Source organism: Curtobacterium flaccumfaciens UCD-AKU (assembly GCF_000349565.1).
Taxonomy (GTDB): domain Bacteria; phylum Actinomycetota; class Actinomycetes; order Actinomycetales; family Microbacteriaceae; genus Curtobacterium; species Curtobacterium poinsettiae.
The window spans coordinates 11,564-66,859 of sequence record NZ_KB714611.1 but is presented as its reverse complement, the minus strand read 5'-3'; the positions used below and the strand labels follow the sequence as shown (position 1 = coordinate 66,859).

Annotated in this window: 47 protein-coding genes and 1 tRNA gene; 37 read left to right on the top strand and 11 right to left on the bottom strand. The window is 71.4% G+C overall.

Features of this window, described 5'->3' with window-relative positions; all coding sequences use genetic code 11:
* The first annotated feature begins 368 nt into the window (after positions 1–368).
* The 4 genes from H489_RS26610 (at position 369) to H489_RS26595 (ending at position 5,243) form a co-directional block, all read left to right on the top strand.
* Positions 369–1,751 carry an MFS transporter gene (locus H489_RS26610; RefSeq protein WP_017886778.1) on the top strand — a complete coding sequence of 461 codons (1,383 nt, stop codon included), beginning with the start codon at positions 369–371 and terminating at the stop codon, positions 1,749–1,751.
* A gap of 171 nt (positions 1,752–1,922) precedes the next feature.
* Positions 1,923–3,350: a bifunctional UDP-N-acetylglucosamine diphosphorylase/glucosamine-1-phosphate N-acetyltransferase GlmU gene (gene glmU, locus H489_RS26605; RefSeq protein WP_020381109.1), complete on the top strand. Its 1,428-nt coding sequence runs from the start codon at positions 1,923–1,925 to the stop codon at positions 3,348–3,350.
* Positions 3,351–3,411: 61 nt separating this feature from the next.
* Positions 3,412–4,389 (top strand): ribose-phosphate diphosphokinase, encoded by a 978-nt coding sequence (locus tag H489_RS26600; protein ID WP_017886775.1) that lies wholly within the window; start codon positions 3,412–3,414, stop codon positions 4,387–4,389.
* Between the two features lie 74 nt (positions 4,390–4,463).
* Entirely contained in the window at positions 4,464–5,243 is a 780-nt protein-coding gene (locus H489_RS26595) for a putative protein N(5)-glutamine methyltransferase (protein WP_152427221.1), read from the top strand.
* A gap of 401 nt (positions 5,244–5,644) precedes the next feature.
* Here H489_RS26595 and H489_RS26590 read toward each other — a convergent pair whose 3' ends face one another.
* Positions 5,645–7,279, bottom strand: coding sequence for a molybdopterin-dependent oxidoreductase (locus tag H489_RS26590; protein ID WP_017886773.1), 1,635 nt, complete (start codon positions 7,277–7,279; stop codon positions 5,645–5,647).
* A 107-nt stretch (positions 7,280–7,386) separates the two neighbouring features.
* Between H489_RS26590 and H489_RS26585 the strand changes: the two genes are divergently transcribed.
* The gene (locus tag H489_RS26585; RefSeq protein WP_017886772.1) at positions 7,387–8,142 is read left to right on the top strand and encodes a hypothetical protein; all 756 of its coding nucleotides are present in this window, start codon (positions 7,387–7,389) and stop codon (positions 8,140–8,142) included.
* Positions 8,143–8,221: 79 nt separating this feature from the next.
* Here H489_RS26585 and gndA read toward each other — a convergent pair whose 3' ends face one another.
* Complete coding sequence (gene gndA, locus H489_RS26580; RefSeq protein WP_017886771.1) at positions 8,222–9,679, bottom strand: NADP-dependent phosphogluconate dehydrogenase; 1,458 nt, start codon at positions 9,677–9,679, stop codon at positions 8,222–8,224.
* Between the two features lie 112 nt (positions 9,680–9,791).
* Here gndA and H489_RS26575 point away from each other — a divergent pair, with 112 nt between their 5' ends.
* The 3 genes from H489_RS26575 to H489_RS26565 all read left to right on the top strand — a co-directional run bounded on the left by H489_RS26575 (position 9,792) and on the right by H489_RS26565 (position 11,085).
* Positions 9,792–10,331 (top strand): gluconokinase, encoded by a 540-nt coding sequence (locus tag H489_RS26575; RefSeq protein ID WP_017886770.1) that lies wholly within the window; start codon positions 9,792–9,794, stop codon positions 10,329–10,331.
* Between the two features lie 176 nt (positions 10,332–10,507).
* Positions 10,508–10,711: a ribbon-helix-helix protein, CopG family gene (locus tag H489_RS26570; protein ID WP_017886769.1), complete on the top strand. Its 204-nt coding sequence runs from the start codon at positions 10,508–10,510 to the stop codon at positions 10,709–10,711.
* Positions 10,708–11,085: a type II toxin-antitoxin system death-on-curing family toxin gene (locus H489_RS26565; protein ID WP_017886768.1), complete on the top strand. Its 378-nt coding sequence runs from the start codon at positions 10,708–10,710 to the stop codon at positions 11,083–11,085. Before H489_RS26570 ends, H489_RS26565 begins: the two co-directional genes overlap by 4 nt.
* Before the next feature lie 44 nt (positions 11,086–11,129).
* Here the strand turns inward: H489_RS26565 and H489_RS26560 are convergent, their stop codons facing one another.
* The 3 genes from H489_RS26560 to H489_RS26550 form a co-directional block, all read right to left on the bottom strand.
* On the bottom strand, positions 11,130–11,738 hold the full coding sequence (locus tag H489_RS26560) for a class I SAM-dependent methyltransferase (RefSeq protein WP_017886767.1): 609 nt from the start codon (positions 11,736–11,738) through the stop codon (positions 11,130–11,132).
* 169 nt (positions 11,739–11,907) lie between these two features.
* Positions 11,908–13,404, bottom strand: a complete 1,497-nt coding sequence (gene uxaC, locus H489_RS26555) for a glucuronate isomerase (RefSeq protein ID WP_017886766.1) — start codon at positions 13,402–13,404, stop codon at positions 11,908–11,910.
* 56 nt (positions 13,405–13,460) lie between these two features.
* Entirely contained in the window at positions 13,461–14,639 is a 1,179-nt protein-coding gene (locus tag H489_RS26550; RefSeq protein ID WP_017886765.1) for a LacI family DNA-binding transcriptional regulator, read from the bottom strand.
* 120 nt (positions 14,640–14,759) lie between these two features.
* Here H489_RS26550 and H489_RS26545 point away from each other — a divergent pair, with 120 nt between their 5' ends.
* The 12 genes from H489_RS26545 (at position 14,760) to mfd (ending at position 29,855) form a co-directional block, all read left to right on the top strand.
* On the top strand, positions 14,760–16,115 hold the full coding sequence (locus H489_RS26545; protein ID WP_017886764.1) for an ABC transporter substrate-binding protein: 1,356 nt from the start codon (positions 14,760–14,762) through the stop codon (positions 16,113–16,115).
* The gene (locus tag H489_RS26540; RefSeq protein ID WP_017886763.1) at positions 16,115–17,137 is read left to right on the top strand and encodes a carbohydrate ABC transporter permease; all 1,023 of its coding nucleotides are present in this window, start codon (positions 16,115–16,117) and stop codon (positions 17,135–17,137) included. Before H489_RS26545 ends, H489_RS26540 begins: the two co-directional genes overlap by 1 nt.
* Positions 17,134–18,093, top strand: a complete 960-nt coding sequence (locus H489_RS26535) for a carbohydrate ABC transporter permease (RefSeq protein ID WP_017886762.1) — start codon at positions 17,134–17,136, stop codon at positions 18,091–18,093. The genes H489_RS26540 and H489_RS26535 overlap by 4 nt, the downstream gene beginning before the upstream one ends.
* 73 nt (positions 18,094–18,166) lie before the next feature.
* Positions 18,167–19,006 carry a sugar phosphate isomerase/epimerase family protein gene (locus H489_RS26530; protein ID WP_017886761.1) on the top strand — a complete coding sequence of 280 codons (840 nt, stop codon included), beginning with the start codon at positions 18,167–18,169 and terminating at the stop codon, positions 19,004–19,006.
* On the top strand, positions 19,003–20,262 hold the full coding sequence (locus H489_RS26525) for a Gfo/Idh/MocA family oxidoreductase (protein WP_017886760.1): 1,260 nt from the start codon (positions 19,003–19,005) through the stop codon (positions 20,260–20,262). The genes H489_RS26530 and H489_RS26525 overlap by 4 nt, the downstream gene beginning before the upstream one ends.
* Complete coding sequence (locus H489_RS26520; RefSeq protein ID WP_017886759.1) at positions 20,259–21,146, top strand: sugar phosphate isomerase/epimerase family protein; 888 nt, start codon at positions 20,259–20,261, stop codon at positions 21,144–21,146. The genes H489_RS26525 and H489_RS26520 overlap by 4 nt, the downstream gene beginning before the upstream one ends.
* A complete protein-coding gene (locus H489_RS26515; RefSeq protein WP_017886758.1) occupies positions 21,143–22,426 on the top strand; it encodes a mannitol dehydrogenase family protein in 1,284 nt (427 codons plus the stop codon). Before H489_RS26520 ends, H489_RS26515 begins: the two co-directional genes overlap by 4 nt.
* The gene (gene manD / locus H489_RS26510; RefSeq protein ID WP_017886757.1) at positions 22,423–23,775 is read left to right on the top strand and encodes a D-mannonate dehydratase ManD; all 1,353 of its coding nucleotides are present in this window, start codon (positions 22,423–22,425) and stop codon (positions 23,773–23,775) included. Before H489_RS26515 ends, manD begins: the two co-directional genes overlap by 4 nt.
* 30 nt (positions 23,776–23,805) lie before the next feature.
* Entirely contained in the window at positions 23,806–24,708 is a 903-nt protein-coding gene (locus tag H489_RS36740; RefSeq protein WP_017886756.1) for a hypothetical protein, read from the top strand.
* Positions 24,709–24,938: 230 nt separating this feature from the next.
* Positions 24,939–25,562 (top strand): 50S ribosomal protein L25/general stress protein Ctc, encoded by a 624-nt coding sequence (locus H489_RS26505; RefSeq protein WP_017886755.1) that lies wholly within the window; start codon positions 24,939–24,941, stop codon positions 25,560–25,562.
* 30 nt (positions 25,563–25,592) lie between these two features.
* A complete protein-coding gene (pth, locus tag H489_RS26500; RefSeq protein ID WP_017886754.1) occupies positions 25,593–26,177 on the top strand; it encodes an aminoacyl-tRNA hydrolase in 585 nt (194 codons plus the stop codon).
* Positions 26,178–26,246: 69 nt separating this feature from the next.
* Entirely contained in the window at positions 26,247–29,855 is a 3,609-nt protein-coding gene (gene mfd, locus H489_RS26495) for a transcription-repair coupling factor (protein ID WP_017886753.1), read from the top strand.
* Positions 29,856–29,953: 98 nt separating this feature from the next.
* Here mfd and nhaA read toward each other — a convergent pair whose 3' ends face one another.
* Positions 29,954–31,132, bottom strand: coding sequence for a Na+/H+ antiporter NhaA (nhaA, locus tag H489_RS26490; RefSeq protein WP_017886752.1), 1,179 nt, complete (start codon positions 31,130–31,132; stop codon positions 29,954–29,956).
* Positions 31,133–31,222: 90 nt separating this feature from the next.
* Here nhaA and H489_RS26485 point away from each other — a divergent pair, with 90 nt between their 5' ends.
* The 8 genes from H489_RS26485 to H489_RS26450 all read left to right on the top strand — a co-directional run bounded on the left by H489_RS26485 (position 31,223) and on the right by H489_RS26450 (position 39,627).
* Positions 31,223–31,918 carry a MazG family protein gene (locus H489_RS26485; RefSeq protein WP_017886751.1) on the top strand — a complete coding sequence of 232 codons (696 nt, stop codon included), beginning with the start codon at positions 31,223–31,225 and terminating at the stop codon, positions 31,916–31,918.
* Positions 31,919–32,202: 284 nt separating this feature from the next.
* Complete coding sequence (gene hisS, locus H489_RS26480; protein ID WP_031259502.1) at positions 32,203–33,447, top strand: histidine--tRNA ligase; 1,245 nt, start codon at positions 32,203–32,205, stop codon at positions 33,445–33,447.
* Between the two features lie 123 nt (positions 33,448–33,570).
* Complete coding sequence (eno, locus tag H489_RS26475; protein ID WP_017886749.1) at positions 33,571–34,854, top strand: phosphopyruvate hydratase; 1,284 nt, start codon at positions 33,571–33,573, stop codon at positions 34,852–34,854.
* Between the two features lie 502 nt (positions 34,855–35,356).
* On the top strand, positions 35,357–35,890 hold the full coding sequence (locus H489_RS26470; RefSeq protein WP_017886748.1) for an FtsB family cell division protein: 534 nt from the start codon (positions 35,357–35,359) through the stop codon (positions 35,888–35,890).
* A 68-nt stretch (positions 35,891–35,958) separates the two neighbouring features.
* On the top strand, positions 35,959–36,507 hold the full coding sequence (locus tag H489_RS26465) for a DUF501 domain-containing protein (protein ID WP_017886747.1): 549 nt from the start codon (positions 35,959–35,961) through the stop codon (positions 36,505–36,507).
* Between the two features lie 40 nt (positions 36,508–36,547).
* Entirely contained in the window at positions 36,548–38,023 is a 1,476-nt protein-coding gene (locus H489_RS26460; RefSeq protein WP_017886746.1) for an NAD(P)/FAD-dependent oxidoreductase, read from the top strand.
* A 72-nt stretch (positions 38,024–38,095) separates the two neighbouring features.
* A tRNA-Leu gene (locus H489_RS26455) sits at positions 38,096–38,169 on the top strand.
* Between the two features lie 117 nt (positions 38,170–38,286).
* Positions 38,287–39,627, top strand: a complete 1,341-nt coding sequence (locus H489_RS26450) for a threonine/serine exporter family protein (protein ID WP_017886745.1) — start codon at positions 38,287–38,289, stop codon at positions 39,625–39,627.
* A 104-nt stretch (positions 39,628–39,731) separates the two neighbouring features.
* On the opposite strand, the gene H489_RS38155 is transcribed toward H489_RS26450, so the two are convergent.
* On the bottom strand, positions 39,732–42,164 hold the full coding sequence (locus H489_RS38155) for an Ig-like domain-containing protein (protein ID WP_167578299.1): 2,433 nt from the start codon (positions 42,162–42,164) through the stop codon (positions 39,732–39,734).
* Positions 42,165–42,382: 218 nt separating this feature from the next.
* Here H489_RS38155 and H489_RS26440 point away from each other — a divergent pair, with 218 nt between their 5' ends.
* Both H489_RS26440 and H489_RS26435 read left to right on the top strand, forming a co-directional pair.
* On the top strand, positions 42,383–42,964 hold the full coding sequence (locus tag H489_RS26440) for a LemA family protein (protein ID WP_017886744.1): 582 nt from the start codon (positions 42,383–42,385) through the stop codon (positions 42,962–42,964).
* A 19-nt stretch (positions 42,965–42,983) separates the two neighbouring features.
* Positions 42,984–43,886 (top strand): M48 family metalloprotease, encoded by a 903-nt coding sequence (locus tag H489_RS26435; RefSeq protein WP_017886743.1) that lies wholly within the window; start codon positions 42,984–42,986, stop codon positions 43,884–43,886.
* A gap of 4 nt (positions 43,887–43,890) precedes the next feature.
* On the opposite strand, the gene H489_RS26430 is transcribed toward H489_RS26435, so the two are convergent.
* Positions 43,891–45,186, bottom strand: a complete 1,296-nt coding sequence (locus H489_RS26430; protein WP_017886742.1) for a winged helix-turn-helix domain-containing protein — start codon at positions 45,184–45,186, stop codon at positions 43,891–43,893.
* A gap of 92 nt (positions 45,187–45,278) precedes the next feature.
* Between H489_RS26430 and H489_RS0118760 the strand changes: the two genes are divergently transcribed.
* Positions 45,279–46,538, top strand: coding sequence for an AI-2E family transporter (locus H489_RS0118760; RefSeq protein WP_042537710.1), 1,260 nt, complete (start codon positions 45,279–45,281; stop codon positions 46,536–46,538).
* Between the two features lie 48 nt (positions 46,539–46,586).
* The gene (gene ilvA / locus H489_RS26425) at positions 46,587–47,846 is read left to right on the top strand and encodes a threonine ammonia-lyase (RefSeq protein ID WP_017886740.1); all 1,260 of its coding nucleotides are present in this window, start codon (positions 46,587–46,589) and stop codon (positions 47,844–47,846) included.
* Positions 47,847–47,994: 148 nt separating this feature from the next.
* On the opposite strand, the gene greA is transcribed toward ilvA, so the two are convergent.
* Entirely contained in the window at positions 47,995–48,483 is a 489-nt protein-coding gene (greA, locus tag H489_RS26420; RefSeq protein WP_017886739.1) for a transcription elongation factor GreA, read from the bottom strand.
* A 71-nt stretch (positions 48,484–48,554) separates the two neighbouring features.
* Entirely contained in the window at positions 48,555–49,046 is a 492-nt protein-coding gene (locus H489_RS26415) for a DUF4307 domain-containing protein (protein ID WP_017886738.1), read from the bottom strand.
* Between the two features lie 19 nt (positions 49,047–49,065).
* Here H489_RS26415 and mca point away from each other — a divergent pair, with 19 nt between their 5' ends.
* Positions 49,066–49,956 carry a mycothiol conjugate amidase Mca gene (mca, locus tag H489_RS26410; protein WP_017886737.1) on the top strand — a complete coding sequence of 297 codons (891 nt, stop codon included), beginning with the start codon at positions 49,066–49,068 and terminating at the stop codon, positions 49,954–49,956.
* Positions 49,953–50,258, top strand: coding sequence for a hypothetical protein (locus tag H489_RS26405; RefSeq protein ID WP_017886736.1), 306 nt, complete (start codon positions 49,953–49,955; stop codon positions 50,256–50,258). Before mca ends, H489_RS26405 begins: the two co-directional genes overlap by 4 nt.
* A 111-nt stretch (positions 50,259–50,369) precedes the next feature.
* On the opposite strand, the gene trhA is transcribed toward H489_RS26405, so the two are convergent.
* Entirely contained in the window at positions 50,370–51,077 is a 708-nt protein-coding gene (gene trhA, locus H489_RS26400; RefSeq protein ID WP_042537844.1) for a PAQR family membrane homeostasis protein TrhA, read from the bottom strand.
* 97 nt (positions 51,078–51,174) lie between these two features.
* Here trhA and H489_RS26395 point away from each other — a divergent pair, with 97 nt between their 5' ends.
* From H489_RS26395 to H489_RS26385, 3 genes are all read left to right on the top strand, one after another.
* Positions 51,175–51,960 (top strand): isoprenyl transferase, encoded by a 786-nt coding sequence (locus H489_RS26395; protein WP_031259495.1) that lies wholly within the window; start codon positions 51,175–51,177, stop codon positions 51,958–51,960.
* A gap of 164 nt (positions 51,961–52,124) precedes the next feature.
* Positions 52,125–53,234: an aminotransferase class V-fold PLP-dependent enzyme gene (locus H489_RS26390; protein WP_017886733.1), complete on the top strand. Its 1,110-nt coding sequence runs from the start codon at positions 52,125–52,127 to the stop codon at positions 53,232–53,234.
* 663 nt (positions 53,235–53,897) lie between these two features.
* Positions 53,898–55,259: a PhoH family protein gene (locus H489_RS26385; protein ID WP_017886732.1), complete on the top strand. Its 1,362-nt coding sequence runs from the start codon at positions 53,898–53,900 to the stop codon at positions 55,257–55,259.
* The last annotated feature ends 37 nt before the right edge of the window (positions 55,260–55,296 follow it).

Here is a 55,296-nt window from a genome sequence, read left to right as displayed (position 1 = left end):
CACGGTGCAGGCTTCGCCGGCTCGGGCCGCGTTGCGTGCCCGGTGCGGTGCGGTGTTGCGGCGGGGCACGGTGCGTGGAAGCGCGCACCGGGTGACGACGTGGGCACGGTGCGGACGGGAGGCGCAGGGCCGGGCCACCACGTGCCTCCCGTCCGGCACGGTGCAGGCTTCGCCGGCTCGGGCCGCGTTGCGTGCCCGGTGCGGTGCGGTGTTGCAGCCGGGCACGGTGCGTGGAAGCGCGCACCGGGTGACGACGCGCGCACGGTGCGGACGGGAGGCGCGGCGCCAGGCCGCCCCGTGCCTCCCGTCCCGCACGTGACCCGGAACGGGGCCACCGCCGCGTCACCGGGACGCGCTACGGTTCGCGCATGACCGCTTCACCGGCCGCCGTCGTGCCGCAGCGCACCGACCGGCGCGCGCTCGTCTCCTGGGCGCTCTGGGACTGGGGGTCGGCCGCGTTCAACGCGGTCGTCACCACCTTCGTGTTCAGCACGTACCTGGCGAGCCGGGCGTTCGTGGACCCGGCGCTCGTCGGCGACACGTCGGTGGCGGGCAAGGCGATCGTGGAGCGGGAGCTCGCGCACAACGCCGCCGTCGTGTCCACCGCACTGACCATCGCGGGCATCGTCGTCGCGCTCGTGGCCCCGGCCATGGGGCGGCTCGCGGACTCGTCCGGACACCGCCGTCGCTCCGTCCTCATCGCCACGATCGGTGTCGCGCTGTCGATCGGCGGCATGGTCTTCGTCGCGCCGAGCCAGCCGTACCTGTTCCTCGGCGCAGCCCTGCTCGGCATCGGCACCGTGGCCTACGAGATCGCGACCGTCGGGTACAACGCCATGCTCGGGCAGGTCGCCTCCGGGGAACGCACCGGCCGGGTGTCCGCCATCGGGTGGGCGGCTGGGTACTTCGGCGGGATCGTGCTGCTCGTGCTGCTGCTCGTGCTCTGCATCCAGGACTTCCGGGGCGACGGGGTCGTCGGCGGGCTCCTGCAGCTGCCGGCGACCGTCGCCACCGGGCAGTGGGACGTCCGCGTCGCGATCGGCATCGCCGCCGTCTGGCTGGCCGTCAGCTCGATCCCGCTGTTCCTCACCGTGCCCGAGGCAGTGCCGGACCGCACCCGCGGCGGTGGCGTGTTCGGCGCCTACGCGGACCTCGGTCGCGACATCGCACGGCTCTGGCGCGAGCGGCGCAACGTCCTGGCGTTCCTGCTCGCCAGCGCGGTGTTCCGCGACGGCGTCGGTGCCGTCTTCACGTTCGGCGGGATCGTCGCCGCCCAGGTGTTCGGGTTCACGCCGTCCCAGGTCATCCTGTTCGCCATCGCCGCGAACGTCGTGGCCGGCATCGCGACGTTCGTCTCCGGACGCCTCGACGACCGGTTCGGGTCGCGTGCGCTCATCATGGTCTCGCTCGTCGGACTCGCCGTCTGCGGGGTCGGGGTCTTCGCCGCCGGCAACGAGACGCAGTGGTTCTGGGTGCTCGGGCTGACCCTCGCGGTGTTCGTCGGCCCGGTGCAGTCGTCGTCGCGTGCCCACCTGGCGCGGTTGACGACCCCCGGCCGCGAAGGCGAGCTCTTCGGCCTCTACGCCACTACCGGCCGCGCCGCGTCGTTCCTCGCGCCGGCGCTGTTCGGCGTCGCGGTGACCGTCGGTGGGTCCACCCGGTTCGGGATCCTCGGCGTGGTCGTCGTGCTCATCGCCGGGCTGGTGCTTATGGCCTTCGTCAAGCGGGAGCCGCAGGTGGTGCAGGGCTGACAGCCGGCCTGGGCCTCGTCCGCGGCGTGCGGGGCTGAGGCACGGCGTGCCGTCGGCCCGGGCCTGGAGGCACGGTGCCGGTCCGTCCACAGGCTGCGGTTGTGCGCACGGTTGGGCACAGGACCGTGCTCGCGTCGGACGCCACGGGCTCGGGTGCGCCAGGATGGGTCCATGACCGACCAGCGCATCGCCGTCGTCGTCCTCGCCGCCGGGCAGGGCACGCGCATGAAGTCGTCCACGCCCAAGGTGCTGCACCGGCTCGCCGGGCTGCCGCTCATCGGGCACGTGCTGCGCACGGCGTCGTCGCTCAGCCCCGAGCACGTCGCCGTGGTCGTGCGGCACGAGCGTGATCGTGTCGCGGCCGAGGTCGTCGAGCGCGCCCCTGACGCGATCATCGTCGATCAGGACGCCATCCCCGGCACCGGCCGTGCGGTCGAGGTGGCGGTCGACGCCCTGCCCGCCGACTTCGACGGTGCCGTCGTCGTGCTCTCCGGCGACGTGCCGCTGCTCGACGCGGCGTCGCTCCGCCTGCTCGTCGATGCCCACGTCGGTGCCGCCAACGGGGCGACCTTCGTCAGCGCGATCGCCCCCGACCCGACGGGCCTCGGACGGATCGTGCGTGATGACGCCGGCGCCTTCGTCAGCGTCGTCGAGCACAAGGACGCGACGGCCGAACAGCTGGCCATCACCGAGGCGAACGCGGGCATCTACGCGTTCGACGTCGCGCGGTTGCGGGCGGTCCTGCCGTCGCTCACCACGGCGAACGCGCAGGGCGAGAAGTACATCACCGACGCCCCCGCGCTGATCAGTGAGCGCGGCGGGCGCATCGACGTCGTCACCCTGACCGACCCGTGGCTCGTCGCCGGCATCAACGACCGTGCGCAGCTCTCCGACGCCGCGCGCGAGCTCAACGCCCGCATCGTCCGCGGCCACCAGCTCGCCGGTGTCACCGTGCAGGACCCGGCGACCACCTGGATCGACCTCGACGTCACCATCGAGCCCGACGCCGAAGTCCTGCCCGGCACCCAGCTCATCGGCGCCACCGCGATCGCCGCCGGTGCCGTCGTCGGTCCGGACACCACGCTGCGCGACACCGAGGTCGGTGCCCGCGCCACGGTCAACCGCGTCGACGCCACCCTCGCGGTGATCGGGGACGGCGCCTCGGTCGGCCCGTTCGCCTACCTGCGGCCCGGCACGATCCTCGGCGACGACGGCAAGATCGGCACCTTCGTCGAGACGAAGAACGCCCGGATCGGTCGCGGCAGCAAGGTCCCGCACCTGTCCTACATCGGCGACGCCGAGGTGGGCGAGGACTCGAACATCGGCGCGAACACCATCACCGCGAACTACGACGGCGTGCACAAGCACCGAACCGAGGTCGGCTCGAACGTCCGTACAGGCTCGCACAACGTGTTCGTCGCCCCCGTTAGGATTGGTGACGGTGCGTACACCGGCGCCGGGACCACCGTCCGCAAGGACGTTCCGGCAGGATCGCTCGCGATCAGCTACGCCCCACAGCGCAACACCGACGGATGGGTCGAGGAACACCGACCCGGCACACCGGCGGCCGAGGCTGCTCGGCTCGCGAACGGCGAATAGATCCTGGCGACCACCCGTCGCCGACATCGACCCCTCGTGGGTCAGGGAGTGAGCACCGCACTTGTCCGGAATCAAGACAACCGGCCAGAAACGACTCGTCCTCGTCTCGGGGCGAGCACACCCGGCGCTCTCTGCCGAGATCGCGGAGGAGCTCGGGGTCGACCTCGTGCCGACCGATGCACGGACGTTCGCGAACGGTGAGCTGTACGCCCGCTTCGACGAGTCGGTCCGTGGCTGCGACGCCTTCGTCATCCAGTCGCACACCGCGCCGATCAACGAGTGGCTCATGGAGCAGCTCATCATGGTCGATGCCCTGAAGCGTGCCTCGGCGAAGCGCATCACCGTCGTGGCGCCGTTCTACCCCTACGCCCGCCAGGACAAGAAGGGCCGCGGCCGCGAGCCGATCTCGGCCCGCCTCGTCGCCGACCTGTTCAAGGCTGCCGGCGCGCACCGCATCATGAGCGTCGACCTGCACGCTGCGCAGATCCAGGGCTTCTTCGACGGCCCCGTCGACCACCTGTTCGCGATGCCGGTGCTGCTCGAGCGCTTCCGCCAGATCCTCGACCCGAAGACGCTCACCGTCGTGTCGCCGGACATGGGCCGCGTCCGTGTCGCCGACATCTGGTCCGAGAAGCTCGGTGCGCCGCTCGCCATCATCCACAAGCGTCGCGACCCGCTCGTGCCGAACCAGGTCTCGGTGCACGAGATCGTCGGTGACGTCAGCGGTCGCGTCTGCCTGCTCGTCGACGACCTGATCGACACCGGCCGCACGATCGCGAAGGCTGCCGAGGCGCTCAAGGACGCCGGCGCCACGGGTGTCGTCGTCGCCGCGACCCACGCCGTGTTCTCCGACCCCGCCACCGAGTTGCTGCAGAGCGAGTTCATCGACCGCGTGGTCGTGACGGACACCCTGCCCCTGCCGATGGACAAGCGCTGGGACCGCCTCGAGGTGCTGCCGATCGCGCCGCTCATCGCCCGTGCCATCCACGAGGTCTTCGACGACGGTTCCGTGACGTCGATGTTCGACGGCGCAGCGTAGCGGAGCCGTCGACCCATGGGCACAGCCGACGGCGCAGGACCATCTCCGCGACGTGACGTGTCCCGTTGCCCGTGGTGACCCATCCCGCGCGTGACGCCCTCGCGGCCCGGCTCCGGGCCGCGGGGAGCGTCTTCGCCGAGGACGAAGCCGACCTGCTGCTCGAGGCCGGTGACGGTGAGCCGGTGCGACTCCGCACCCTCGTGCAGCGTCGGCTGGCCGGTGAGCCGCTCGAGTACGTGCTCGGCTGGGCCGCCTTCGATGGGCACCGCATCCGGGTGACCCCCGGGGTCTTCGTGCCGCGCGCCCGCACCACCCTCGTCGTCGAGCAGGCTGCGCGTCGGCTGCAGCGTTACGACCGCGTGGTCGACCTGTGCTGCGGCGCGGGTGCGATTTCGGTCGCCCTGTTCGGACGCGTCGGCGCGCTCGACCTCGTGGCCACCGACATCGACCCGGACGCCGTCGACGTCGCGGCCGAGAACATCGGCGACCGCGGCATCGTCGTCGCAGGCGATCTGTTCGCGCCGTTGCCCGAGCGGTTCCGCGGGGCCGTGACGGTCATCGCGGTGAACGCCCCGTACGTGCCGACGGCCTCGATCGCGTTGATGCCGACCGAGGCCCGGGAACACGAGCACCGAATCGCCCTCGACGGTGGTGCGGACGGTCTCGACCTGCACCGTCGGATCGCCGCGAGCGCGGGGGAGTGGCTCCGGCCCGGTGGCGCGGTCGTCATCGAGGTGTCCGAAGCCCAGGCCGAGGCGTCCGTCGCTGCGCTCGCTGCCGCCGGCTTCACCACCGCCGTCGAGCGGGACGCCGAGGTCGACGGCACCTGCATCGTCGCGACCCTGCCCGCCTGACCGCACCCTGCCCGCCGGTGCCCGGTGCCCGGTGCTCGGTGCTCGGTGCCCGGCGCCCGGCTCCTGCCGCCGAGTGGTCACGACATGCTGCTCAGGTTCGCCGGGGCGGCACGAAGTGTCGCCTGCGCGTCCGCGAACCGACGCTTCCTGCACCCCCGGCGCGACGCATGTGGCGTGTCACGCGACCGGGGTGAGGGGCGGGGCGGGCCGGCACCGGTCCTCCAGGCCGTCGGGCGACCGGAGCACGCCTGCGACCAGTGGTCACGACATGCCGCTCAGGTTCGCCGGGGCGGCGCGAAGTGTCGCCTGCGCGCCCGCGAACCGGCGTTTCCTGCACCCTCGGCGGACCTCAGCGGGCGTGTCCCGCGACCCCGCGACCCTGCGACTCCGCTGCCGGAGCGTCAGCGCGCGTCGACCGTCACCGTGTGCCAGCCCGTCGCCCCGTTCGGCGCCGGCGGCCGGTCCACGCTCGTCTGCACCTCGCCGTCCGCACTGGTCGCGCGCACCTCGATGCGGTGCGAGCCGGAGGTCGGCGTCCACCGCACCACCCACTGCCGCCAGGTGTCCGCGGAGACCGAGTCGGCGAGCTCGGCGCGCTGCCAGTCGCCGCCTCCGACGCGGACCTCGACGGCCTTCACGCCCTTGTGCGGCTGCCACGCGACCCCGGCGATCGCCACCGGCTTGCCCGCGGTCACGGTCGACCCGTTCCGCGGGGTGTCGATGCGGGACTCGAGCTTGACCGGGCCACGCTCCGACCAGCCGCGCGGGGTCCAGTAGCCCTGCGCGTCGGCGAAGCGGGTGACCTCGAGCTCGGTGACCCACTTCGTCGCCGAGACGTACCCGAACAGCCCCGGCACGACCATCCGCACGGGGAACCCGTGCTCGGTCGGCAGGGGTTCGCCGTTCATCCCGACCGCGAGGAGCGCCGCGGTGCCGTCGTCCTGCAGCACGTCGAGCGGGGTGCCGGCGGAGAACCCGTCGATGCTCCGTGAGAGCACCATGTCGGCGTCGCCCGTCGGACGCGCCCGGGCGAGGAGTTCGCGGATCGGGTAGCCCAGCCAGCGGGCCGTCCCGATGAGGTCACCGCCGACCTCGTTCGACACGCAGCTCAGCGTGGCGACGTGCTCCTCGAGCGGCAGGGCGAGCAGCTCGTCCCACGTCAGCGTGATCTCGTTCTCCACCGCTCCGTGGATCCGGAGCGACCAGTCGGCGGGGTCGACCATGGGCACGCGCAGGGCCGTGTCGATCCGGTAGAAGTCAGCGTTCGGCGTGATGTACGGGGTGATGCCGTCGACGTCGAGCGACGCACCGGCGGGGACCGCCGGTGCAGCGGTCGCCGCCGCGGGCAGCCGGATGGCCCGCCGGGCAGCAGCGGCCGCCTGCATCGCGGACGACCCCAGCCGGGAGGCGGTGCCCACCACGACCGCGAGGCTCGCCGTCGCGACACCCCAGATCAAGAACGTCCGGCGCTCCGCCGAGGCGGGTCGCGGGGCCGCTGACGGCACGGCAGCCGCTGCTTCCCACCGTCGCAGCCGCTGGAGCAGCAGGCGCAGGACGACCACGGCCGCGGCGATCCCGAGGACCGTCGGGGCGCCGTCCAGGCTCCCGCTGCCCGAGCGGGTGCTGACGGCCAACAGCGCCAGCACACCACCGGCGGCGAACACGAGCGCACCGAAGGGCGGGCGTGCGCGCTCGAGGACTCCGGCACCGGCACTGATCGCGATGACGATCACCGTCATGAGCCCGAACAGGGCGACCTTGTCCCCGGTGCCGAACACGGCGACCATGAAGTCCTTCGCACCCGGGGGAGCGAGGTCGATGACCGCTGAACCGACGGCGACCAGGGGGCTGCCCGCCCCGCCGAGCAGCAGTGCGCCGAACTCGGCGACACCGAGGAACGCGGCGGCGGCCACGACGCCGACGATCGCGGCGATCAGCGTACAACGTCGGTTCGAAGGTGCATCGGGCCCGCGCGTCCCGGAGGACGGATCCGCCGTCGGTCGGCCGATCGGTTCGTCCGTCGTCTCGGTGGTCACCGCCCGAGCGTAGGTCGTCAGGCCGCTCGTGGGCTGTGTGCGGGCTTCCCCGCGCGTTCACCGGGTCCGGCCAGCAGGTGGCGCGCGCCTCGTGGGAGGATCAGACCGTGCTGCAGCGTCCGGATGGTGTCCCGCGGTCCGGTCGTGCCCGCGGCGCCGGGCGGACACCGATGTCGCCGGCACGTCGACTCGCCACCCTGCGCTGGGTCATCGTCGCCGTCTGGCTGGCACTCCTGATCACCCGGATCGTCGTCGTCTCGACGGCACCCAGCGTGGACCTGTCCTGGTACGGCATCGTCGAGTTCGGTGCGATCGGAATCGGTGTCGTGGTCATCGTGATCGCGGTGGTGCGGACCGCGACGGCACGGCGGCGGCAGGCGGACGAGGCGCTCGCGCTCGCCATCCGTCGGATCGACCCGACGGTGTGGCTGGTGCCGGCGGCGCCGACGCCCGAACTCCGCGGCGTCATCGACGAAGTCCGTCCGGACACCCACCTCGGTTCGCGCGTGACGTGGGCCTTCGGCGCCACCGAGGCCTCCCTGTGGGAACTCGACGAACGGCGGGCGACCCGGCTGCTCGTGATCCGGTGGAGTCGGGTCGTGCACGTCGGGCTCGAGGACGTGCCGGAACGGACGGACGGCTCGGGTGCCTCGCGCCGCTCGGGTGGCTCGGGTCGCGCTGGCGGCTCGGACGGTGCTCGCCGAGCCTGTGCGGTGGCGATCCACCACGTGCGGCCGGACGACACCCCGGCCGTCGCGACCTTCTTCGTCCGGACTGCACCGGGTTCGCGGCGGCTGCTCGGGCGTGGTCCGCGGCTGGACCGGCTCGTCGCCGACCTGGCACGGGAGCGCATCGTCGCCTGATGCGACGAAGGGCCCCGCGTTCGGCGAGGCCCTCCGTGCTGCGCACGCACCGACGTCGGTCGTCGGCGGGCGCGGTTCGTCAGTGCGTCGACGGCTCCTGCTCGACCTCGCGGCGGTCGTCGTCGGACCACAGCGTGTGGAAGGTGCCGTCCTTGTCGATGCGCTGGTAGGTGTGCGCTCCGAAGAAGTCGCGCTGGCCCTGGATCAGCGCTGCGGGCAGCCGGTCGGACGCGAGCGAGTCGAAGTACGACAGCGCGGACGAGAAGCCCGGCGCGGGGACACCGGATGCGGCGGCGATCCCGACGATGCGCCGCCAGGCTGCTTCGCCCTCGGCGACGGCGTTCGCGAAGTACGGGTCGACCAGCAGCGACTCGAGCTTCGGGTTCTCGTCGTACGCCTCGACGATGCGGTTCAGGAACTGCGCCCGGATGATGCAACCGCCTCGCCAGATCTTCGCGACGTTGCCGAGGTCGATGTCCCAGCCGTACTCCTTCGCCCCGGCGATGATGAGGTCGAACCCCTGCGCGTACGCGACGACCTTCGAGGCGTAGAGCGCCGCACGGACGTCGTCGGCGAAGGTGTCCGGCACCTCGGCGATCTGCGGACGGCTCTTGACCGACTGCTGCACGGCGGCACGCTGCGTCGGCTTCGACGACACCGCACGGGCGAACACGGCTTCGCCGATGCCCGACACCGGGATGCCCAGACCCACCGCGTTCTGCACGGTCCAGACGCCGGTGCCCTTCGAGCCGGCCGCGTCACGGATGACGTCGACGAGCGGCTTGCCGGTGGCGGCGTCGCGCTGCTTGAGGACCTCGCCGGTGATCTCGATCAGGTAGGACTCGAGGTCGCCCTTGTTCCACTCGTCGAAGACCTGCACCAGGTCCTCCACCGAGAGCCCGCCGACGCGACGGAGCAGGTCGTACGACTCGGCGATGAGCTGCATGTCGGCGTACTCGATGCCGTTGTGCACCATCTTGACGAAGTGCCCGGCGCCGTCGGTGCCGATGTGGGTCACGCACGGTTCACCTTCGGCCACCGCGGCGATCGACTTGAGGATCGGCCCGAGCGTCTCCCAGGCCTCCTTCGAGCCACCGGGCATGATCGACGGGCCCTTGAGTGCGCCCTCTTCACCACCGGAGATGCCGGTGCCGACGAAGTTCAGCCCCTGCTCGCGCAGATCGTGCTCACGGCGGATGGTGTCGTGGAAGTTCGCGTTGCCCCCGTCGACGATGATGTCGCCCGGCTCGAACCGTTCGGCGAGCTGCCCGATCACGGCGTCGGTGCCCTTGCCGGCCTGCACCATGATGATCGCGGTACGGGGCTTCGACAGCGACGCGACGAACCCGTCGATGTCCTCGGACGCGATGAACCCTGCGTCGCCGTGCTCCTGGAGCAGTTCCTCGGTGCGGGCGTACGTGCGGTTGTAGACCGCCACCGTGTTGCCTTCGCGCGATGCGAGGTTGCGGGCGAGGTTCGAGCCCATCACTGCGAGTCCGACGACTCCGATGTTCGCCTGACCGTTGTTGTCTGCCACGAGGGTCTCCTTTGTCCTGACGTTGGCGCCCAACCTACGACCGGTGGTCTGGGACCGCACAGGAGTTCCGGGAACTGGGGACCAGAGTTCACCGGATCAATACTGTGGAGGGATGAGCGAGCTCGCTGTCCACCCGCCCGTCCTCGTCATGGGAGTCTCGGGCTCCGGCAAGTCCACCATCGGCCAGACCCTCACCGACGCCCTGGTCGCGCAGGGCGAACCCTGTGTCTTCGTCGACGCCGACGACCTGCACCCGGCCGCCAACAAGGAGAAGATGCGGCAGGGCACGCCGCTCACCGACGAGGACCGCTGGCCGTGGCTCGACGCCTGCGCCGAGCGGATCGCCGCGGTCGAGGCCGACGGGTCCCGGTGCGTGATGGCGAACTCAGCGCTCAAGCGCGTCTACCGGGACCGTCTGCGCGCATCCGCACCGGGGCTCGTCATCGCCTTCCTCGACGGGTCCCGCGACCTCATCGCCGAGCGGCAGTCCCACCGTCACCACGAGTACATGCCGACGACCCTGCTCGACTCGCAGTTCGCGACCCTCGAGCGGCCGCAGCCCGACGAGGCGGCGGTCGCGGTGTCGATCGACGGATCGGTCGACGACACCGTGCGGGAGATCCTCGCCGCGCTCGCGGTCACCACCGACTGACGAACGTCGACGACCTGCGACGGATCCTGGCAGTTCCTCCACAGGGCGCAGCGCGGCCGTCGTCATCCCCATCAGCCCCCTGGTCTCGTCTGCGTCGACGGGGACGCTCGTACCGTCGTTCCATGACCACGATCACTGCAGCCCGTTCAGGTACCACCGTTGATACCATCCACTCCATGGCCATGACCCTCCGACTCGACGATGCCGAGGCAGCGGCGTTGCGCAAGCGTGCTGACCTCGAGGAGCGCTCGATGCAGGACGTCGCCCGCGCCGCCATCCGCGAGTACGTCGAGCAGCACAGCCGCAGCGACCTGATCGACGGCATCCTCGACCGAGAGCTCCCGCGCTACGCCGAGGCGCTCGAACGACTCGGCAAGTGATCCACCTCACAACCGACGAGACGTTGCACATCGCTCGTCGGACCCTGGGGGCTGACTCCGTGATCCGCGACGTCGGACTGCTCGAGGCGGCGGTCGCGCGACCCGCCGCGTCGGTAGGCGGGAACGACGCCTACCCGACACTGGTCGAGAAAGCGGCGGCGCTCGTCCACTCCGCCACCCGGAACCACGCCTTGGTCGACGGCAACAAGCGCCTCGGGCTGATGCTGCTCGTGGTCTTCCTCGGCGTGAACGGTGTCCGGCTCCACGCCTCGAACGATCAGGCGTACGACTTCATCGTCGCGATCGCGGAAGGGGAACTCGATGCCGTGACGGAGATCGCCGCTGCTCTGAGCGCGATGGTCTCGGACGCCTGACCGGCCGCTCGGACGGACGGCGGTCAGCGGTCAGCGATCAGCGATCAGCGGCGCACCGCACTGATCGCCCCGTGCGGCCGGTGCTCCGGAGCCGTGCGGGTGTGGACGTCCGCGACGTCGAACCCCGCTTCGTCCAGCAGCGCCGCCAGGGACGCGACCGGCCAGCGGTACGCGGTGACGACCGCGTGGTCGAAGGCCTCGACCGCGGCGCCCTCGAAGAACCCGAGCAACAGCCCACCGCCGGGGGCGAGCACCCGACAGAACTCGGCGAGGGGCACGCTGATCCGCGACGGTTCGTGGTGGATCACCGAGTACCACGCGAGGACCCCGTCGACGCTGCCGTCCGCCAGCGGCAGCGCGTCGAGCGACCCGACCCGGAAGTCGAGGTCCGCGTCCACAGCGCCGTGCGTCCGTCGTGCGTGCTCGACGAACTGCGGCACCGCGTCGATGCCGGTGACGCGGTGCCCCTGCCGTTCGAGGTGCGCCGTCCAGTGCCCGGGACCGCACCCGGCGTCGACCAGGGGACCGCTGCGACCGGCTGCCCAGGCGTCGACGAGGGCTCGGTCGTCGGGGTGGACGGCGCTCATCGACCCGAGCAGTGCCGCGTACTCATCGGCCCGAGCGCCGTACGCCGCCGTCACCCGCTCCGTCATGTGCCCGACGGTACCGGCGCATCACTGAACCGTGCGAGGTTCCGTGTTCCGTGCGACCCGGCAACCTCGCACCAGGCACGGAACCTCGCACCACGCGGCCACCAGCGCGCCGCACCTCGCACCACGCGGCCACCAGCGCGCCGCACCTCGCACCACGCGCCCCCCCCGCTCAGAGCTTGAACGTCGCCTTCGGGATGTCTGCCACGATGCGCCGTGCCGTGTGCACGGCGTCCTCCTCCGAGATCTGGTGCGTGACCACGAGTGACGCCAGGTACGCCGCGTCCGCCCGCCGAGCCATGTCGTGCCGCGCCGGGATCGAGCAGTACGCGCGGGTGTCGTCGATGAACCCGGAGGTCTTGGTGAACGACGCCGAGTCGGTGACGGCCGAGCGGTAGCGCCCGATGGCCGCCGGGGTGTCGATGAACCACCACGGCGCGCCCGCGTACACGGCGGGGTAGAAGCCCGCGAGCGGCCCGATCTCGCGCGAGAAGACGGTCTCGTCGACGGTGAACAGCACGAGGTGGAACCCGGGAGCGGTGCCGAAGGACTCGAGCAGCGGCCGGAGCGGCTCGGTGAACGACCCGACGGCCGGCAGGTCGTGGCCGGTGTCCGGCCCGAAGCGCTCGAGCGTCGGGGTGTGGTGGTTCCGGATCACCCCGGGGTGCAGCTGCATGACGAGGCCGTCCTCGACGCTCATCTCGGCCCAGCGGTAGAGCATGTCGTGGCGGTACGCCGTCGCCTCGGCATCGGTGACCGAGGACGCATCCCGCAGCGCCGCCGCGTGGATGCGTTCCCGCTCGCTCGACGACAGTGGGGCGGAGCCCGCGTCGAGCACCCCGGTGTCCGTGGCGGTCGCGCCGTGCTCGATGAAGTGGTGGCGACGTGCGCGGAGCGCCGCCAACAGCCCTGCGTGGGTACCCGTGTCGATGCCGGCGGCCTCGCCGATCGACGCGACCACGGGCCTCCAGTCCGACCGCGTCGGGTCGAACACGGCGTCCGCGCGGAACGTCGGGAGGACCCGGCCGGTGAAGCCGGGGTCCGCCGCGAGCTGCGCGTGCGCAGCGAGGTCGTCCGCCGGGCCGTCCGTGGTGGCGAGGACCTCGATCCCGAAGGCGTCGAAGAGCGCGCGTGGCCGGAAGGCGGGGGATGCCAGCAGGCCGGCGATGTGGTCGTACTGGTCGTCCGCGTTCGCCGCGGACGGTGCCTGGTCGAGCCCGAACACGTCGTGGAGCTCCGTCTCGAACCAGTAGCGCACGGGGGTCCCGAGGAAGTCGTCCCAGTGCTCCGCCAGCTGCCGCCAGACGGCACGGCCTGGCGGCGTCGGCTCAGCGGCATCGCGCCAGCGATACGCCGACGCCGCCGGGCGAGCCTGCGAGCCCGGGCGGGGCCCCGACAGGTCCGCGCGTCCCAGCGCGGCCAGGTCCACCCCGTTCGCGTGCAGCAGGCGGAGCACGTAGTGGTCGGGCGTGATGAGCAGCGACGCGGGGTCGCTGAACGGCTGGTCCGCGGCGATCAGTGCTGCATCGACGTGCCCGTGCGGCGAGATGATCGGGGCGTCCTTGACCGCCTCGTACACGGTGCGTGCCACGGCTCGGGCCCCGGGGTCGGCGGGGAACAGCCGGTCGGGGTGCGGCGCGAGCCGGGTGGGGGTGCTGGTGCGGGTCATCATCGACTCCTTCGGGGCGGCGAGTTCGGGGCGGTGAGTTCTGGGGGCGTGCGGGATCAGGCGGTGCCGGCCAGGGGCGCCGACCCGGTCGACTCGCGCACGGTCAGGTGGGTGGGCAGGGCGACGGCGCCGGACATGTGCTCCCCCGGCAGCTCGTCGGCGGGCAGGGCACCGAGGCGTCCGAGCAGCATCCGGATCGCGACCCGGCCGGCCCGTTCGATCGGCGAGGTCATCGTGGTGAGCGGCGGGTTGCAGAAGTCGGCGCCGAAGATGTCGTCGCAGCCGACGATGCTCATGTCCCGGGGGACGCGGACCCCGCGCTCCCGTAGTCGGGCGAGCATCCCGATGGCGATCAGGTCGTTGAAGGCGATACACGCGGTCGCCCCGGCGTGCACGGCGGCGTCGGCAGCGGCGGCACCGGAGTCCACGAAGGGCGCGTGCGGGCCGACCCGGGCGACGCGGACGCCCAGGCGCTTGGCGACCTGCACGAGTGCTCGCCACCGTCGCTCGTTCGACCACGAGCTGTCCGGCCCGGCGACGTACAGGATATCCCGGTGTCCCAGCGACACCAGGTGCTGGACCGCCTGCTCGACGCCGCCGGGGGTGTCGATGAGCACCGAGGGCACGCCTGCGGGCCTGCGGTTCACGACGACCAGGGGGATCCGCTCGGCGAACCGGGCGATCTGCGCGTCGGACAGGCGTGACGCGGTGAGCACGACCCCGTCGGCCTTCGCCCCGACGGCGGTGAGCGCGGCCATCTCGGCGTCTGCGGACTCCTCGGTGTCGACGAGCAACTGGGTCCAGCCGGCCCCGGCGAGCTGGTGCTGCGTGCCGCGGATGACGTCGAAGTAGAACGGGTTCGTGATGTCGGACACGAGCACGGCGACGGCGCGGGTGCGGCCCGAGGTCAGCGCCCGGGCCTGCGAGTTGGCGACGTACCCGAGCTCGCGGGCCGCCTGCTGGATGCGCTCCTGGGTGACGGCGTTGACCCGGTCGGGCAGGGACAGGGCGCGGGAGACGGTGGAGGCGGCGACCCCGGTCGCGTCGGCGATGTCGCGGATGGTGACGCGACGCGCGGCACCAGCGGCGGCACCGGCACCGGCACCGGCAGCGCGAGCACCAGCGGCGCGAGTACCGGCAACGCGAGCACCAGCGTCGCCCGCGCCAGCGGCGCTACCAGCAGCGCCAGCGGCACCGCCCGTGCGCCCGCCGCCGTCCGTCGAGAGGTCCTTCACGAGGCCGAACGTATTCGCGTCTGGCAACAAGTGGCAACCGGTTGCCGCATGTTGCCAACGGCGGAACAGTGGTGCCACCGAGCAGCGCCGCTCGGAGGAGGTCTCGAGGAGGAAACCCCCGTGAAGACGCGAAGACTGCAAGTCCGCACCCTCGTCGGTGCCGTCGCCGTGGTCGCCCTCGCCGCACTGTCCCTGCAGGGATGCGCCGTGGTGAACGGCAGCGGCGACGACCCGAACACCCTCCGCGTGATGATGGGCGCGGACACCACCTACCCCAAGGAACGCAAGCAGTGGCAGCGGGACACCGCCGCCGAGTTCAAGCGCACCACCGGTGCGGACATCCAGTGGGAGACCTACTCGTCCGCGCAGGAGGAACTGACCGCGATCCAGACGAGCGTCATCTCCGGCCAGGGCCCCGACGTCTACGCGATCGGCACCACGTTCACCCCGACCGCCTACGCCACCGGCGCCTTCGTCGAGATGGGCACGAAGGAGTGGGACGCGATCGGCGGCAAGGACCAGTTCGACCCCGCGTCGTTCGGCATCTCCGGTCCGAGTGCGTCGAAGCAGATCGGGATCCCGTTCGCCAGCCGGCCGTTCGTGATGGCCGTGAACAAGGACCTGCTCGCGAAGGCCGGGATCACCGACATGCCCACCACCTGGGACGAGCTGACCGCCGACGCGAAGGCCACCACGGGTGACGGACGGTACGGCATGGCGATCGCCTACGCCGACGGCTTCGACCCGTGGAAGTTCGTGTGGGGGATGGCCCAGAACGCCGGCAACACGATCGTCGACGGCTCGAAGGCCGAGATCGACAGCAAGGCCGTCGAGAACGCCTACCGCACCTACTTCGACTGGGTCAACAAGGACGGTGTCGTCGACCCGGCCGCGATCGGCTGGAACAACGCCCAGGCCCTGGCACAGTTCACCGAGGGCAAGGCCGCGTTCTTCCCGATGACCACCACCACCGCGATCAACTCGTTCAAGGGCACCAAGGTCGACGGCGACTACGAGTTCGCCCTGCTGCCCACCGTCCCCCCGGGTGCGACCGAGCGGCCGTCCGACGGCATCGAGGCCGCCAGCATCCTGTCCGGCGACAACTGGGTCGTCGCCGACTACGGCACCAAGCAGAAGCTGTCGTTCGCGTTCGTCAAGCAGCTCAGCGCCCCGAAGGCGCAGCTCGAGTACTACGACCTGTTCGGCAACCTGCCGACCAACGCATCGGCCGCCGCCGACCTGGCCGCCGACAACCCGCAGCTCAAGCCGATCATCGACGCCGGCCGCCTGTCCAAGCCGACCGCGTTCACCGGCGCCTGGTCCGACATCCAGCTCGCCCTGGTCGACGTGGTCGTGCAGTCGATCCCGTCGCTGAAGTCCGGCGAGGTCACCGACGACCAGCTCCGCAAGCGCCTGCAGGACGCCCAGAAGGACGCCCAGGCCACCCTCGACCGTCAGAAGAACGGAGGTCTGTGATGACCAGCACGCAGACCAGGCCCCGCACCGATTCGGCGCCGCCCCGCCCGGTCCGTCCGGCCGGCAAGACGCCCCTGTACAAACGCGAGCGCCCGCTGTGGATGCTCCTGCCCGGCGGGCTCCTCATGCTCGCCGTCATCGTGGTGCCGCTGGTGGTGGGCTTCTGGATCGCGATGCTCGACCTCGACCAGTACACGCTCCGCCAGTGGTTCAGCGCCCCGTTCGTCGGGTTCGCCAACTTCACCGAGGCGTTCACGAACTCGCCGCTGCTGCACTCGATCTGGGTCTCGGTGTCGCTGTCGGTGCTCGTCACCGCGGTGACCGTGCCGATCGGCGTCGCCGCCGCGATCTCGACGCAGAACCGGTTCCCCGGTCGCGGGCTCGTCCGCTCGATCTACCTGATCCCGTACGTGCTCCCGGCATTCGTCGTCGGCACGTTCTTCCGCACGATGCTCCAGCCGCAGGGGGTCGTGAACTCGATCCTGCACACCGACGTGCTGTGGCTGAACGGCTCGGCGTCGTACTGGGCGCTCGCCGGCGTGATGATCTGGACGAGCTGGCCCTTCGTCTACCTGCTGTCCCTGGCCGGGCTGCAGGCCGTGGACAACGAGGTGCACGAGGCCGCCGCACTCGACGGGGTGACCTGGTGGGCGAAGCTGCGGTACATCATCTTCCCGTACCTGCGCGGCCCGCTGAGCCTCGCGGTGATCATCTCGATCCTGCACAACATCAACAACTTCACGCTGCCGTTCGTGCTGTTCGGCATCCCGCTGCCGTCCAGCGTCGAGGTGATGCCCGTCCTGACGTACATCGCGAGCTTCCAGTCGTTCCGCTTCGGCCTGTCCGCGGCGATGGCGATCTGCTCACTCGTGATCGTCGCGATCCCGCTGTTCGTCTACCTGCGGGCGGTCAAGCTCGACACCGGCGACGACGCCGGCCCCAACCGGAAGCAGCGTCGCGCCGACCGCGCCACGCTCGCCGCCGCCCCGACCGCCGCCGACATCGACGGAGCACGCGCATGACCACCCCGAGCACGTCCTTCAGCACCCCCACCCGCCCCACCGCGACGCTCACCGAGAGCATCACGACCGGCAGCGGCGGACGACGGACCAAACGTCCCTACGACACCGACGTCACCCGCCTGCTGCCGCGCTGGCTGCTCGTCACCGTCATCGCGGTGATCATCGCGTTCATCGCCGTCCCGGTGCTCTACATCCTGTTCGGCTCGGTCAACTCCGACGTCGCGGTCGCCCGCGGCGAGTACTTCCCGTCCGAGTTCACCCTGTCGAACTACGTCGAGATCTGGTCCACCGTCGCCCTCGGCGAGGGACTGGTGAACTCGATGCTCACCGCCGGAGCCGTCGCCGTCGCGAGTGCCGCGCTCGCCGTGTCCACGGCATACGTGCTGGTGCGGTTCCGGTTCCTCGGCCGCCTGACGATCCTCCGCGGACTCCTCGCCCTGCAGTCGATCCCCGGCACGCTCCTGCTGCTGCCGGTCTTCGTGGTGTTCTCGAACATCGCCAGTGCCACCGGCGTGCAGATCATCGGCACCCGGTGGGGCCTGTTCGTCACCTACCTGACGTTCGCGCTGCCGTTCTCGACGTGGGTCATGGTCACGTACCTGCGCGGCCTGCCGAAGGAACTCGAGGAAGCGGCGCGCATCGACGGCGCCAGCTCGACGAAGATCCTGACCAAGATCGTGCTCCCGCTGTCGTGGCCGGGCATCGTCGTGTCCGCGATCTTCGCGTTCCTGCTCGGGTGGAACGACGTCCTGTTCTCCACGATCATGACGACCCCGAACACCCGGACGGTCGCCGTGGTGCTGCAGGTGCTCGGCACCACGCAAGAGGGCGGTGCCGTCCCGATCTACGGCCAGATGATGGCCGCCTCGATCGTGTGTGCCGTCCCCGTCGTCGCCCTGTACCTGATCTTCCAGCGCTACCTGGTCGGCGGTCTGACCGCTGGCTCCGTCAAGTAGGCCGCAACCCAGAACCGGACTGGAGGCCCGTGGCGGCCCCGCCACGCGCCTCCCGTCCGAACGAAAGGACACCATGACCGACCAGCCCACGTGGGAACTCTCCGGTTTCGGCGACGAGATCGACGCCGACCCAGTCGTCCAGGTCGCGGTCCTGCAGGCGCTCGGCGCGAGCGCCATCGAGGTCCGCAGCGCCTGGGGCGTCAACGTCGTCGACCTCGACGACGACCAGCTCGCCGGACTCCACCGGCTGCTCGACGAGCGTGGGCAGACCGTGTCCGCGATCGCCTCGCCGATCGGCAAGGTGCCCGTCGACGAACCCGTCGAGCACGAGGTCGCACGCCTCGCCCGCGCGATCCGTGCCGCGCACGCCCTCGGCACCACGAACATCCGGATCTTCTCGTTCTACTTCGAAGGTCGGCAGCCGGACGACGTCCGCGACGACGTCCTCGTCCGGATGCGGGCGCTCGCCGACCTCGCCGAGCGCGAAGGGGTGACCCTGCTGCACGAGAACGAGAAGGACATCTACGGCGACGTCCCCGCGCGTGTGCTCGACCTCGTCGAGAGCGTCGGTTCGTCCGCGCTCCGACTGGCCTGGGACAACGCGAACTACGTGCAGTGCGGCGTCCGGCCCTTCACCGACGGCTGGGAGCAGCTCGCCCCGTACGTCGACTACCTGCAGGTCAAGGACGCCCTCGCCGCCGACTCGTCGGTGGTGCCGGCGGGCGAGGGCGACGGCGAACTGCTCCAGACCCTCACCGCGCTCCGCGACGCCGGCTACTCCGGGTACGCCTCGCTCGAGCCGCACCTCAGCGACTTCACCTCCCTCGGCGGGTTCTCCGGCCCCGCGGCCTTCGGTCGTGCCGGCCGGGCCTTCCGCACCCTCACCGACCAGATCGGAGTCACCCTGCGATGACCACCCCACTGAAGTTGGCAGTCGTCGGCGCCGGCGTCATCGGCCGCCACCACGCCACCGTCGCCGTGCACCACCCCGACCTGCAGGTCGTCGCCCTCGTCGACGCCGTACCCGAAGCCGCCACGAGCGCGGCCGACGCGATCGAGGCGATGGGCGTCGCCCGTCCGGTCACGACGTCCACCATCGAAGAGGCGATCGACCAGACCGACATCGACGTCGTCGCGATCTGCTCGCCCTCGGGCATGCACGTGCAGCTGGCCGAGGCCGCCCTGGCCGCCGGCAAGCACGTCGTCATCGAGAAGCCGCTCGACACCACGATGCCCCGGGCGCGGCAGATCGCCGCGCTCGCCGCAGCCGCTCGCGACCGCGGGCTCGTCACGAGCGTCATCAGCCAGCACCGTTTCGACCCGGCCTCGGCGGCCGTCGCCCGGGCGGCGCACGACGGCGGGTTCGGCACCGTGACCTCGGGCCTGGCGAGCGTGGCCTGGTACCGGTCGCAGGGGTACTACGACTCCGGTGACTGGCGCGGCACCTGGGCGCTCGACGGCGGCGGCGCGGTGATGAACCAGGGCGTGCACACCGTCGACCTGCTCGTCTGGGCGCTCGGCCGTCCGGTCGAGATCTCGGCCCAGACCGGGCTCCTCGCCCACGACCGCATCGAGGTCGAGGACACCGCGGTCGCCACCGTCCGGTTCGCCGGCGGGGCGCTCGGCGTCGTCCACTGCACGACCGCCGCGTACCCGGGTCTCTCCGCCCGGTACGCCGTGTACGGCACGCACGGGTCCGCGATCGTCGACGACGACCGGCTCGCCTACTTCCACATCGCCCCGGACACCGCGACGCTCGAGTCCGCCGCGACCACGTCGAACGCCAGCGCGGTCGCCGGAGCCGTCGACCAGAAGGACGACGTCGTCCCGCCCGAGCACGTCGTCGGCGGCCCGGCCGAACCCGACCACTTCGCCGCCGGGCACGCTCGGCAGTACACCGACATCGTCGACGCGATCCGGCAGGGCCGCGAACCGGGCGTCACCGTCGACGCCGCCCTGGTCTCGCTCGCCACCGTCCGCGGGCTCTACGTCAGTGCGACGCTCGGACACCCCGTGCGCATCGACGACGTGATCGAGGGCACGTACGACGACGTGGTGCCGGTCGTCGGCGGGGCTGACCGAGGGCAAGGCAGCGCCAGCCCAGCCGACGTGGTGCCGGTCGTCGGCACCCCCGCAACCGCCGCCGCGACCGAAGGAGCCACCCGATGAAGTTCTCCGTGTTCACCGCCTCCACTCCCGACTGGACCCCCGCCGAAGCCGCCGAGACCCTGGCGGCGCAGGGCTGGGACGGCATCGAGTGGCGCGTGGTCGACGACCGCCCGGCCGCCGGCGAAGCCATCCCCGCCGAGCGGTCGTTCTGGGCGGGCAACAACTCGACGTGGCAGTACACCGGCATCCGCGACCGGGTGGGCGACATCGCCCGGATCACCGACGGTGCCGGACTCGAGTACTCGGGCATCGGCGGCTACCAGCCGGCCGCGGACCACGACGGCGTCGAGACGATGCTCCGCGTGACGAGCGAACTCGGGGCCCGCCAGGTGCGGGTCACGATGCCGCACTACCGAGCCGAGAAGGAGCGCACGGGGGAGACGTACGGTCAGCTGTTCGACCGCACCCGGGCCGACCTCGAGTGGGTCGCGTCGCGTGCGTCGGAGCTCGGCGTGAAAGCACTCGTCGAGCTGCACCACATGACGATCACGCCGTCGGCCTCCGCAGCACTGCGGCTGATCGACGGTCTCGACCCCGCGCACGTCGGCGTCATCCACGACCTCGGCAACCTCGTGATCGAGGGGTACGAAGACCACCTCGCCGCCTTCGAACTGCTCGGGCCGTACCTGGCACACGCCCACGTGAAGAACGCCCGCTGGGTCGACACCGGCGACACCCGTGCCGACGGCAGCTCGATCTGGCAGCACGAGTGGGCACCCCTGCGCACCGGCCAGGCGTCGGTGTCCGAGTACCTCGACGCGCTCCGCCAGGTGGGCTACGACGGCTGGGTCACCATCGAGGACTTCTCCACCGACCTGCCGCTCGAGGCCCGCACCGCCGACAACCTCGCCTACCTCCGCTCGCTCGTCCCGGTGACCGCATGACCGATCGCCGACCGGGCATCGTCCACGTGGGGGTGGGCGCGTTCGCGCGCGCCCACCTCGCCTGGTACACCGCCCACACCGACGGCGAACCGTGGGGGATCACCGCCTTCACCGGGCGCTCGCCCGACGTCGCCGACGCCCTCACTGCCCAGGGCTGCCGGTACACGCTGGTCACCCGCGCCGCGTCCGGCGACAGCGCCGAGGTGGTCGACACGATCACGGCCGCCCACCCGGGCAGCGACGACACCGCCTGGAGGCACGTGGTCGCGTCCCCGGAGACGACCATCGTCACGCTGACGGTCACCGAGCAGGGCTACCGGCCCGGTTCCGACGTGCCGACCCGGTTGGTCGCAGGGCTCGATGCCCGCCGCACCGCCGGCTCCGGGCGCATCGCGCTGGTCAGCCTCGACAACCTGACGCACAACGGGGCGGTCCTGCGTGACGCCGTGCTCGACGCCGTCACCGACGACGCCCTGCGCGACTGGATCGAGGCGAACGTCACGTTCCCGAGCTCGATGGTGGACCGGATCACCCCGGCCACCACCGACGACGACGTCGCGCACCTGCCGGAACTGCCGGGTGCGCTCGCCGGCGACCGGGTCCCCGTCGTCACCGAGCCGTTCGCGGAGTGGGTGCTCGAGGACGCCTTCGACGGGATCGACCGCCCGGCGTGGCAGACGGCGGGCGTCCGGATCGTCGACGATGTCACCCCGTACGAACAGCGGAAGCTCTGGCTGCTGAACGGCTCGCACTCGCTCCTGGCCTACCTGGGGCTGCAACTCGGCCACGACACCGTGGCCGAGGCGATGGACGACCCCGTCTGCCGCACCGCCGTCGAGCAGCTCTGGGACGAAGCCGCGCTCGAGCTGCCCCTGCCCGAGGCCGAGGTCACCGACGCCCGCGAGGCCCTGGTCGAGCGGTTCGCCAACCCGCGCATCCGGCACACCCTGCGGCAGATCGCGTCCGGCGGCTCGCAGAAGCTGCCCGTGCGCATCGTCGACGTCGTGCGGCACCGGCTCAGCCGCGACCCCTCGGCCGGCATCGGTGCCGGGGCGGCCACCGCCCTCGCCGCGTGGTGGCTGCACGTCACGGGGCGGCCCGACCTGGTGGACGACCCCGGCGCCCCCGGGCCAGACTCGGACGTGCACGACGTCCTGGCCGTCGTCGCCCCCGAACTCGACACCACCCCCGTGGTCGCTGCCGTGACGGCGGCGGCCGAGGGCATCCGCACCGCCGCGGCAGCAGCCCGCCAGAGCTCCAACGGAGGAGTCCACGCATGACCGACACGAACACCACGAACCCCGCGGCCCCGGTCCCCGGCGCCACCGACAGCGGGCCGGCCGAGACCACCGCCGGCCGTCCGGACACCTGGGCCTCGGCGGACCGCGGGCAGCTGATCGAGCGGGCCGAGGTCATCGTGACGAGCCCGAACCGGAACTTCGTGACGCTCAAGCTCACGACCGCCGACGGCGTCACCGGACTCGGCGACGCCACCCTGAACGGCCGGGAACTCGCCGTCTCCGCGTACCTGTCCGAGCACGTCGTCCCGCTGCTCGTCGGCCGTGATGCCAGCCGCATCGAGGACGCCTGGCAGTTCCTGTACCGGTCGTCGTACTGGCGCCGCGGACCGGTCACGATGGCCGCGATCGCCGCCGTCGACATGGCCCTCTGGGACATCAAGGCGAAGGTCGCCGGGATGCCGCTGTACCAGCTGCTCGGCGGGGCGTCGCGCACCGGGCTGATGGCGTACGGCCACGCCTCGGGCAAGGAACTGCCCGAGCTGTTCGACTCCATCCGAGAGCACCAGGAGGAGGGCTACCGCTCGATCCGCGTGCAGACCGGCGTCCCCGGCCTCGAGAGCATCTACGGCATCGCGTCGAACACGACCACCGAGGGCAACGCCGGCGTCCGGTACGACTTCGAACCCGCCCAGCGCGGTGCGTACCCGGCGATGGAGGACTGGGACACCCGTGCCTACCTGCGCCACGTGCCCACCGTGTTCGAGGCCGTCCGCAACGAGTTCGGCCCGGAGCTGCCCCTGCTGCACGACGGTCACCACCGGATGACCCCGCTGCAGGCCGCGAAGCTCGGCAAGTCGCTCGAGCCGTACGACCTGTTCTGGCTCGAGGACTGCACCCCCGCCGAGAACCAGGAGGCCCTGCAGCTCGTCCGGCAGCACACCACGACGCCGCTGGCGATCGGCGAGGTGTTCAACACCATCTGGGACTTCAAGGACATCATCCGCGACCAGCTCATCGACTACGTGCGCGGTGCCGTCACGCACATGGGCGGCGTCACCCCGCTCAAGAAGACGATGGAGTACGCCGCGCTCTACCAGGTCAAGTCCGGGTTCCACGGGCCGACCGACATCTCCCCGGTGGGCCTCGCCGCACAGATGCACCTCGGGCTCGCGATCCACAACTTCGGCATCCAGGAGTACATGCAGCACGGGCCGCAGACCAACCAGGTGTTCCACCAGACGTTCACGTTCACCGACGGTTACCTGCACCCGGGTGACGAGCCGGGTCTCGGGGTCAGCCTCGACGTCGACGAGGCCGGCAAGTACCCGTACGAGCAGGCGTACCTGCCGTTCAACCGCCTGGCCGACGGCACCGTCCACGACTGGTAGTACCCGGCATCCTGCTGGCACAGTGGTCGCATGGAGTTCGCCGACGTCGCCAGGGAGCTGCTGCTCGTCGCGCCGCAGGACTTCGTCGCCGAGCGCACCGCACGGCAGCGCGCGGTGCGCAAGGACGACCGTGCCCTCGCCACGGCGATCGGGAAGCTCCGGAAGCCCTCACCGGCCGCCTGGGTGATCGACCTGCTCGCCCACGACGGTGCCCTCGACGACGCCGTCGACCTCGGACCGGCGCTCCGCAAGGCCCAAGCCGACGCCGACCCCGACGCGATCCGGACCCTCCGTCGGCAGCGCGCCGAGGTCGTCGACGCCCTCGCACAGGCGGGAGCGGACCTGGCGTCCGACGCCGGACATCCCGTCACCCCGGCGGTGCTCGAGCAGGTCCGGTCGACGATCGGGGCGGCGATGGCGGATCCGCACGCCGGCGCGGCCGTCCGGTCGGGGCTGCTCGTGACGGCGCTCGAGAGCGTGGGGTTCGACGCGGTCGACCTCGACGGGGCGCTCGCGGATCCGGACGCGGTGCCCGATGCCTGGTCCGGCAGCGATGCCCCACCCATCCCCATCTCCCAGGCGAGGGGTGCGCGGAAGGCGAGCCGTGCCTCCAGGCCCGCGCAGCGCGACGCAGCGGAACCGGACGCCGAACCCGAACCGAAGCGCGACCCGGCCGCCGACCGGAAGGCCGCGCGCCAGGCCGAGACCGCAGCGCGCACGGAGTCCCGCGACGCCGACGCAGCACTCGACACCGCCGAGGCCGATCTCGAACAGGCGGAGGAGCGGCGCGCGGAGCTCCAGCGTGCCCTCGAGCAGGCCGAGGCCGAGATCACCCGGCGCGAGGCAGCCCGCGACGAGGCCGAGGCGGCGAGCGACCGCGCGCGGGACGTCCTCCACGCCGCGCAGGAGCACCGTCGGCAGGTCGGCCGTTGAGCGTCGTCGCAGCCGGAGCGGGCAGATCACGGGACGACACGCCCGGACGGCCCTGCTAGACTCAGTCCCTGACTTCGGCGAGGGCTGCGTACGCGCGGCCGTGATCGACGCGGTGGGATACCCGGCAAGACCCTGGGATCGTTCCTCACGCGTGCACGCGTTCGAGTTGCAACACCACAGACCCCCACGATGCCGGCACCCCGGCGTCGTCCCCGACACCAGGAGGCACCATGGCCGACTACACCAAGCTCGCAGCGGAAGTCCGCACCAAGTTCGGCAAGGGCGCTGCTCGCAAGCTCCGCGCGGCCGACAAGATCCCCGCCGTCGTCTACGGCCACGGGACCGAGCCGAAGCACATCTCGCTGCCCGGTCACGAGACCATGCTGCTCGTCCGTACCGCCAACGCGGTCGTCGACCTCGACATCGAGGGTGCTGCCCAGCTCGCCCTCGTCAAGGACGTCCAGCGTGACCCGGTGCGTCAGATCATCGAGCACATCGACCTCGTGGTCCTCCGCCGTGGCGAGAAGGTCACGGTCGACGTGCCCGTCGTCATCGAGGGCGAGTCCTTCTCCGGCACCATCCACGTGCAGGACCTCAACACGATCTCGCTGCTCGTGCTCGCCACCGACATCCCGGAGCACGTCTCCGTGAACGTCGAGGGCCTCGAGGACGGCGTGCAGATCCACGCCTCGCAGCTCGAGCTCCCCGAGGGCGCCGAGCTCGAGACCGACCCCGAGGCGCTCGTCGTCGCGATCGTCACCCCGCGTGGCACCGCTGACGACGACGCTGCGGACGAAGCCTCGGCCGAGGCCGGCGCCGAGTCGGGTGCCGAGGGCGCCGCGGACGCCGAGTAACACCCCCTTCGAAGACATCTGGTCGACGCTGTGACGGACAACATCCTCGTGGTGGTCGGGCTCGGTAACCCCGGGCCCGACTACGCGGGCAACCGCCACAACGTCGGCCAGATGGTCCTCGACGAACTCGCGTCCCGCATGGGTGCGACGTTCAAGAAGCACAAGACGCCGAACCAGGTCGCCGAGGGGCGCCTGGTGCCCGGCGGCACACGACTCGTGCTGGCGAAGCCCGGGTCGTTCATGAACACCTCGGGCGGACCGGTCTCCTCGGTGCTCGGGTTCTACAGCGCCACCCCGGCCGACCTCGTCGTCGTGCACGATGAGCTCGACCTGCCGTTCGACACCGTCCGCCTGAAGGGTAGTGGCGGGCACGGCGGGCACAACGGGCTGCGCGACATCATCAAGGCCACCGGGACGAACGAGTTCATGCGCGTCCGGGTCGGCATCGGGCGTCCGCCCGGTCGGCAGGACCCGGCCGACTACGTGCTGCGTGACTTCTCCGCAGCCGAGAAGAAGACGCTCCCGATCCTGCTGGCCGACGCCGCCGACGCGGTCGAGGCGATCGCCGAGGTCGGCCTGCTCGCCGCACAGCAGCGCGTGCACGCTCCGTCCTGAGTGTTCCGCGCTGTTCGCCCGTCGCGCACGGCGCGGTCGGCGTCGGTGGTGGCCGGTACCATCTCCTGAGTGACGATCTCGGGCATCATCCCTGCGCTCTCGCGCGCCTCCGCCTTCGATCGCGTGCTGCGCGCCGCACCGCGCGACGCCGACTTCTCCGTCGTGGACGGCCTGCGCGTGCCGCTGCTCGGTGCGCTGCTCGCCGAGCGCAACGGTCCGCAGTGCGTCCTCGTCATCACGGCGACCGGGCGTGAAGCCGAAGCGGTCCGCGAAGCGTTCGGCAGCTACGTCCCCGACGCCGAGGTGCTCGAGTTCCCCGCGTGGGAGACCCTGCCGCACGAGCGTCTCAGCCCGAGCCCCCAGACCGTCGGCACACGCATCGCGACGCTCCGCAAGCTCGCTGCCTGGCAGGCGACGGACCCGACCGAGCGGCGCCAGACCGTCGTCGTCGCGAGCGTCCGAGCCGCGCTGCAGCCGATCGCGAGCAACCTGACGTCCCTGGCGCCGGTGGTGCTGCGGACCGACTCGCGTGGCAACGACCTGGCGGCGATCTCGGCGCAGCTGGTGGACCTCGCCTACTCGCGCGTCGACCTCGTCACCCGCCGTGGTGAGTTCGCGGTGCGCGGTGGCATCCTCGACGTCTTCCCGCCGGCGGCCGACCACCCGGCACGTGTCGACTTCTTCGGCGACGAGATCGAGGCGATCAAGGCGTTCTCCGTCGCCGACCAGCGCACCACCGAGGACGACCTCGGTTCGGTCGAGCTGACCGCCTCGCGCGAGCTCCTGCTCAGCGACGAAGTCCGGCAGCGGGCCCGCGAGATGCTGCACGAGTTCCCGAACCTGTCGCAGATGCTCGCGAAGATCGCCGAGGGCATCCCGGTCGAGGGCATGGAGTCGCTCGCTCCGGCGCTCGTGCAGGACCTCGTTCCGATGACCTCCTACCTGCCGGACGACGCCACCATCGCGGTGTTCTCGCCCGAGCGGGTGAACGGCCGCGCGAACAGCCTGGCCGAGACGAACACCGAGTTCCTGCAGGCGGCCTGGAGCGCAGCGGTCGCCGGGGCACAGGCCCCGATCGACCTCGACGCGGGCAACTTCCTGACCGTGCAGCAGCTCAAGAACACCCGCGGGCAGCGCACCTGGTGGACGGTGTCGCCGTTCGACTCCGGCCTCGACGAAGGGGACACCGAGCGCGTCCTCACCGACGCCGAGGCCGCTGCCGAAGCCGGCGAGTACATCCGCGTCCGGGCGGAGGCGGTGCCGAGCTTCGCGGGCAGCGCCGACGGGGCGATCGCGCACGTCAAGTCGCTGACCGACGACGGGTGGGCGGTCGTGGTGACCGCGCAGGGGCAGGGCCTGGTCGAACGTGCGGTGCAGGTGCTGGCCGACGCCGGGGTCGCCGCCCGTGCCGCAGCGGTCGACGCGCCGCCCGAGCCGGGGTTCGCCGTCGTGACGACCGCGACCGTCGAGCACGGTTTCGCCATCCCCGACCCCCGCATCGCGGTCCTGAGCGAGGCCGAGTTCTACGGCCGCAGCGTCCAGCAGGGGGCCCGCACCGTCAAGAAGCTCGCGAGCCGGCGCAAGAACGTCGTCGACCCGCTGCAGCTCAAGCCGGGCGACGTCGTCGTGCACGCGACCCACGGCATCGGCAAGTTCGTCGAGCTCGTCAGCCGCGAAGTGAGCTCGGGTGGACGCAACGCGGTGAAGACGCAGCGCGAGTACCTCGTGCTCGAGTACGCGCCGTCGAAGCGCAACTACCCGGGCGACAAGCTCTTCGTGCCGACCGACCAGCTCGACCAGCTGTCCCGCTACGTCGGTGGTGAGTCCCCGACCCTGTCGAAGATGGGCGGCTCGGACTGGTCCGCCGCCAAGTCGAAGGCGCGCAAGGCCGTCCGCGACATCGCCGTCGACCTGGTCAAGCTGTACTCGGCGCGGATGGCGTCGAAGGGGCACGCGTTCGGTCCCGACACCCCGTGGCAGCGCGAGCTGGAAGAGGCGTTCCCGTTCGCCGAGACCGCCGACCAGCTCACCACGATCGACGAGATCAAGCGCGACATGGAACGGCCGATCCCGATGGACCGCCTGCTCTCCGGCGACGTCGGCTACGGCAAGACCGAGGTCGCGATCCGCGCCGCGTTCAAGGCCGTGCAGGACGGCAAGCAGGTCGTCATGCTCGTCCCGACGACCCTGCTCGTCCGCCAGCACATGGAGACCTTCCAGGAGCGCTTCGCCGGGTTCCCGGTGCACCTGCGCGCCCTGAGCCGGTTCCAGACCGAGAAGGAGTCGAAGGAGACCATCGCCGGGCTCGCCGACGGCACGGTCGACATCGTCATCGCGACCCACCGGATCCTGTCGCAGGGCATCACGTTCAAGGACGTCGGTCTCGTCATCATCGACGAGGAACAGCGGTTCGGCGTCGAGCACAAGGACCAGCTCAAGAAGTTCAAGACGAACGTCGACGTGCTGGCGATGTCGGCGACCCCGATCCCGCGCTCGCTCGAGATGGCGGTCACGGGCATCCGCGAGATGTCGACCCTGGCCACCCCGCCAGAGGACCGGCACCCCATCCTGACCTTCGTCGGGCCGCAGTCCGACCTGCAGGTCGCCGCCGCAATCCGCCGCGAGCTCCTGCGTGAGGGCCAGGTGTTCTACGTGCACAACCGGGTGAAGGACATCCAGTCGGTCGCCGCACACCTGGCCGAGATCGTGCCGGACGCCCGCATCGCCGTGGCGCACGGGCAGATGTCGGAGACCACCCTCGAGCAGGTCATGGTCGACTTCTGGGAGCGTCGCTTCGACGTCCTCGTCTCGACGACGATCATCGAGACCGGTCTCGACATCGCGAACGCCAACACGCTCATCATCGACAAGGCCGACAAGTACGGGCTGTCGCAGCTGCACCAGCTGCGCGGTCGGGTCGGCCGTGGCCGCGAGCGCGGGTACGCGTACTTCCTCTACGACTCCGACAAGCCGCTGTCCGAGACCGCGCAGGACCGCCTCGAGACCATCGCCGCGAACAACGAGCTCGGTGCGGGCATGCAGGTCGCCATGAAGGACCTCGAGATCCGCGGGGCGGGCAACCTGCTCGGTGGTGAGCAGTCCGGCCACATCGCGGGTGTCGGGTTCGACCTGTACCTCCGGATGATCGGCGAGGCGGTGTCGCAGTTCCGTGGCGACGTCGCCGAGGGGCAGACCGAGCTCCGCCTCGAGATCCCCGTCGACGCGCACATCCCCGAGGACTACGTCGAGTCCGAGCGGCTCCGGCTCGAGGCGTACCAGAAGCTGTCGGCGGCCTCGGCTCCGACGGCGCAGCCGAACGCGATCGACATGGTGCTCGACGAGCTCACCGACCGCTACGGGCAGCCGCCGCAGGCCGTGCAGACCCTGGTCGAGGTCTCCCGCCTGCGTCGGATGGCGCAGCAGGTCGGCTTGTCCGACGTCGTCGTGATGGGTTCCAACCTGCGGGTTGCCGGCAAGGAACTCGCCGACTCGTCACAGGTGCGCCTGAAGCGCATGTTCCCGGGGGCGCGCTGGTTCCCGCAGCAGAACGCGTCGAGCATCCCCGTGCCGCGCCCGCACGACCAGGCGCTGCCGGACGACGCCCTCATCCAGTGGGTGGAGAGCATCCTCACCGCCGTGTACGGGGCGACGACCCCGGCGGAGGCGCCGGCCGCGTAGACGCGGCCCGTCACGGACTGGTCCACGGCGCGCACGCCGCTCGCGACGATCCACGCGTCGAACGACGCGTGCCGTGTCGCGGAACGGGTGCGAAGCCGCTACTCGGTGTCCTCGGCCTCGGACAGTTCGCGGCGCGCGCGGTACGCCCGCGCACGCAGGGTGACGACGACCGCCGACGCGACGATGGCGATGCCCGATCCGACGAGCACGGCGAGGACGCCCTCGTCGAGGATCTCCTCGTTGCGGGCGAACGCCAGCTCGTTCATGAGCAGCGACACCGTGAACCCGATGCCGCCGAGCACGCCGACGGTGATGATCGAGAAGAACGACAGCGACGAGCGGCCGGGGGAGCGGAAGATCCGCGTGGCGATCGTGCCGAACAGGGTGATGCCGATCACCTTGCCGACCGGTAGCGCGAGGACGACCGCCCAGAACGTGGGCGAGAGCTCGCTGATGCCGACCGCGGGGATGATGACGGCGGCCGACGCGAACGCGAACACCGGCAGCACGATCGCGTTCGACCACGGCTCGACGTTCTCGTGCAGGGTGTGGCCCGGACGGCGGGGCAGCACGAGCCCGAGCGCGACGCCGGCGATGGTGGCGTGCACACCGGAGTGGTAGACGAGCCACCAGGTCAGGAGCCCGACGACGACCATCGCCACGATGAGCAGCGTCTGCCCGGATCGCCCCGGACGGAGCATCCGGCCGAGCAGCCAGAACACCGCGAGCGTGACGACGGCACCGGCGAGGGCCAGGAAGTCGGTGTCGTGGGCGAACACCACGGCGATGATGATGATCGCGATGAGGTCGTCGAGGACGGCCAGCGCGAGCAGGAACACCCGGATGCCGCTCGGCAGCCCGCGACCGAACATGGCGAGCACCCCGAGCGCGAACGCGATGTCCGTCGCCGTCGGGATCGGCCACCCGTGCGTGTACTGCGTGCCCGCGGTGACGAGCAGGAAGATGCCGGCCGGGACGAGCACACCGCCGACCGCGGCGATGGCGGGGATGATCGCGGTCTTGGGGTTCGACAGCTCACCGTCGACGAGTTCCTGCTTCAGCTCGATCGCGACGAGCAGGAAGAAGACCGCGAGCAGGCCGTCGCTGATCCAGTGCGCGATCGACAGGTCGAGGCCCAGCGCACCGAGCGGCAGGTGCGCGTCGAGGAGCCGTTCGAGGCCGGGGCCGATCGGGGAGTTCGCCACGACCAGGCCGAGCACGGCGGCGGTGAGGAGCGCGATGGCGCTGAAGCGGGGGGAGCGGACGAGGGACGACATGGATCTCCGTCTCGAGGGGTCGGGTGAGTGTCCGTCGACCAGACTTCCCGACACACCACCGCCAGTCTACGGGAGTGGGACCATGGCCGGATGACCGCCGTACCGGACCTCGTGACCGTCGTCGACCGCCTGCTCGCCGAGGACGGCGGGTGCGTCTGGAACCGGGCGCAGACCCACGCCTCACTCGCCCGGTACGCCGTCGAGGAGTCGTACGAACTCGTCGACGCCATCGACGACGGCGACCCGGCCGACGTCCGCGAGGAGCTCGGCGACCTGCTCTACCAGGTGGTCCTGCACGCGGGGATCGCCGCCCGGGCGGGGGACTTCACGCTCGAGGACGTCGCCGCCGGGGTGCGTGACAAGATGACCAGGCGGCACCCGCACGTGTTCGGTGACGAGACGGCGGACACCGTCGAGGACGTCGTGCGGGTCTGGCGTGCGGCGAAGGCGTCCGAGAAGGCGAGCCGGCGGAGTGCGTTCGACGGGGTGCCGCGGGCGATGCCGCCGCTGGAGCGTGCGGTGAAGCTGTTGGAACGGCTGCAGGAGCGTGGGGACGCCGACGCGGTCGTCGCCTCCGTCGTCGGGGCCGGTTCCGGCGTCGGCCTGGAGGCCCGTGGTGCGTCCGCCGCGCTGGCGGCGGACGACGGGGTGGGCACGGCCGACCCCGTGTGGGGGCGAGCGGTGCTCGGGGAGATCGCGGCTGCGGCGGGGCTCGGGGTGGACCCGGTCGCGAGTCTGCGCGCCGCGGTGACGGAGCTCGAGGAGGCCGGTCGCGCTGCAGAGTGATCCCGGGTGCGCGAGGTCGCTCCGGGCTCGGAGGATCCGGGCGGGAGAGAACGGGCGCCCTCCCAACCCGAAAAAGAGAGGGCGCCCGTGAGCGGGCGTCGGCTCCACCAGGGAGAGGGGCCGACAGGGAAGCCCGCTCGAACCGCGGGACGCACTGCAGCACGTCGCCCCGCGAACGATCCGGAACGTGGATCAGGCACGATCCGGACCGAGGTTCTGCATGCAGTATGCCAGTGGATCGGAAGGCGCGCAAGCCGGGGCGGCCGTCTGCCAGAATTGGCCGCATGGCAACGACCGTGACGGCACCCCGTGGCATGCGTGACTTCCTCCCGGCGGACAAGGCCCGGCGCGAGCACGTGCTCGGTGTCGTGCGGGACGTCTACTCGCGGCACGGTTTCGACGAGATCGAGACCCCGGTGGTGGAGGACGCTGCGCGGCTGCACTCCGGGCTGGGTGGCGACAACGAGAAGCTGGCGTTCGCGGTGATGAAGCGCGGGCTGACCACCGAGGACCTGCAGGGCGCCGAGGCCCCGCTGGACCTCGCCGACCTCGGTCTGCGGTTCGACCTGACCGTTCCCCTCGCACGCTTCTACGCCTCGCACCGTGCGGAGCTGCCGTCGGTCTTCCGTTCCGTGCAGATCGCCCCGGTCTGGCGTGCCGAGCGTCCGCAGAAGGGCCGCTACCGCCAGTTCGTGCAGTGCGACATCGACATCCTGGGGGAGCCCGGGCAGCTCGCCGAGATCGAGCTCATCCGCGCGACGACGGCGGCCCTCGACGCCCTGGGTGTCAGTGGCACGACGATCCGGATCAACGACCGCCGGATCCTCCTGGCACTCCTCGCGTCGTGGGGGATCACCGAGCCCGCTGCTGCCGACCGCGCGCTCATCACGATCGACAAGCTCGACAAGGTCGGCGCGGACGGCGTTGCGGCGGAACTCCGCAGCACCGTGGGCGCCGACCTGCCCGGGCTCGAGGACACCATCCGTGCGCTCGAGGCCGCGGACTGGACGTCGGTCGAGGGCGCGCCGTGGCTCGACGCCGAGGCCTTCGCCGACCTGCTCCGCCTGCGCGAGGCGCTGCCCGGGGTGGACCTGCGGTTCGACCCGACGCTCGTGCGCGGCATGGGCTACTACACGGGCACGATCTTCGAGGTCGCGCACCCCGACTTCGGCTACAGCCTCGGTGGCGGTGGCCGGTACGACGGCATGATCGGCCGGTTCCTCGGGCAGGACGTCCCCGCCGTCGGGTTCTCGCTCGGCTTCGAACGGCTCGTCGACCTGGTGACCCTGCCGGAGTCGGCCGAGGCCGACGCCGTCGTGCTCGTGTACGACAAGGACGTCGACCCGGTCCGGCTCGCCGCGCTGAAGACCGAGGCGCTGGCGTCCCACCGGCGCGTCCGGCTCGAGCGCCGCACGAAGAACACGAAGAACCTGCTCGCCGGCCTCGCCGCGCAGGGCTTCACGGCATTCGCGACCGTCTCGGCCGACACCGCGTCGCTCGAGGGCGTCGCGTTCCGCCCGCTCGACTGAGCACCCAGTCCCCGTTCCAGCACGGACTCGTCCACAGGTCGGCGTCACGGCCGACGTCGTGTTCACCTCCGCTCGCTAGGATCGACACCGCAATCACCACAACCAATGTGTAGGGAGTACCCCGTGGCCCTGATCGATGCCGTAGGCGCACGCGAAGTCCTCGATTCCCGAGGCAACCCGACGGTCGAGGTCGAGGTCCTCCTCGACGACGGCGTCGTGTCCCGCGCGCTCGTCCCGTCCGGTGCATCCACCGGCGCGTTCGAGGCGTACGAGCTCCGCGACGGCGACGCCTCGCGCTACGGCGGCAGGGGCGTGCTCAAGGCCGTCGACGCCGTCCTCGACGAGATCGGCCCGGCGCTCGAGGGCTTCGACGCCACCGACCAGCGCCTCGTCGACGCCGCGCTCATCGAGCTCGACGGCACCGAGAACAAGTCCCGCCTCGGCGCGAACGCGATCCTCGGTGCCTCGCTCGCCGTCGCCCGTGCCGCAGCCGACTCGGTCGACCTGCCGCTGTTCCGCTACCTCGGCGGCCCGAACGCGCACACGCTGCCCGTCCCGCTGATGAACGTCGTCAACGGCGGTGCCCACGCGGACACCAACGTCGACATCCAGGAGTTCTTCCTGGTGCCGTACGGCGCCGAGTCCTTCTCCGAGGCACTCCGCTGGGGCGTCGAGACCTACCACGCCCTCAAGGGCGAGCTGAAGAAGCAGGGCCTGGCCACCGGCCTCGGCGACGAGGGTGGCTTCGCGCCCGAGCTCGCGTCGAACCGCGCCGCGCTCGACTTCCTGCTCACCGCGATCGAGAAGGCCGGCTACACGCCCGGCAAGGACATCGCCGTCGGCCTCGACGTCGCGTCCACCGAGTTCTTCTCGGACGGCAAGTACCAGTTCGAGGGCAAGCAGCTCTCGAGCCAGGAGTTCACCTCCTACTTCGCCGAGCTCGTCGCGAACTACCCCCTCGTCACCATCGAGGACCCGCTGGCCGAGGACGACTGGGAAGGCTGGTCGCACCTGACCGCCGAACTCGGCGACAAGGTCCAGATCGTCGGCGACGACCTGTTCGTCACGAACCCGAAGCGTCTGCAGCGGGGCATCGACGAGAAGGCCGCGAACTCGATCCTCGTCAAGGTCAACCAGATCGGCACGCTCACCGAGACCCTCGACGCGGTCTCGCTCGCGCACCGTCACGGCCTGACCTCGATCCTGTCGCACCGCTCCGGCGAGACCGAGGACACCACGATCGCGGACATCGCGGTCGCGGTCGACGGTGGTCAGATCAAGACCGGCGCCCCGGCCCGCTCGGACCGTGTCGCGAAGTACAACCAGCTGCTCCGCATCGAGGAAGAGCTCGGCGACGCCGCGGTGTACGCCGGCCGTTCGGCCTTCCCGCGCGCCGCTTCGCTGTAACCAGGCCGGCCAGCAGCACCCGCACCACCGAGACGCCGTCCTCCTCCACGAGGACGGCGTCTCGTCGTGTGTGCGGCCCCGGAGTGCCGAGCGGTCAGCACGCGCCGTGCGGTCAGGACGTGCCGAGCGGTCAGGACGTGCCGCGCGCGCTGCGTCGAGTGGTCACGAGTCGTCGGCTGGCCCGGGCCCGGACGACAGGACGTGACCACCGGACGTGCGTCGGGCGGTGTGTGGTGACCACTCCGAGTGCGGGGCGGACGGACGGGCCGGAGCCGTGCCTCCCGGCTGCCTCGATCGGACCCGGACCCGCCCGCCGTCGGCGTGACGCCGTCGTGTCAGCCTGACGCCGCGAAGTCCGTGAGACGCCGCCGGATCCGGAGGCGTCTCGACGAGACGACGGCGTCTTCTGGTGGGCAGCACCGTGGGACGCGAGACGCTGAGAGGGCGCCGAACGGCCGCGTGCCGGGCTGCCCGACCGACCAGCGCGGGTTATCGTCGGACCGTGCCCAGCCAGAAGCCCCGCGTCCGCCGCGTCCCCGTGGCGATGCCCGACGGCAGCACGCCCGCGCACCCCTGGTACCGCTCGATCCACTTCTCCGGGTTCAGCCTGCTCATGCTCGCGATCATCGTGCTGTTCGTGGTGGTGCTCGCGCCCTCGCTCCGGACGCTCATCCAGCAGCAGGAGCAGATCGCCCAGCAGCAGCAGGAGGTCGCCAACCAGAAGGCCGACGTCACGCAGAAGAAGCAGGACGTCGCGCGCTGGGACGACCCGGCCTACATCGAGGCGCAGGCCCGCGACCGGCTGCTCTACGTGTACCCGGGCGAGGAGAGCTACCTCGTGATGGGCACCGAGGACAAGCGGGCCGCGAAGACCCCGACCACCGAATCCGGCACCCCCGTGAGCGCCAAGGTGCAGACCCCCAAGGTCGACTGGGTGCAGGCGATGCTCTCGTCGGTGCTGCAGTCCGGACTGACGGACGAGCGTGCTGCCGACCTCGTCGCCCCCGACGTCTCCGGTACCGGCGACAGCAAGTAGTCCGAGGCGCGGAGCCGTCCGGGCCGACGGTGCGCGGGGTTCCGCTTCTCCGGTAGGCTCACGTTCCCGTGACGACCCCTCCCTTCGACCCGCCCTCCGAACGCGACGTCCAGGTCGTGTCGGCGCAGCTCGGCCGACCGGCACGTGACGTCATCGGGATCGCGGCACGCTGCGTCTGTGGCAACCCCACCGTCGTCTCCACGAAGCCCCGGCTGTCGAACGGCACCCCGTTCCCGACGTTCTACTACCTGTGCCACCCCGCGGCCACCGCTGCGGTCAGCACCCTCGAGGCCAACCAGGTCATGCCCGAGCTGGCAGCCCTGCTCGAGGACCCCGAAGTCGCCGCGCAGTACCGCGCGGCCCACCAGGCCTACCTGGCCGACCGCGAGTCGATCGAACACGTCGACGAGATCGACGGCATCAGCGCCGGTGGCATGCCCACCCGCGTGAAGTGCCTGCACGCCCTCGTCGGACACGCCCTCGCCGCCGGACCCGGCGTCAACCCCATCGGCGACCTCGCGCTGGAGCGCGCGGACTGGTCGCCCTCCCGGTGTGTGTGCCGGGCGTATGATGACGGTGCAGACGCTGGAGTCGGGGCGGGTGGCGGCGAAGTCTGACCCGACTCCCGCACACCCCCATCCAAGGAGATCATCCCCCGTGCCCAAGATCCTCGTCGTCGGCGGCGGTTACGCCGGTTTCTACACCGCATGGAAGCTCGAGAAGCACCTTCGCCAGGGCGAAGCCGAGGTCGTCATGGTGGACCCGCTGCCGTACATGACGTACCAGCCGTTCCTGCCCGAGGTCGCCGCCGGTTCGATCGAGCCGCGTCACGCGGTCGTCGCGCACCGCCGTCACCTCAAGAAGACGCGCGTCGTCACGGCGAAGGTCACCAAGGTCGACCACGCCACCAAGACGGCGACGATCACCCCCACCGAGGGCGAGGCGTGGGAGGAGTCCTACGACCAGATCGTCATGACCGCCGGCGCGGTGTCCCGCACGTTCCCGATCCCGGGCGTCGCGGACGAGGCCATCGGCCTGAAGACCATCGAGGAAGCCGCGTCCATCCGTGACCGCATCCTCAGCAACTTCCACAAGGCGGCGAACCTGCCGGCCGGTCCCGAGCGCGACCGCCTGCTCACCGTCGTCGTCGTCGGTGGTGGCTTCGCCGGCATCGAGGTGTTCGCCGAGCTCCGCTCCTTCGTCACCGACCTGCTGAAGAGCCACCCGCAGCTGTCCTTCGACGACACGCACTTCCACCTGGTCGAGGCGATGGGCCGCATCATGCCCGAGGTCTCGCTCGAGACCTCGCACTGGGTGCTCAAGAACCTCGCCGAGCGCGGCGCGACCGTGCACCTCGAGACGCAGCTGGCCTCGGCCGTCGGCGGCGTCTGCGAGCTCAAGACGAGCGACGGCGCGATCGAGACGATCCCGTCCGACCTCATCATCTGGACCGCCGGCGTCATGGCGAACCCGATGGTCAAGGGCACCGACTTCCCGCTCGAGCAGCGCGGTCGCATCCGCGTGCAGCCCGACCTGCGCGTGGTTGACGACAACGGCGTGATCGCCGACGCATGGGCCTGCGGCGACGTCGCAGCCGTGCCGGACCTGACCGGGGGCGGTGTCGGCGGGTTCTGCGTGCCGAACGCCCAGCACGCCGTGCGCCAGGCCAAGCAGCTCGCGAAGAACGTCGTCGCGACCATCCGTGGCGAGGCGACGACCGACTACAAGCACGAGAACCTCGGTGCCGTCGCGGGCCTCGGCCTGGGAACCGGTGTGTTCCAGTCCGGCAAGTTCGCCATGAAGGGCTTCCTGGCCTGGGGCGCACACCGCGGCTACCACGGCCTGGCCATGCCGTCGTGGGAGCGCAAGTGGCGCGTCATCGGCGACTGGGTCGGTGGCTTCTTCCTGGGCCGCGACATCGTGTCGCTCGACGACCGCGAGACCCCGCGTGCCGCGTTCGAGGCGTTCGCGTCCCGTCCGAAGCCCGCTGCCGAGGCCCCGGCTGCGCCCGCCGCAGCCCCCGCTCCGGAAGAGGGCAAGGTCGCCGGTGCCGCCGGCCCCGTCTACGGCGAGCCCGCGAAGGACGTCTCCAACGCCCCCGAGCCGGTGACGGCCCCGGCCGACGCCAAGTAGCACCGCTCGCCACGAAGGCGGTCACCCCGTGCGGGGTGACCGCCTTCGTGCATCGGTAGGCTGTTGCGGCCCGCCCCCGTGGCCCAATCGGTAGAGGCACGCGACTTAAAATCGCTGAGTTGTGGGTTCGAGTCCCACCGGGGGTACCGACTTCGAGAACCGACACACGACGTACAATCGCTGAGTTGTGGGTTCGAGTCCCACCGGGGGTACCAATTACCGCGCACCCCGCGGAACCCGCGCGACCAGTAGCATCGACGATCGTGGTCGGACTCGGAAGCGCACTCGCCAACCTGCAGAACGCCCTCCGCCGACCGGAGGCCCACGTCGAGGTCGTCGACGGCGAGAGCGTCCCGGTCGGCATGCTCCTCGGCACCCTCGGTGCGCTGCTCCTGGACGCCGGCAGCTCCGTCACCGACGTCCGGTCGGCGCTCGAGAAGGCCCGGGACGCCGCCGGGGTCGGACCGACGCTCGCGATCGGCGTCCTGCCCGCCCTGGTGATGGTGAGCGAGGTCTCCACCGGCGCCGCCACCATCGTCAACGCCGAGGGCATCGAACTGTCCTCCCGCCAGGCGGCTCGTGCGAACCGCGTGGTGCTCGGGCTCGAGAGCGGCTCCATCGCCCTCGCCGAGATCCCCGCCCGCGTCCGGGCCATCCGCGCCGGCACCGTCCCGCCGCCCGCCCTGCCGTGGATCCTCGGCAACGCCCTGACCTCGGCCGGTCTGGCCGTCGTGTTCCGCTGCCCGTGGTGGGCGATCGTCCTGGCGCTCGTCGTCGGTGGGCTGGTCGGGGTGATCGGCCTGGTCCTCCGGCGCTTCCGTGAGGCCGTGGCGATCATCCCGTTCCTGGCCGCGTTCGTGTCGACGGCCATCGTCGGCCTCGTCGCCGCGGGTGCCGGGTTCGAGCAGGTCCCGCTCTTCGCCGTGTGCGCTCCGGTGGCGGTGTTCGTCCCCGGCGCCCTCATCACCAATGCCCTGCTCGAACTCACCGCCGCGGACATCGTCACCGGGTCGTCGCGACTGGTGCAGGGCCTCATCATGCTCGGCTTCATGGCCGCCGGCATCGCGTCGGGCAGTGCCCTGACCGGGCTGCACGTGGACCCGTCGTCGGCAGCGCTCGTGGGCGAGGTCGCGGGCGTCGGCACGGACCTGGCCGGCTGGGAGGCCGTGCCGGTCTACTGGGTCTCGTGGGTGGCGGTCGTGGTGCTCGCGGTCGGACTCGGCCTGGTGTTCCGGTCCGGGTGGCGCCTGACGCTCGTGTCGGTGGCGGTCATGGTCACCGCCTACGCCGTGGTGAGCGGGACGACGCCGCTCTGGGGCAGTGTCGTCGCGACCGGTGCCGCAGCGGCGCTGCTCTTCGTCGCGACACGGTTGCTCGAGCGGCTGGTGCCGGCGATCCCGGCGACGGTGTCGTTCTTCCCGGCGTTCCTGCTGCTCGTGCCGGGGACGGTCGGGCTGGTGGCGGTGGCCACCTTCGACCCCGAGGCGCTCGCCACTCCGCTCGCGACCTTCGTCAGCCTGTGCATCGGGACGAAGATCGGCGGGCTGCTGCCCGGCCTCTTCGCCCGCAACGCGCCCCGGCGCGCGGTGGACGCGACCGGCTGACGGACGGCAGGCGTGGGGCGGCGTCACCACGGGCCTCCAGGCCGTCGCCGTCCGAGCACCGTCGTGACGCGACCAGCGGACCCGGTCGGGAGGCCGGGCTCGTTTCAGACGCGCGCCGCGCGCCGCTCGGTGCGCAGCCAGACCAGGGCCGCGATCGCGGCCGCCACGCACGCTGCGGCGATCCCGACGAGCAGTACCGGGGCGGCGTGCGTCCCGGTGGTCCCCGAGTAGACGGCCGTGGTCAGCGCCACGGCGACCACCGCGAGCGCGACGTACCGACCGCGCGAAGCGGCGAGCAGCGCGCTGCCGGCGGACCCGGTGACGGGCAGCAGGGTCGCGACCACGGCACCCAGGCCGCCGACGCACAGCGTGATGGCGAACTCCGACCCGAGCGACACCCAGAAGCCCCCGCCGGCGAGCAGGCTGTGCAGCACCCAGCCGACCGCCGCGAGACCGAGCAGGGCCAGCACCCGCCAGGTCGCTCCCCGGGCGCTCGCGGCGATCCCGGTGCCGAGGCGGAGCGGGCCGGTGCCCAGACCGGGCCTGCCCGACGGGACGAGTACGACGCCGACGATGAGGGCGGGGGAGAGGTCTGCCACGCGCGTGATGCCGCAGGCCACGAGCGCCGCGAGCACCAGCCACGGCGACACCCGGAAGCCGATGGTCCGGTGGTCGGTGCCCGCTGCCCACCGTGTGGCGAACACGACCGCGGCGGTCAGGACCGCGGTACCGGCGAGGACCGCGATCGCCAGACGGGCGTACCGGGCCTCGAGCTCGACACCGACGCCGAGCAGGGTGCAGAGGGCCGCGATGGACACCGCGATGGTGATGGATGCCCAGGTCGGCAGGACGTCGTCGCCCCGGGCACGGTCGGACCGGGAGCGGTTGCGGCCGAGGAGCCCGGCGAACGGCGACCGGAGACGGCCGCGGGCGACGGCGGCCACCAGCGCCAGCGGCGCGGCGATCAACAGGAGGAACCCGGCTGCGACGGCGGTGGCGACCAGGACGGTCCGCCACGAGAACGCGGCCTGGATGGTCGGGACGGTGCCGTCGTAGGAGGTCGCCGCGGTCCAGTCGCCGGCGGGGCCGGACCAGTCGGTGTGTCCTCCGGCGCTGCCGACGCCGGCCGGGCTACCGGTGCCGGAGCCACTGCCACTGCCACTGCCACTGCCGCTGCCTGAGCCACCGCCGGCCGTGGGGCCGTTGCCACCGTTGCCGTGGTTGCCGCTGTCCGTTCCGGTGCCGGTGCCGGTGCCGGGCGTGCCAGCGCCGGGCGTGCCATCGACGCCGGTGCCCGCCGTGCCGGGGGTGCCCGCCGTCGCGTCGGAGCCCGGCGTCGGCCCTCCGGGGCCCCCCGGGGTGTCCGTCGCGCCCGGGGTCGGTGTGCCGGTCGGCGCCGTCGTCGCGGATCCCGCCGTGACCCGCACGGCGGCCGAGGACCGGGAGTAGTTGCCCGCAGCGTCGTGCTGCGTCGCGGTGAGCCGGTGCTCGCCGGCGCGCAGGGTCGATCCCGCGGTGGAGCACGACCACGAGGCGTCCGTCCCCACCACCACGCCGCACACCGGAGCACGATCGACGTACACCGTCACGCGAGCGCCGGGCTCGCCGGTGCCGGTCACCGTCGTCGACCGGGTGCCGATCCGCTGGCCGTCGTCCGGCGTCGTGATGCGCGGGGCAGCCGGTGCGGTGCGGTCGACCGTGACCGTCACGGGCGCCGATGCCGCGCTCCGCAGGTCGGACCGGTAGCCGCGCGCGGTACTGGCCGTCTGCGAGGCGGTCACGGTGAACCGGCCGTCCGCTCGGGTGCCGAGTGCTGCGACCCACCGACCGTCCGGGCCGACCAGGGCGGTCTGCTCGGTCGTGGACCCGGACACCGACAGCGTCACCGTCGATCCGGGGAACCCGGTGCCGGACACGGTGCCGCCGGTGGGGCCGGCAGCCTGCAGGGTCGGCGGGACGATGACGTCCGAGGCCGGAGCGTTCGCGACGGGGAGTCCGGTGGCGACGAGGTCACGCACCGTGAAGACCTGCTGCGGGCCGGACCGGACGGTGCCGAGGCATGCCCAGGATCCGTCGGACCCCACCCGGGCCGTGCACCCGGACGAACCGGTCGCGGTCGGACCGGACACCCGGACGCTGTGCCCCGGCGTGCCGGTGCCGTGGAAGCGGGTGGTGCCCGTCGTGACGTCACCGGGATCCGCGATCGTGGGCCGCACGGCCGGACGCGTGGGGGTCGGCAACGGAGCGCCCGGTCGGCCCGTGCTCGGCGGCGCGATCTCGCTCGGATCGGGACTCGCCGTCGGCTCGGCCGTGGGCGGGGACGCGTCCGTGGGAGCCGCTGCGGCTCGGGGTTCCGCAGCCGCGGCGGCCTGGGGCTCCGCAGTCACGGCGACCGCGACGGCCGGTGCTGCCGCGGCACCGAGGAGGGCCGCGACGAGGACCGTCGTCGCCGCTGCGAGCAGGGCGAAGCGGGGTCGACGACGAGGGCCGTCGCCCCCGACGGCCCCTTCGTCCACGTTGTCCCCGCGCGTGTTCACCGGACCCATCCCACGGGATCGAGCGCCTCTGGTCAATACACCTCGCGGATGAGGTTGCGGATCGGGCAGCAGTCCGAATGCGCGGTGTGCGTGACTCGGGAATCGGCCGTGAACACTGCTCAGCGAACGGAGCATGCAGACTGCATCGATAGACTTCACGACGGCCGTTCAGGCCATCGCAGCACCGCGGATCCCGACGCGCAAAGGAGTACGCCCGCATGGACACCGGACTCGTCACGACGCTCATCGTCGTCGGAGTGGTGGTGGTCATCCTGGTGATCATCGGGATCTACCTCTGGGTGACGTACAACGCCCTCGTCACGCTCAAGGTCCGGGTCGACGAAGCCTGGAGCGACATCTCGGTGCAGCTGAAGCGCCGCGCCGACCTCATCCCCACGATCGTCGACACCGTCAAGGGGTACGCCACGCACGAGAAGGCGGTCTTCGACGACGTGACGAAGGCCCGCGCCGAGACCCTGTCGGCCGGTGACGCAGACACGGCCTCCGCTGCCGAGGGACACATGCAGAAGGCACTGAAGAGCGTCTTCGCGGTGGCCGAGGGGTACCCGCAGTTGCAGTCGAGCCAGAACTTCCTGCAGCTGCAGTCCGAGCTCGTCGACACCGAGGACAAGATCCAGGCCGCTCGACGGTTCTACAACGGTGGCGTGCGCGAGCTGAACACGAAGATCCGGGTGTTCCCGAACTCCACGTTCGCGAAGAACCGCGGCTTCACCGAGGCCACGTTCTTCGAGACGAACGAGCCGGCGGCCATCGCCGAGCCGCCGCGCGTCCAGTTCTGACCCCAGCGTCGGAGCCGACGTGTACAGCGCCATCGCGCGGAACAAGCGGAACACCGTCGTCATCGTCCTGGTGTTCCTGCTGATCATCGGTGCGCTCGGGTTCCTCGGCGGGTACCTCGCCGGGAACGTCTCGATCGGGTTCATCGTCCTGGTGGTCGCACTGGGCTACGCCGTGCTGCAGTACTTCCTGGCGGCACGACAGGCCACCGCCATCGCGGGTGGGATCGAGATCGACCGGGCCGCCGAGCCGCGACTCTGGCGCACCGTCGAGAACCTGGCCATCTCGACCGGCATGCCGATGCCCCGGGTGTTCGTCATCCCCGACCCCGCCCCGAACGCCTTCGCCACCGGGCGGGACCCCGAGCACGCGGTCGTCGCGGCGACGACCGGGCTGCTCGAGCTCATGGACGACCAGGAGCTGCAGGGCGTGATGGCGCACGAGCTCGGGCACGTCCGCAACTACGACATCCGGGTGTCCACGATGGTCTTCGGTCTCGTCGTGGCCGTCGGATTCATCGCCGACATCCTGCTCCGCATCTCGGTCTTCAGCGGTCTGTCCGGCGGGCGGAACCGCAACTCGGACAACGGCGGCAGCGCCAACCCGGTCCTGTTGATCGCCGGCATCGCCGCCGTCGTCGTGGCCCCGATCGCCGCGGCGGGCGTGCAAGCCGCGGTGTCCCGGCAGCGCGAGTACCTGGCGGACGCGACGGGCGTGATGACCACGCGGTACCCCGAGGGCCTGGCGCGGGCGCTCGAGAAGCTCGGGGCGTACGGCCGTCCGGTGCAGACGCAGAACTCCTCGATGGCGCACCTGTGGATCGCCGACCCGATGCGCCCCGGGGTGATGGACCGGCTGTTCTCGACGCACCCGCCGCTGCCCGACCGCATCGCTCGTCTGCGCGCGAACGCCGAGCGGTTCTGACGGGTCAGCGAGCGTCACCAGCGTCGTCGACTGCCGCGTCCTGCTCGGCACGCGCGACCGGCTGAGCCGCATCCGTGTCGTCCGCGGACACGTGCGGCACCAGGGGGAGACCGAGCGCTCCGGCAACGGCAGGTGCTGCGGTGCCACGATCGGTCACCTCGATCGCCCCCAGGCCCTGCCAGCTCGCGGTCCGCCGCAGGGTCTCGGCGAGTCGCTCGGGGTCCAGGTGCTCGCCGGGTTCCTGCCACGCGGTCCGGACCCGGAGCACGCCCCGCTGCCGGTCGCTCTTCAGGTCGATCCGACCGACGAGCCGGTCGTCCTGCAGCACCGGGAGCACGTAGTAGCCGAACACCCGCTTCGGCGCCGGCGTGTAGATCTCGATCCGGTAGTGGAAGCCGTACATCCGCTCGGCCCGCCGTCGGAACCAGACGACCGGGTCGAAGGGGCTCAGCACCGCGTCCGCCGTCAGCTGCCGGGGTACCCGCGCATCGGCGTGGAGCCAGGCCCGCTCGCCCCAGCCCTCGACCCGCACCGGGACGAGTTCCCCGGCGGCGGCGAGTGCGGCGATCGCGGCGGCGGTGTCGTCGGAGCGCAGTCGGTAGTAGTCCGCGATGTCCGCTCGGGTGCCGACACCGAGCGCGCGCGATGCCCGACGCACGAGTTCGAGCACGGCGTCGGCGCGTGCCGGAGCGGTCTCGAGGAAGCCGTCGGGCAGCACCTGCTCGGGCAGGGCGTAGACGCGCTCGAACCCGGCGCGTCCGGCGCTGACCGTCTCGCCCCACCGGAACATCTGCTCGAGCCCGAGCTTCACGTCGCTCCACCCCCACCAGGGGCCACGTCGCACGTTCGACTCGTGCTCCACCGCGCTGGCGGGCATCGGCCCCTCGGCCCGCAGCAGGGCGTGCAGCTCGCGGCGGACGGCAGCGGTCCGGGTGACCCCGTCGATCCGGGTCGGTCCGGCGTCGCGCTCCCGCAGGGCGTCCATCCGCCACCGGAACAGCCGCAGGTCGTCGCGGGGGATGAACGCGGCCTCGTGCGCCCAGTACTCGGTGTACGGGCCGGACCGCCCGAGCGTCAGCCGGTCGAGCGTCGACCGGTCGTAGGTGCCGAGCCGGGCGAAGAGCGGCAGGTAGTGGCTGCGTTCGAACACGTTGACAGAGTCGATCTGCAGCAGCCCGAGCCGCCCGAACGCGGGGTTCACCGCACGTGTCGACACCGCGTCGGCGGGTGGTCGTCCGAACCCCTGTGCGGCGAGTGCGACCCGACGGGCCTCGGCGGCGGAGAGCGTCGACCTGGGCATGCGGCGACGCTACCGAAGGCCGCCGACACGAGGATCCATGCACGTATGCCGCATCTGGCACCTGACCGGAAGCACGTCGGTACAATCAGGCCATGGCATGGGGAAGCAAGCAGACTCATCCCGACCCCGTGGTCGAGGAATCGGTCCCGATCGGCGTCCGCATCGCCGGTGCGTGGTCGTGGCGAGCGCTCGTCGTCGTGGGTGTGATCGCCGTCTTCATCTGGCTGGTCACGGTCTTCAGCGAAATCCTCATCCCCTTCCTGGTCGGGATCGTCGTCTCGGCGCTCCTGGTGCCGATCTCGAACTGGCTGCAGCGCCACCACGTGCCGAAGTGGCTCGCGGTCGTCATGAGCCTGCTCGGCGGCGTCGCGGCCCTGGGTGCCCTGGTCTGGCTCGTCGTCGACCAGGTGATCGCGTCGTACCCGTCCCTGCGTGACCGGACGATCGACCAGTACGCCAACATCAAGGACTTCGTCCTGAACTCCGGGTTCGGCATCAGCCAGACCGACGTCAACGGCTGGCTCGACGACGGCACGAAGTGGCTGCAGGACAACTCCGCGTCGATCCTGTCCGGTGTCGCCAGTGCCGGGTCGGGTGCAACCCATGCGTTCGCAGCGCTCTTCATCACCCTGTTCACCACGATCTTCCTGCTGATCGACGGCAAGAACGTCTGGCGCTGGTCCGTCCGGCTGTTCCCGAAGAAGGCGCGCGCAGCGGTCGACGGCGCCGGTGTCGCCGGCTGGATCACCCTGACGAGCTTCATCCGGGTGCAGATCTTCGTCGCCTTCGTCGACGCGGTCGGCATCGGCCTGGGGTCCTTCATCGTCGGGCTCTTCTTCGGTGGCATGCCGCTCGTGATCCCGATCGCGGCCTTCGTCTTCCTCGGCGCCTTCATCCCGGTCGTCGGCGCCATCGTCACGGGCTTCTTGGCGGTGTTCGTCGCACTGATCTTCAACGGCCCCCTCGCCGCCGTCCTGGTCCTCGGCGTCGTGCTCCTCGTGCAGCAGATCGAGGGGCACATCCTGCAGCCCCTCGTCATGGGCAACGCGGTCAAGGTCCACCCGCTCGCGGTCGTCCTCGGCGTCACCGCGGCGTCGGGTCTCGCCGGCATCGCCGGAGCCTTCTTCGCCGTGCCGCTGATCGCGACGCTGAACGCCATGGTCACCACCATCGCGAGCGGCCGCTGGCGCCGGCTCGACTCCGACCACGTGCTCGAAGCGACGCCGAAGCGCGGGCAGCACGGCCAGATCCAGTTGCTCCGGCGGCGCCGGCACAAGGTCGGCGACGACGTCCCGGCCCCGGGTGTCGACGCCGGTCCCTCGGCCGAAGAAGGCACCGCCAGCACCAACTGAGCGTCACACGAGTTCGCCGCCGCGGCTCGGAACGACGATGATGGGGGAGTGACCGACACCAGCGCATCCCCGCACACGCTCACCGCGATCCCGACCCTCGCGGACATCGAGGCGGCGCGCGAGACCATCAAGGGCGTCGCGCGAGTCACCCCGATGGAGACGTCGCAGTTCCTCGCCGAACTGCTCGGGTCCCCGGTGCACCTGAAGTGCGAGAACCTGCAGCGCACCGGTGCGTACAAGGTGCGCGGTGCCTACAACCGGCTCTCCACCCTGTCCGCCGAACAGCGCGCCAAGGGCGTCGTCGCCGCCAGTGCCGGCAACCACGCGCAGGGCGTCGCGCTCGCTGCGCGCGAGCTCGGGATCCCCGCGACGATCTTCACGCCGGTCGGGGTCGCCCTGCCGAAGCTGCAGGCCACCCGCCACTACGGCGCCGACGTCGTGCTGCGGGGCCACTCCGTGGAAGAAGCGTTGAGCGCCGCGAAGGACTTCGCCGCCCACACCGGTGCCGTGTTCATCCCGCCGTTCGACCACCCGGCCGTCATCGCGGGGCAGGGCACGCTCGGCCTCGAGATCATCGACCAGGTGCCGGACGTCGACACCGTGGTGGTGCCGATCGGTGGCGGCGGTGTCATCTCCGGCATCGCACTCGCGGTCAAGGGCATGGCCGAACGGCTCGGTCGGCCGATCCGGGTGATCGGCGTGCAGGCCGAGAACGCCGCTGCCTACCCGTCGTCGATCCGCGCCGGTGAACCCGTCACGATCACCACGAAGCCGACCATCTCCGACGGGATCGCGGTGGCGCGGCCCGGCGACCTAAACTTCCCGATCATCCGCGACCTGGTCGACGACATCGTCACCGTCTCGGACGACGACACCGCCCGCGCCCTGCTCGTCCTGCTCGAGCGCGCCAAGCTCGTGGTCGAGGCCGCGGGGGCCGTCGGCGTCGCCGCGATCATGTCCGGCGCCGTCCGCGACACCGGCCGCACCGTGGTGCTGCTGAGCGGCGGCAACATCGACCCGCTGATGATGGAGCGCGTGATCACCCGCGGTCTCGTTGCAGCGTCCCGGTACATCGGGATCCGCATCATGCTGCCGGACCGCCCGGGCCAGCTGTCCCGCGTCGCCCAGGTCATCTCGGACGCCGGCGCGAACGTGGTCGAGGTGCTGCACACCCGCCACGGGCAGGGCCTGGTCATCAACGAGGTCGCGCTCGACCTGTCGATCGAGGCCCGCGGCCCCGAGCACGCGCAAGAGGTCATCCAGCGTCTGCACGAGGTCGGGTTCCGCCCCGAGCTCCTGGAGCACTAGTCCGCGACGGGCTGACGCGACATGAACGCTGTCGTGCGACAGCGTTCATGTCGTTCCGCGTCCGCCCCGCGCCCTGGGCGCGACCAGCGGACAGACAGGAGGCCCATGGCGGTCTCGCCACGGGCCTCCTGTCTGCAGTGGGCCGGGTCTACGGCTCGTAGCGCTCGATCTTGACGACCTCGACGGCGATCTCCTTGCCGTTCGGCGCCGTGTAGGTGGCCTTGTCGCCGGCCTTGAGGCCGACGATGGCCGCGCCGACGGGGCTGACCGGGCTGTAGACCGTCAGGTCCGAGCCCTCGGCCACGATCTCGCGGCTGCCGACCAGGAAGGTGGACTCGTCGCCGGCGATGACCGCCGTGACGACGGTGCCCGGCTCGACGGTGCCGTCGAACTCGGCTTCGCTGACGGTGGCGTGCTTGAGGAGCTCGGTGAGGACGCGGATGCGGGCCTCGATCTTGCCCTGCTCGTCCTTGGCGGCGTGGTAGCCGCCGTTCTCCTTGAGGTCGCCCTCTTCGCGAGCGGCCTCGATGCGGCGCGCGATCTCGGCACGGCCCTCGCCGCTCAGCTCGTCGAGCTCCGCCTTGAGACGGTCGTGCGCCTCTTGGGTCAGCCAGGTGACCTGCGTGTCGTTGCTCATGTTCTGTCCCTTCGACCATGAAAAAACGAGACCGGCCGAGTGGTCGGTCTCGAGAGGCGAATCAGGACAGTCTAGGGAATCCAGCAGTCGTGGATCAACCCGGTCACGCCCCGCGTCGTCGTGGTGACCTGCGTGGAGATGCTCCGACTGCGCTGTTCGGACGCCGGCACGGTGATCTCCTTCCAGCCCACGATCGAGTAGCTCTTGTCGAGCACCTGGACGGCGCACTTCGCCTCGACGCCCGGATCGACGGACACCTGCGAGTGGACGACGGTGCTGTGCTCGGACAGGACCTCGTACCCGATGACGTCCTGGTCGAGGCCACGATCGGACTGGTCGAGCCCCGCCCAGATCACCCACGCCCCGAAGACCACGACGACCGCGATGGCCGCGACGATCGCGAAGAGGCGGCTGCGGCGCTTGCGGGCCGGGGTGCGGCCGTAGCGCTCGTCGAGCGTGGCGGTCTGGTGCTGTTCGGACAGTTCGGGGCTCCCGGGGTGGATATCCTGATCCCAGGGTAGTTCACGCGATGCTGTGCGCTGCCCGCGTCCGACGCCGCTCACCCGCAGTGAGGAACCCCACGTGCCCTACCGCCTGCTGGCAGTCCACGCCCACCCCGACGACGAGTCGAGCAAGGGTGCCGCGACCGCCGCGAAGTACGTGGCCGACGGGCACCAGGTGCTCGTCGTGTCCTGCACCGGCGGCGAGGCCGGCGACATCCTGAACGACCAGCTCGGCGAGCCGGCGACGAGCCGTGCGCACCGCGACATGGCCGGGTACCGCCGCACCGAGATGGCCGCGGCGCAGCAGGCACTCGGCATCGACCACCTGTGGCTCGGGTACCACGACTCGGGGTTGCCCGACGCCGAGAAGGGCGAGACGGTGCGGCCGGGCACGTTCTCGACGGTCCCGCTCGAGTACAGCACCGAGGCGCTGGTCCGCGTGATCCGCCGGTTCCGCCCCCACGTGCTCGTCACCTACGACGAGAACGGCGGCTACCCGCACCCCGACCACATCCGCACGCACGAGGTGTCGATGGCCGCGTGGTCCGCCGCCGCAGACCCGTCGGCGTACCCGACCACCGGTGCACCCTGGTCGATCGCGAAGCTCTACTACGAGCGCACGATGAACCCGCGCCGTTTCAGCACGATCTTCGAAGCCCTGCAGGAGCGCGACCCGGACAGCCCCGCGGTCGAGCAGCTGCGCGAGTGGGTCGAGCGGTTCGCCGACCGGCCCGACCTCGCCACCACCCACGTGGACGTGCACGAGTACTTCGACCAGCGCGACGCCGCACTCCGCGCGCATGCCAGCCAGGTCGCCCCGGACAGCGCCTTCTTCTACTGGCCGAACGACCTCCTCGCGACGGTGTGGCCGACCGAGGACTACCAGCTCGTGGAGGCACGCGTGCCGACCGAGCTCCCGGAGACCGACCTGTTCGCCGGGATCCCAGCCGACAAGGAACCGACCTCGTGAGCACCATCGCGGCGGCACTCGCCGCCACCCCCAGTCCCAGCCCCTCGGTCGTCCCCGACGTCGACGTCACCCCGGGTGTCGTCGGGTTCATCGCGATCGCGCTCGTCGCCATCGTGACGATCCTGCTCGTCGTCGACATGACCCGGCGCATCCGCCGGACCCGCTACCGCGCCGAGGTGCGGGAGCGGCTCGAGGCCGAGGCGAACGGCACCGCGGGTGACGGCACCGCGACGGACGAGCCGGAGCGGCGTGCGGCCGAGGACGGCCGGGCCGACGTCGGCGACGACACCGAGCGCGGCTGACGCGACCGGGTAGGGACTGGAGGCCCGTGGCGGCATCGCCACGGGCCTCCCGTCCGCCTTGTGCGCGCGCCGACCGGAACCGGGCGCGGGCGCACCAGGAACGTGCGACGGTCAGCGCACCGGGTCCAGCGCCACGATGAGCACGCCGACCCACTGCGCACCGAACGCCACGACGGTCAGGGCATGGAACACCTCGTGGAACCCGAACTGCGTCGGCACCGGGTTCGGCCGCTTGAAGCCGTAGACCAGCGCGCCGATGATGTACGCGACGCCGCCGGACAGGATGAGCACGGTCATCGGGACGCTCGCCGCGAAGAACTGCGGTAGCAGCGCCAGGGCAGCACACCCGAGCACCAGGTAGATCGGCACGTACAGCCAGCGGGGCGCGTTGATCCAGAGCACCCGGAACGCGATGCCGAGCGCTGCGCCCGACCACATCACCCACAGCACGACGACCATCAGCGTGTGCGGCAGGGCGCAGATCGCGATCGGCGTGTAGGTGCCGGCGATGAGCAGCAGGATGTTCGTGTGGTCGATGCGCTTCAGCACGGCCTTCACCTTCGGTCCCCACGGGAACCGGTGGTAGGTCGCCGAGACGCCGAACATCGCCAGCGACGTCGCCATGAACACGGCACTGCCGACCTTCGCCGCGGTGCTGTCGGCGAGGGTGATCAGGACGACCCCCATCGCGATCGCGAACGGGAACGCGCCGAGGTGGATCCAGCCGCGCCAGGCGGGACGGGGCTCCGACGTGGGGGCCGTCGCCTCTTCCGTGAACGGGACGTGGGGGAGGGTGCCGGTCTCGTGCTCGTCCTGCATGGACCCGACCATAGGGCCTGATCCCGAACGACCGCCACGTGTCCGCAGAGCGGGCACCCCGAGGGCTCTCGTCCAGGTGGTGCACTACGCTCGGTGCGTGACCGGGACGGCGGGATGGACAGGGCGGGGGATCCTCTACCGCGCCTACCAGCGCCGGATCCGCCGCCAGCTCGAAGGGGCCGCGAAGCCCAAGCACGTCGCCATGATCGTGGACGGCAACCGCCGCTGGGCGAAGCAGCTCGGGCTCGAGTCCGCCGCACACGGCCACCGCGCCGGCGCCGCGAAGATCCCGGAGTTCCTGACCTGGTGCGACGACCTCGGCATCGAGGTCGTGACGCTCTACCTGCTGTCCGCCGACAACCTGACGGGTCGTGGCGGCGAAGAGCTCGAGGAACTCGTCGGGATCATCGCCGACCTCGCCGGGGTCCTGGCCGACAACCGTGACTGGCGCGTGCAGCACGTCGGCTCGAACGAGGGGCTGCCGGACAACCTGGTGACCGCGCTCGAACGGGCCGAGCAGCGCACCGCCGGACGCACGGGGCTGCACGTCAACCTGGCCGTCGGGTACGGGGGCCGTCGCGAGATCGCGGACGCCATGCGCAGCATCGTGCAGTCGCACGGCGCGGGTGGCGGCACCATCGACACCCTGGCCGAGGTGCTGACGCCGGAGCTCATCGGCGACCACCTGTACACGCAGGGCCAGCCGGACCCCGACCTGGTGATCCGGACCTCGGGCGAGCAGCGGCTGTCCGACTTCATGCTGTGGCAGAGCGCGCACAGCGAGTTCTACTTCGTCGAGGCGTTCTACCCGGACCTGCGCGAGGTCGACTTCCTCCGTGCGGTCCGCGACTTCGGGCTCCGCTCGCGTCGCTTCGGCGGCTGAGCGTCGCTTCGTCCGTTGAGCGTCGCTTCGGCGGCCGAGCGCGGCTGAGTGCGGTCGGGCGCGGCTGGTCGCCCAGCCACCAGCCACCTGCCGCACCGGGTTCGTCGGCGGAGCCACGTCCCAGTAGGCTCTCAGGGTTCAACCCTGTGAAAGGTGCACCACCTGTGAACATCGACGAGTACGCCGCCGGCTTCTCCGAAGACCCCGGTTACCTCGACCACGCTGCGTTCGGCCCCGTGCAGACCGCCGTGCTCGAGGAGCAGCGCGTGCTCGGCACGATCCAGGCCCACATGCGATTCGGCGCGATGGAGACCCTCGACGAGCAGGACGCCCGCGTCCGCGCCGTCGCCGCGCGGCTGGTCGGCCGCCGCGAGGACCAGGTCGTCTCGCAGGCCGCCACGACCCCCGGCCTGCTGCACACCGCCTTCGGCCTGACCGGGGGTGTGCTCGTGTCCGCCGACGAGTACCCGTCGCTGCCGCTCGCACTGGCCAGCGCCGCGTCGGCCACCGGCGGCCGCGTGCAGCCCGTCGTCATCGAGTCGGGTGCCGGCTGGGTGACGCCGGAGCTGATCCGTGAGCGCCTGACCGACGAGGTGACCGCCGTCGCGGTGTCGCTGGTCGACTGGCGCACCGGCTACCTGACCGACCTCGCCGCCATTCGCGAGGTCATCGGCGACCGCCTGCTCATCGTCGACGCCATCCAGGGTTTCGGTGTCGTCGACGCCCCGTACGAGGTCGCCGACGTGGTCGCCACCGGCGGGCAGAAGTGGCTGCACGCCGGGTGGGGCACCGGGTTCGTGGCCTTCAGCGACCGCGCCCTGAACCGGATCCGTCCGGCGCTGTCCGGTCCGCACGGCACGTCCGGCTGGCCGACCGAGGTCCCCGCCGTCCGTCCGGCAGCCGCCGGCTTCCAGATGTCCCGCATCGACCCGGTCGCGCAGGCCCGTCTCGCGGTGTCGCTCGAGCGCCTCACCGCCGTCGGTGTCGCCGCCGTGCAGGAGCGAGTCGCCGACCGCGTCGAGCGTGTCTTCGCGATCGCCGACGAGTTCGGGCTCGAGGTCGAGTCCAGCCGCGACCCGGCAGAGCGCGCCGGCATCGTGGTGCTCCGGCCGACGCAGGGGCGAGTGACCGCCCTGTCCGCGGCGATGCACAACCACGGAGTCACCGCGACCACGCGGCTCGGGGTCGCGCGCGTGTCGGTGTTCCCGTCGACCACCGACGAGGCCCTCGACATGTTCCGCGACGCCTGCGTCTCGTACGCCACCATGCAGTAGCAGCGCGGCGCCGCGCTGCGGGTCGGCGGCCCGCGGGTGGGCACGACACCCCGCTCACGTCCGCCGGGTGGTCACGAACCGTCGGCTGGCGCCGCAGCGCCCGACAGTTCGCGACCAGTCGACGCGGCGCGCGTGACGAGTCGCGACCAACGGACGGCCTGGAGGCGCGGTGCCAGGCCGCCACGGGCCTCCCGTCCGTTGCCTGCGCGCGGTCACGACACCACGCTCACGTCCGCCGGGTGGTCACGAACCGTCGGCTGGCGCCGCAGCGGCCGACGGTTCGTGACCAGTCGACGTCGCGCGCGTGACGAGTCGCGACCAACGGACGGCCTGGAGGCGCGGTGTCAGGCCGCCACGGGCCTCCCGTCCGCTGCCTGCGCGCGGTCACGACACCCCGCTCACGTCCGCCGGGTGGTCACCACCTGTCGGCTGGAGCGGTCGCAACAGACAACTCGTGACCAGCCGCGTCACGAGCTGCGCTCGCGTTGTTCACGCGACCGTAACTCCGGAAACCGCGTGTCGCTGGCGGGGTGTCGGGGGCCGGACGTACGTTGTCCCCATCGGGCACCGCGCCCGATCGAAGCGGCCACAGTCGGTGCTTCGGGACCCGCTCCGTGGCCGCGTTCGAGGACAGGACCGGGCCCGTCGCGGCCCGGGGATGGAGTGGTCGTGACCTCTCAGAACGTCTCTCGCGGAACACAGGAACAGCACACCGCGGACTCGTCCACATCGGTCGCCCAGCGCACGTACGTGCTCGACACATCGGTGCTCCTCAGCGATCCGCGGGCCTTGTTCCGCTTCGCCGAGCACGCCGTGGTCCTGCCCGTGGTGGTCGTCAGCGAACTCGAAGCGAAGCGCAACGACCCGGAGATCGGGTACTTCGCCCGGCAGGCCCTCCGGCTGCTCGACGAACTGCGCATCGAACACGAGCGGCTCGACTTCCCGATCGCGATCGGTGACGGCGGCTCGTTCCGCGTCGAACTGAACCACTCCAACCAGTCCGTCCTGCCGTCGGGCCTGCAGCTCGGCGACAACGACTCCCGCATCCTCGCCGTCGCGTCGAACCTGAAGAACGACGGGCTCGACGTCGTCGTCGTGTCGAAGGACCTGCCGCTCCGGGTCAAGGCGTCGTCGATCGGCATGGCGGCCGAGGAGTACCGCGCCGAACTCGCGGTCGACTCTGGCTACACCGGCATCGCCGACCTGCAGGTGTCCGGCGAGCAGATGTCCGACCTGTACGAGAAAGAGGAGATCCGCTCCGCGAAGCTCGACGTCGTCCCCGTGAACACCGGGGTCGTCATCCACTCCGAGCGTGGATCGGCGCTCGGCCGCGTGCACGTCGCCGGAGCAGTCGCCCTGGTGCGCGGCGACCGCGAGGTCTTCGGGCTCCGCGGTCGCTCGGCCGAGCAGCGGCTCGCGATCGACGCGCTGCTCGACTCCGAGATCGGCATCGTCTCGCTCGGCGGCAGCGCCGGCACCGGCAAGTCGGCGCTCGCCCTGTGCGCCGGACTCGAAGCGGTGCTCGAACGCCAACAGCACAAGAAGATCATGGTCTTCCGGCCGCTGTACGCCGTGGGCGGGCAGGACCTCGGCTTCCTGCCGGGTGACGCCGGCGAGAAGATGAACCCGTGGGCGCAGGCCGTCTACGACACCCTCGGTTCGGTGGTCTCGGACAACGTGCTCGACGAGGTGATCGAGCGCGGCCTGATCGAGGTGCTGCCCCTGACGCACATCCGTGGCCGCTCCCTGCACGACGCCTTCGTGATCGTCGACGAGGCCCAGTCGCTCGAACGGAACGTGCTCCTCACCATGCTCTCGCGCATCGGCCAGAACTCGCGGGTGGTGCTCACCCACGACGTCGCGCAACGCGACAACCTGCGGGTCGGCCGGCACGACGGGATCGCGTCGGTCATCGAGCGGCTCAAGGGGCACCCGCTCTTCGCGCACGTGACGCTGACGCGTTCCGAGCGCTCCGCGATCGCCGCTCTGGTCACGGACCTGCTGGACTCGCCCGATCTGGTGTAGCGCGCGTCGAGCCGCCACGTGACGGACGGGAGGCCCG

Excerpts from the sequence above, each read along its gene's own strand:
- H489_RS0118760 (WP_042537710.1), top strand. The coding sequence starts at position 45,279 with ATGGCATGGGGAAGCAAGCAGACTCATCCCGACCCCGTGGTCGAGGAA.
- hisS (WP_031259502.1), top strand. The coding sequence starts at position 32,203 with ATGGCAACGACCGTGACGGCACCCCGTGGCATGCGTGACTTCCTCCCG.
- greA (WP_017886739.1), bottom strand. The coding sequence starts at position 48,483 with ATGAGCAACGACACGCAGGTCACCTGGCTGACCCAAGAGGCGCACGAC.
- H489_RS26535 (WP_017886762.1), top strand. The coding sequence starts at position 17,134 with ATGACCACCCCGAGCACGTCCTTCAGCACCCCCACCCGCCCCACCGCG.
- H489_RS26530 (WP_017886761.1), top strand. The coding sequence starts at position 18,167 with ATGACCGACCAGCCCACGTGGGAACTCTCCGGTTTCGGCGACGAGATC.
- H489_RS26525 (WP_017886760.1), top strand. The coding sequence starts at position 19,003 with ATGACCACCCCACTGAAGTTGGCAGTCGTCGGCGCCGGCGTCATCGGC.
- H489_RS26540 (WP_017886763.1), top strand. The coding sequence starts at position 16,115 with ATGACCAGCACGCAGACCAGGCCCCGCACCGATTCGGCGCCGCCCCGC.
- nhaA (WP_017886752.1), bottom strand. The coding sequence starts at position 31,132 with ATGTCGTCCCTCGTCCGCTCCCCCCGCTTCAGCGCCATCGCGCTCCTC.
- uxaC (WP_017886766.1), bottom strand. The coding sequence starts at position 13,404 with ATGACCCGCACCAGCACCCCCACCCGGCTCGCGCCGCACCCCGACCGG.
- H489_RS26570 (WP_017886769.1), top strand. The coding sequence starts at position 10,508 with ATGGCCATGACCCTCCGACTCGACGATGCCGAGGCAGCGGCGTTGCGC.
- manD (WP_017886757.1), top strand. The coding sequence starts at position 22,423 with ATGACCGACACGAACACCACGAACCCCGCGGCCCCGGTCCCCGGCGCC.
- H489_RS26505 (WP_017886755.1), top strand. The coding sequence starts at position 24,939 with ATGGCCGACTACACCAAGCTCGCAGCGGAAGTCCGCACCAAGTTCGGC.
- H489_RS26610 (WP_017886778.1), top strand. The coding sequence starts at position 369 with ATGACCGCTTCACCGGCCGCCGTCGTGCCGCAGCGCACCGACCGGCGC.
- H489_RS26575 (WP_017886770.1), top strand. The coding sequence starts at position 9,792 with ATGAGCGAGCTCGCTGTCCACCCGCCCGTCCTCGTCATGGGAGTCTCG.
- H489_RS26430 (WP_017886742.1), bottom strand. The coding sequence starts at position 45,186 with ATGCCCAGGTCGACGCTCTCCGCCGCCGAGGCCCGTCGGGTCGCACTC.
- glmU (WP_020381109.1), top strand. The coding sequence starts at position 1,923 with ATGACCGACCAGCGCATCGCCGTCGTCGTCCTCGCCGCCGGGCAGGGC.
- H489_RS36740 (WP_017886756.1), top strand. The coding sequence starts at position 23,806 with ATGGAGTTCGCCGACGTCGCCAGGGAGCTGCTGCTCGTCGCGCCGCAG.
- H489_RS26440 (WP_017886744.1), top strand. The coding sequence starts at position 42,383 with ATGGACACCGGACTCGTCACGACGCTCATCGTCGTCGGAGTGGTGGTG.
- H489_RS26515 (WP_017886758.1), top strand. The coding sequence starts at position 21,143 with ATGACCGATCGCCGACCGGGCATCGTCCACGTGGGGGTGGGCGCGTTC.
- H489_RS26560 (WP_017886767.1), bottom strand. The coding sequence starts at position 11,738 with ATGACGGAGCGGGTGACGGCGGCGTACGGCGCTCGGGCCGATGAGTAC.
- H489_RS26485 (WP_017886751.1), top strand. The coding sequence starts at position 31,223 with ATGACCGCCGTACCGGACCTCGTGACCGTCGTCGACCGCCTGCTCGCC.
- H489_RS26520 (WP_017886759.1), top strand. The coding sequence starts at position 20,259 with ATGAAGTTCTCCGTGTTCACCGCCTCCACTCCCGACTGGACCCCCGCC.
- trhA (WP_042537844.1), bottom strand. The coding sequence starts at position 51,077 with ATGCAGGACGAGCACGAGACCGGCACCCTCCCCCACGTCCCGTTCACG.